We start from the raw sequence: 57,671 nt of genomic DNA on the forward strand, positions 1-57,671 counted from the left end.
TGTGGATTTCCTCCATTGACTTATGCACGAGTTTCAGAGAGTTAAATAAGGCTGCCAAGGTGACAATTGCTGTACCATGCTGGTCATCATGAAAAACTGGTATATCTAATTCTTGTCGCAATCTCCGTTCAATTTCAAAGCAGCGAGGAGCAGAGATATCTTCTAAATTTACACCCCCAAAAACTGGAGCAATATTTTTAACTGCCTGGACAATTTCATCTGTATTTTGGGTGGCTAGGCAGATTGGAAAAGCATCCAGCCCGGCAAATTCTTTGAACAGCATCGCCTTGCCTTCCATCACTGGTAGGGCAGCAGCTGGGCCAAGATTTCCTAACCCTAGAACAGCGCTGCCATCTGTAACAATGGCAACAGTATTTTGTTTGATTGTTAAATTGTAAACTTCCTCTGGGTCTTGGGCGATCGCAGTACAAATCCGACCAACTCCTGGCGTATATGCCATTGCTAGGTCAGAAACACTTTTTAGCGGAATTCTGCTGGTAATGCTGATTTTGCCCCCGCGATGCAAATTAAAGGTGCGGTCATACACACTCAGCACCTTAATGTTTGGTAATGCTTTCACTGCTTGCACAATGGTTTCAGCGTGTTCAGTGCTAGCAGCATCAACTGTAATATCGCGGGTGGACTCTTTGCGGGTTTGCTCGATTAAATCAATTTGTCCTAGTAGTCCACCACTGGAGGCGATCGCCTGGGTTACTGACGCCAACATCCCTACACGATTGGGAATCTGCAAGCGAAGCGTCAAACTAAAACTAGAATTAGGAGTGAGGTCTGCCATTGTGATTTTTGAATTTAAGTTTTAGATTTTATATTGAATTCATTATTGAAAATCTGATCTAAATCTCAAATCTCATATTTTCTTGATATAAAAGAGTAACAATTTTGTAAATTTACTTGGATACACCAATATTTTTCCTATCTCTTCTTTATTGCTCTGTGTGCATCTATAGTTCCATAAAAAAGCGCTCTCTAACTAGAGAGCGCTTTTAATTTATCCTATCCTAAGATTAGCTATGAATTGCAAGACCTGATAACGCTACAGGTATTGCTTCATCAAATGCCAAATCTAACGGGAAATTGTGAGCATTGCGTTCGTGCATTACTTCAATCCCTAGATTGGCACGGTTGACCACATCTGCCCACGTACTAACTACACGACCTTGAGAATCAAGCACTGATTGGTTAAAGTTGAACCCATTTAAGTTAAACGCCATTGTGCTGATACCCAAAGCCGCCAACCAGATACAAACTACAGGCCAAGCAGCCAAGAAAAAGTGCAAAGAACGAGAATTATTAAAGCTGGCATATTGCCAAATCAACCGTCCAAAGTAACCGTGAGCCGCTACAATGCTGTAGGTTTCTTGTTCTTGACCAAATCTGTATCCATAGTTGATGGATTCAACCTCAGTCGTCTCTCTAACTAACGAGGAAGACACCAAAGAACCATGCATTGCACAGAATAATGCACCGCCGAATACACCTGCCACACCAAACATGTGGAACGGGTGAAACAGAATGTTATGCTCTGCTTGGAACACTAACATAAAGTTAAATGTTCCACTAATACCCAAAGGCATCCCATCCGAAAAACTACCTTGACCAATTGGGTAAATTAAAAAAACAGAAGTCGCAGCAGCTACAGGTGCAGAGTAAGCAACACAAATCCAGGGACGCATTCCCAGACGATAGCTTAACTCCCATTGCCGACCTAGCCAGCAGAAGATACCAATGAGAAAATGCAAGACGATTAGCTGATAAGGGCCGCCATTGTAAAGCCATTCATCCATCGAAGCAGCTTCCCAAATTGGATAGAAGTGCAAACCAATGGCATTAGATGTAGGCACAACAGCACCAGTAATGATGTTATTGCCGTATAGTAAAGAACCTGCAACAGGTTCACGAATCCCGTCAATATCAACGGGTGGCGCAGCAATAAATGCAATAATGAAACAAATGGTAGCGGTCAACAGGGTAGGAATCATTAAAACCCCGAACCAGCCGATATAAAGCCGATTTTCGGTACTAGTAATCCATTCGCAGAACCGATCCCACAGTTTACCGCTTTCGCCTCTTCTTAGAGTTGTGGTCATGGCTGTATTCTTGATTAAACGCTAACAACAAACTTTCTCAAGCCTTAAGATTTGAGAATTTTGGTTTTTTAAATACTCTGCCAATACCTTCTCCCTGATCACCGGGATTCTGCTCAATTACCTCACACCAAAAATACTGCTAACCTATTTTCCAAGGGAGACGGTGAAATCACAGGGAAAACTATCCCGGCTCTCTAATATCAGGTTTTACATTAACTATTTCTATTTTTCAATAAACTTAATTTAAGTTTTACTAATAGTTTGTAATAATTAATTGTTTAATATCTGTATCCATTACAGATAGTATTATTCAGTAATACAAGTTTGACTACACTTTATTTTAAGTATTATAAATTACTATTCATTTAATAAATATGATTTTGATTGTTGACCAATTTGCAACATCAGTTTTTAACTTACTACAATACCGAACACTCTAAGCATCTGTGGTAAGTGATCATCAAGGTTCTTAATTTGACACTCCCCCGACTGTTTAAATTTCGCTTCGCTGATTTAAACAGTCGGGGGATTCTTAAGAGTCCACAAACGAACTCTTAACGGCGTAGTCAATTCGCCTCTACTGACTCCACTGAGGTCAAGACCCAATGTTGTCGCTACTTTAGAAATTATGTTTGCTGCTCCATTGGCATCTGCGTTAATGTACCAATTGTTTGCAGTACGGAATAATCCACGCTTTACTCGCTTACCTGATGACTTCCAACTATCGGGTTTTTCACCATGTTTGGGTAGGCTATCACTATCTATAAACGAGGCAGCAGAGGTATTGGCTTCTTCGGTTTCTACAAAATCAATTCCGTATTGTTGACAAAGTTGAGAAATACGTTCTTTGAGTTTGGCTGTAGGGATTTGAACAAATTTCTGATTAGCTTTACGCCCCATATTAGACTTATCTTTTTGTCTTTGGTTCCACCCAAAAACAATTCGACCAATACCATTTTTTAGGCAGTGATTAATAACTAGTCTTGCTGCTTTGTTCACAGCATCCTTTATCTGACGGTTACGTTTTTCGGTGATTGCAGCTAGTTGCTTAGACCAGAAACCTTGAGGTTAATTCTCTTTTAAAGTGGCAACTCGCTTGTTGTACCATTGATTGAGAGACTTGAGATGCTTCCCATCAATAATAAAACTTGTGCCGACATTGCTAACGCAAGTCAACCAATTATCAATTCCATGATCAATCCCTAGTACTTTGCTTACATCCAATTGAGATTTGGCATCTTCAACAGGATAAACAAATTCGCTATAAAAACATCTGTTTCTAGGTAAAATCCTAATTTCTTTGATATTTTCCCACTTCAAATTAGATGGCATTGGTAGAAAAAATGCGTCAATACCGAACCAAGCTTTTACCTGATTCCCTAGCGGAATTCTGATGCCTTCTTCTGTCAACTTTAACCATCGTTTAGGGTAAGTGACTGTGAATAGTCCGTTTTTGCGATATTTAGGCAGCGAGGGTTTGTCTTGAAGTTCCCCACACTTCCAAAGTTTCATTAACTTTTGGAATGATTTGAAAGCTTCTGCGACATTATTGCAAGTTTGCTGCGCTGAGGACACATACATTGCTCCAAAATGCCTGTTCTTGGAGCGAGTCATTTCAGCACATATTTCAGCACGTTTAATTATCTTGCCAGTCTTAAAATAGATTTGCCTAGCGTAGTAAACAGAACAGTTCCAAACCTTGTTAGACTCTGTGCATAGGTACTCAATAACAGCCTGAACATCAGGTGGTGCGTGAATTAACGTCTGTTGGCATCCATACATATTTTGTTGATATCTTTAGACTAAACGACAGTAGATCACAAGATAATGAAGCTAAATATGATGGTTGAAAAATGGCGAGACTTCATGCGTAAATAGACTTTTGAGTATCAGCACTATAATCACTTTGTAGGCTTGGCTATTTTTCATTTCGTTTTCATCCCAAAGCGGCGTAAACCAGTTTTAAAAGGTGAAGTCAGAAATCGTCTCTATCAAATATGGCAAGAATTAGCTACAGAGAAAAAGTGGAACATCCGAGCTTTAGAAATTGCCCCAGACCATATCCACTTATTTGTTGAGATTAACCCAACAGATCCAATTCATTTAGTTGTTAAGGCTTTTAAAGCGAGGTCTTCAAATTATCTACGCAAAGAGTTTCCTGAACTACTGAAACTGCCTAGTTTATGGAGTAAAAGCTACTTTTTTAGCACAGCAGGTAATGTTAGTGCTGAAATTATCCAGAAGTACATTGAAGACCCGCATCACTACTAGACGGCTGAAGCCGCACGAGTCACTTTTCCGCCTCGCTCTGAAGAGACGAGGCTACCAAGTTTCCCGCTTTTTCGGGTGTAAATCAGACAGTTCAATTTAATTGAACTCATATTTTTGATAGATACGTTGTTTCTCCCGCTTACGTGATAAATACTCCTCTTTTTCATAACCCCAATATTCTATATAAACTTTACCTGATGGAATATAGAAGTCACAGAAAACTTCTTCTTCTACAGGAAGCTTTCGTTCATAAGCATGAACAATATCCGCCATATATAACCAGTTATCGATTGCCAACTCTGCTTTTGAACGAACCCAGTGTCCGTCTGTTGTGCGGTACTCCCCCGCCTGAAATTTCTCACGAAAGCCTAAGCTAGCATTACTTTCAAGTGAGGTAGGCTTGACATCTTCATGTTGACTTGTTTTGCGGAGTTCAGCAACAAAAATTTGATTATTAAGAATTTCCTCTGGCCAAAGAACATAAGGCTTATTATTTTTCTCCTCATGCTTCTGAACTGCTCCAAAGCTAAGACCTAAACGTGTAGCTAGCCAACCATTCGGAACTTTATCTAGCAACCCTAATTCAGCAAGGATAGGATTAATCTTATTCCTAGATAAGCCTAGCTGCTCACTAATTTTCGTAGTTGACAGTAATAGGTTAGAAGAGGAAAGAGTAGCAGACTTAGAAGTGTTTGCATTACTCACTTTTAGATTATTTGCTTTCCAATGTTCATAGCAAAGCTTGTGACCTGGTTTTGAAACTGACTGGTTACAGCCTGGTACAGTACAAGTCTCCATCGTTTGATTTGTAGTTTTCAAGAGAATATCCAGACCATAACATCAACAAAATTTGCAAACCCCCGAATTAATACCTATCTGTATCTAATTTGGGAACGCGAAATGTTTAGTCACCAATTGGTGTGTATCTATAGATTCCTAAAAAAAACACCCTCCAGAAATGGAGGGCGCTTTTTTATTTAGCTAAGTTTCAGTATTAGCCGTTGATAGCAGGAGCGGTCAGAGCAACGGGGGTAACTTCACCAGAAGCCAAGTCTAAGGGGAAGTTGTGAGCGTTACGCTCGTGCATAACTTCCATACCCAGGTTAGCGCGGTTGATGACATCAGCCCAGGTAGCAATGACGCGACCTTGAGAATCAATCACAGATTGGTTGAAGTTGAAACCGTTCAAGTTGAACGCCATGGTGCTGATACCCAGCGCGGTAAACCAGATACCGACAACTGGCCAAGCAGCCAAGAAGAAGTGCAAAGAACGGCTGTTGTTGAAAGAAGCGTATTGGAAAATCAAACGACCGAAGTAGCCGTGAGCCGCAACGATGTTGTAGGTTTCTTCTTCTTGACCGAACTTGTAACCGTAGTTTTGAGATTCGGTTTCGGTGGTTTCACGCACCAAGGAAGAAGTTACTAGTGAACCGTGCATAGCGGAGAACAAGCTACCGCCGAATACACCAGCTACACCCAACATATGGAAGGGGTGCAACAGGATGTTGTGTTCTGCTTGGAACACAATCATGAAGTTAAAGGTTCCAGAGATACCCAAGGGCATACCATCAGAGAAGGAGCCTTGCCCGATGGGGTAGATCAAGAATACTGCGGTAGCAGAAGCCAAAGGTGCGGAGTAAGCTACGCAGATCCAAGGACGCATACCCAAGCGGTAGGACAATTCCCACTGACGACCGAGGTAGCAAGCGCAACCGATCAAGAAGTGGAAAATTACCAACTGGTAAGGGCCACCGTTGTACAACCACTCATCTAAGGAAGCTGCTTCCCAGATAGGGTAGAAGTGCAAACCGATAGCGTTGGAGGAAGGAACTACTGCACCAGAAATGATGTTGTTTCCGTAGATTAAGGAACCTGCAACTGGTTCACGGATACCATCGATGTCCACTGGAGGAGCAGCGATGAAAGCGATTACGAAGCAGGTGGTAGCGGCTAGCAGGGTTGGAATCATCAGTACGCCGAACCAACCGATATAAATCCGGTTTTCGGTGCTGGTGATCCACTCGCAAAACCGTTCCCATACACTGGTGCCAGAGCGCCGTTGTAAGGTTGTTGTCATTGTTTTATGAGTGCGATGTTAGTTTTGAGAAAATTAATCAGGTGAATTAATTGCACCTGTAATCACTCAGTGTACATGAATTTAAATTAAAAATATTATTGATTCTTTTCTACTTAACAATAGTTAATAAACAATAATTAGTAATTAACAGTAATTAACTTTTATTAAAAAATGTAACATTAAGGGTAGGCATTACCCACCCTTTCCAGCAATAAAGATTAATTAAAAATCAAAGTAGATATATGGTAAGCCGCCTTCGGGGGCTAATAACCAAACCGCGTAGAGGCAAAGAGGTACAAAGACAAGCTTAACGGGCCAGTTGAACTCTAACTTTAGCCGACTCTTGAAAGTATAAACTAAGGTCATAAGAACAGCTAAAACCCCCAATATCCAAGCAAGTTGGTATTGGCTGATATTTAGAGCTTCTACATAGACTTTTTGAGCAAACTGGACATCAGCAGGATGACCCCAGAGATGTTGAATTACCAAAGAAGATTCTTGGAGGTTGGGTAGGCGAAACCAAATCCAAGAGGTAAAAACCATAAGTTGAGTTAACAGCCAAGCTAAAAATATCCCCAGAGGATTTTGCCAAAAATGCTCTAAATTCTCAAAGCGCTCGCTTAAAGCATCTGTGAGTCGATGAACTATCAAAGCTAATCCGTGATATGCACCCCAAACGACAAAACCCCAGGCAGAGCCATGCCAAATACCAGCAATCAACATCACAATTAATAAATTCCAGCAGGTGCGCTTTAAACCCCGACGGGAACCACCCAAAGGAAAGTAGACATAGTTACGTAGCCAATCTCCCAGAGTCATGTGCCAGCGCCGCCAAAATTCCGCAATACTGGTGCTGAAGTAGGGAAAGTCAAAATTCTCAGGTAAAACTAAGCCAAATAGCAAAGCACTACCACGGGCAATGTCTACATAACCGTTGAAATCTAAATACAACTGTAAGCCATAGGCAAATGTGGCTAACCAGAGATCGGTACTACCTGCTCGTTGCAAGTTGCCAAAACATAAATCGACAAAAATACCCAAATGGTCTGCCAAAATTCCTTTTTTTACTGCACCTCTAGCAATCAACCACAATGCCTGTGCGACTATATCAGGAGTAGGAATTTGCAGATGATGGAATTGATTCGCTAGGTTGTGGTAGCGAGTAATCGGCCCGGAAATTAGTTTGGCGAAGAATAATTTATAAGCAGCGAACTTAATAAATTGTTCAGTAGCAGGCGCCCCACGATAGACATCTATTAAATAAGAAATGCACTCAAAGGTAAAAAATGAAATTCCCAAAGGTGCAATAAATTTAAAAGAAGCATCTTGTGAGTTTGTTGACCAAGGAAATACAGAACTCAACCAGGGTGCTAGGTATTTAAATCCTAACAGGAGTAAAACATTTAAAATTACCCCTAACCACAAAAGCTTGAGACGACGCAGATTCCAGTCGGCTTGGGCAAACTGCCACTCTTCGTTAGAAATTTCCCAGTCAAGAGAATGCTGTCCAGGTGAGGTATTTTTCCCAATTTCTCGCCCTAGACGAAAATTAATAAAAGTAAGCGTTAATAGTAGTGGTAGATACTGAATATGTAAAGATGAATAGAAAATTATGCTGGCAATCAACAGTATCCATAACTGCGATTTCTGTTCTGTCACAGTCCAGTAAATTACTAGCACACTCAGCAAAAAAAGCCCGTAAAAAATTGATATAAAGTTCATTTAAATAATCAAGTGTCCATAGCAATATTTCAGAGTTAATAGCCTATAATAAACCGTCAATATTCAATAGCCATTGCTTATTTTCTCCTTTAACTATTTTGTAGGCCAAGGAATCATTGGATCATGAGCTAACTTCTTCGAGACTTCGTAAGCTCCAAAGCGGTTGAGGTGGCTGGGGTCAGAAAAGTAGTTATTGATTTTTGTCCACAGATGACTGATATCTCGATAGATAAAGTTTGAATTATTAGACACATCCAACATATATTGTTGAAACTCTTGCTCGTACTTTTTACGTACTGGATCGAGATAATCTGCGGTAACGGGTAGGTTGATAAACACTAAAGGAATTTTTTTATCCTGTGTAAACCGCAGCAATGATTGGAAGGCGGTATCTTGTTCACCGACTACTTGGAAAGATTGATAATCGCTGTCGTAATTTCCTGAAACTCTGGGGTGTTTTTGATAATATCTAGCGGGATTGTAGCGGATAGACAAAGGTAGAAAACCATCAAAGTCAACCGCTTGTAAGGAAGTATCCTCTTCTGAGGAATCGGTTTTTAGCTGTGTGGGTGATGTACTTGCCTGAGTGCGATCGCTAGCTAAAGGCAACGAGTTGAGTTGTTTGCGTAGTAAATCTTTAATTTGGTCTCGGTTTTGGTAGCTAGCAGAAGCAGCAGCTACAGCCTGATTTAACCATTTATTGGCAAGCTGATAGCTACTCATTTCGGGCTTTTCTGTTTTAGTTTTTTCCTCGTCAGATGAAGTCTCAGAGTTTTCGGGTAAGCGATCGCTACTGTTTGTTGCCACTGCTTTCTGCAAAGCTTGTTTATAGCCTGCTGATGCAGCGATCGCATTAAAAGTGATATCTTTACGACCACTGTTAAAGGCACGGGAACCATCTGCCCAAATAATCAGCTTTGGTAGTTCCGATGGTTCCAGCACTCGGCGAACAATAAAGTCTACAACTTGGGCTGTAGCACCGTTAATACCAAAGTTAAATACATCAATGTTGCGATAACCCTGAGTTGCCAAAGCTTGAGAAAGGGCAGCTGGATCGACTCCTCTTAGCGCACGGGAGGAACCCATAATCAAAACCTGGGGGGGTTTACCAGTTTTAGCCAAACGCTGTTTATATAGTGCTATTTGCTCATCTAACTGCCTAGCATTAAAACTGGGCATTTGCGATCGCGCGGCTAGCAGAATTGCGGTTGCGGTTGCTTTTTCCTTCAGTGGTGCAGCTACTAGGCTTTCTGTTTGAGTTTCATCACTTTGGGTAAAGCCAGAAGCATTGAATGCAGAACTCTTACCTTCAGTCGGTTTAGTTTTAGAAGTGTTAGCAAAAAATACTGTTCTGTGATTTTGATTTTCCTGAAATTTTACAGATGGCTTTTCAGGAGAAGATGATGAAGTCAAAATACTAGCGACCTTTGGAGTACTAGGTACAGCAGTGCGAGTGATGCGAGACATGATTTGACCCAACACCCAATCGGTTTGAAGGGTGAGTAACAGCCCCAAGCTACCCCAGACCAAAGCGACTTTTAGGTTTTGAGAATCAAAATATGGCTCTGTTGATTGGTCAGGTTCTGCAAATAGCTGTGTTCTCAGCAGCCATTTCTTCACTGTGGTACTCACCGTTGTTACCCAATCTCGTGCTACCTCTGTAATCAAAGTTTGGATTTCTTCGGTAGTTAAGTCGGGACGCAGAATTGATTCATTGGTATCAGTAGTTACAAGCTCGTTAACGTAGATAGCAGTAGCAGCAAATTCTGGGGTAGCTTCTGGGACTAAACGTTGACGATGTACAAAATCTTCACCGTGATGCCAAACAGGTTCCTTATTACCTGCACGGCGACCGTAAACACGTACCCCCTTAATGTTAGGAATTTTTAACTGGCGGATAAACTGCACGACTGCGTATGCCACTTTTTTACGCTCTGGACAAACGGGTGCATCACACATAATGTGCAATAAATCACCTTTTTGGCGTAGCATGACACGAAGACCGCCTGTTTTCAGCCGTCTATCTAAATCAGGATTGAGTAAACGCTCTAGTAAAAAATGTACAGCAGGTTCATCGCCAGATATTGCTAAATCGAGGGCTGATGTAGCGAGGGCTGGATGCTCCGCAGCAGGTAAAGACAGCCAATCAATCCAAGCTGGCTGCTTGTCGGTGGTTGTTTTTCCATAGACAGTTGCGGCGAGAATACCTTGGGGCGCGATCGCTTCGAGTCGAGATGCGATCGTCTCCAAGCATAAAGTTTTATCGGGTGCTGAAGCGTTTTCTAAAGGGTCAAAAGCTGGGGTGCAAAAAATATGTAGAGTCGATTCTTGCAGAGTAGCTTGTACGGCTACTTGAGACTCTAACAACACCTCAGTTAACAGCCGGGCGATCGCTTGCACATCCCCCCAACGCGCCCATCCCTTAAGCATCACCTCTGGTGGTGTCAAATCCACCCGCAAAAGCCAATCAGGTGTAGTTTCGCCATTTACTTGCGAAACAATCACTGCATCCTGATAGCCTACCAGCTTGAGATGTCGCAACTTCTGGGATACTGGCTCTGCTAACAATAAAGGATCAGGACTATAACCCGAATAACAACATATCCACAGACGATTTGACTCTAGCTGACCCTTCATTGTGGGCTTTGGCGGCTTGACTTTTACTTGTACTGCCACACCTAAAGTACTCAAAGTTTCGCTAAGATAGCGAGCAATGGCATCTGGATTTCCTTGCTTTGCCAAACTTTCGTTAGAGAGAATTAACGCTCCACCCGATTGTTTGCTTTTTCTCGTGTCCGCTAATAGAGCTTGATTGACCTGCTCTAAGTGCCGTTCTAGTTGATTTAAATAAACCCGATGACACCATTGGGGCCGCGACTCCCCTTTTTTCCGACCGTAGACAAATACTTGGTATATTGAGGGTTGTTCGTTATTTGTCAGGACATCCAAATCTGTTTGCTGTATTGCTTGCAGTAAGTCCGACAGAGTACGCCAACGCTGTGGACACTCTATACCTTCGCAAAGGATATGTAAATCATTTCCCCGCAACCGGACTTTCACCCCGAAAGTGTTAATGCCTGTTGCTTGGCTTACCCATTGCACTAAGGATTTTTGGCGATCTAGTAATGCTGTTTTCATGGGCAGTTAACTTTAAAGGAAGCAAGTATTGGGGGATAGTGCCTGTACTTGTAAACTAGAACCATAGATTTATCACACTCGGAAGTTTGGTTTTAACACTTTTGTTACCTTATTAGCTTGCAAAATGGGCAAAGATAGTTATATACACTTGCAAGCCTTACTAATGTGGGATTTTCTGTTTATTTTACTAATCTGTAAACCAAGAATTAGCAATGTCTCCTGTTACCCAAAAGACCTCACCTAACCCCGAATTAAATTTGTTGCTGTTTAGTATTCCCCAATCTTTACTTCTACAAATAGGTACAGCGTCCATATTAATGCTGCTTACCGCAGGGCAAGCCACAGTAAAAACCCTAGAAGCTATGGGACAAGCCAGTGAGGAGTTGTTTCGGGGCGATCGCCTACCCATACTCGACTTTCCAGAAGATAACGAAATAAATAATAGTTAAAAATTTTACTCTAAAAAATGGTTTACGCAGGGCAAATTCCATAATTTTTGCTTGCTGACCCCAGAATCCTCAACAATAAACGTCTTTGCAAGAATAAAGAATATGAGTTCCCTTTTATACTCTTTGTCTCACGCGGCGAACATCTATCCCGCATCAGAATTATTTTTGCGTCGTCGCCTCCAAATAGTGGAGGAATTATGGGAAACGGTTCTGCGGCAAGAATGTGGTCAAAAAATGGTGGATTTATTGCGGCAACTGCGCGATCTGTGTTCGCCAGAAGGACAAACCACTAATGACCAAGCATCGTCTGCTGTCAAGTTGATTGAACAACTAAACATCAATGAGGCAATCAGGGCAGCTCGGGCCTTTGCTCTGTATTTTCAGTTGATCAACATCATAGAGCAGGAATATGAGCAACGGCAGCAACTAACTCGTTATTCTGACGCAGAAATAGAAGCAGAAGAGTCAGAGAATCTACCAAATGTTACTTATTCATCCAACCAGAGCGAAAATGATGTACCTGTAGCGAAGGCGCTAGGAGCAGATCTACTAGCAAAGACTTGGGCCGCTAAACAGAAAGAAAAACAAAAAGGTACGTTTGCTGCTTTGTTTCCCTATTTATTCAAACTGAATGTACCACCGCAGCAAATTCAACGCCTCATAGCACAATTAGATGTGCGCTTAGTGTTTACAGCTCATCCCACGGAAATTGTTCGTCATACCATCCGAGATAAGCAGCGACAGGTAGTAAATTTATTGCAACAGCTAGATACGGTAGAAAACCGTACTGCAAGCACAATTGGAGGCTATCCTTGGGAAGCGACAGAATTACGCGAACAATTACTTGAAGAAATTCGCTTGTGGTGGCGCACGGACGAACTCCACCAGTTCAAGCCTACAGTACTCGATGAAGTAGATTATGCCTTGCACTACTTCCAAGAAGTTCTATTTGACGGCATTCCCCAACTGTATAAGCGGTTTAAATATGCTCTTGAGAGAACCTTTCCTTGGTTGGAACCACCCCAGAAAAATTTCTGCTCTTTTGGCTCTTGGGTAGGTTCAGATAGAGATGGTAATCCCTCGGTAACACCAGAAATCACCTGGCAGACAGCTTGCTATCAGCGCAAAATGGTTTTGGAAAGATATATTCAGTCAGTGAAGCAACTGGTTGAATTACTAAGCGTGTCGATGCACTGGAGTGATGTCTTACCAGATTTGCTGGAATCACTAGAGTTAGATCAGTCACATTTGAGCGAAGTATATGATGCGCTGGCACTACGTTATCGCCAAGAACCTTATCGGCTGAAGCTTTCTTATGTGCTAAAACGGCTGGAAAATACCCGCGATCGCAATTTAGCTTTGTATAAGCGGGAAATGCCAAAAAATGAAGACAAACCGATGTATCGTTCGGGGTCGGATTTTTTAGCAGAACTGCGGATGATTCAGCGCAACTTGACCGAAACCGGTTTAAGCTGTCGGGAACTAGATAATCTGATTTGTCAGGTAGAAATTTTTGGCTTTAACTTGACACAGTTGGATATTCGCCAAGAGTCTTCACGTCACTCAGACGCGCTGAATGAAATTCTGGAATATCTGCAAGTTTTACCCCAATCTTATAATGAATTATCAGAAGCACAGCGAGTTGCTTGGCTAACTGGGGAATTACAAACTCGCCGCCCCTTAATTCCGGCAGAGTTGCCATTTTCGGAAAAAACTAATGATGTAATTGAAACCTTTCGCATAGTGCGATCGCTACAGCAAGAGTTTGGTATTCATATCTGCCAAACTTACATTATTAGTATGTGCCGCGAAGTCAGCGACGTTCTGGAAGTTTTACTTTTAGCTAAAGAAGCTAGACTTTTTGACCCCGCAATTGCTGTAGGTACAATTCAAGTAGTTCCTCTTTTTGAGACGGTAGAAGACTTGCTACGCTCTAGAAGCGTGATGCAGCAGTTGTTTGAACTACCCTTATATCGTGCTTTGCTAGCTGGAGGCTACGCCGCAGACACGGGGAAACAATCCACCGCATCATCCCATCTCCCCGTATCCCCCGCTACTTGCCCTCTCACCCTTAACCTACAAGAAGTGATGCTAGGTTATTCTGACAGCAACAAAGACTCAGGCTTTTTAAGCAGCAACTGGGAAATTCATAAAGCCCAAAAATCACTTCAAAAAATTGCAGAACAGTATGGCGTGAATATGCGGATCTTTCACGGCAGAGGCGGTTCTGTTGGACGAGGTGGTGGCCCGGCTTATGAGGCGATTTTGGCTCAACCTGGTCATAGTATTAACGGACGAATTAAGATTACTGAACAAGGGGAAGTTTTAGCTTCTAAATACTCTCTGCTAGACTTGGCTTTGTACAATTTAGAAACGATCACCACTGCGGTAATTCAAGCCAGTCTGCTGCGGACAGGTTTTGATGATATCGAACCTTGGAATGAAATTATGGAGGAGCTAGCAGCGCGATCGCGTACTCATTATCGCTCCTTAATCTATGAACAACCAGATTTCATTGACTTTTTCCACCAAGTCACCCCAATAGAAGAAATTAGCCAATTGCAAATTAGCTCCCGTCCAGCGCGTCGTCCATCTGGTAAGAAAGATTTAAGTAGTCTTAGAGCAATTCCTTGGGTATTTAGTTGGACACAAACTAGGTTTTTATTGCCTTCCTGGTACGGTGTGGGTACAGCTTTGCAAGAATTCTTGAACGAAGAACCAGAAGAACACTTAAAGCTGCTGCAATACTTTTATATTAAGTGGCCTTTCTTCAAGATGGTAATTTCTAAGGCAGAAATGACCTTGGCAAAAGTAGATATGCAAATGGCACGTCATTACGTCCAGGAGTTGTCGAATCCCGAAGATAAACCCAGATTTGAGAAAGTTTTTGAGCAAATTGCTAGCGAATTTTATCTCACTAGAGATTTGGTGTTAAAAATTACTGGCCACAATCGGCTTTTAGATGGCGATCCTGTACTACAGCGTTCAGTGCAGTTACGTAATGGCACGATTGTACCGCTAGGTTTTATCCAAGTTTCCTTACTCAAGCGCCTACGACAGTCACGGAATACTGCCACATCTGGGGTAATCCACTCTCGTTACAGTAAAGGCGAATTATTGCGAGGGGCATTGTTAACCATTAATGGCATTGCCGCAGGTATGAGAAATACAGGTTGAAAACACACTAATCAGTGTCTAGTTATCAGTAAGCAGTGTTTGAATGTTAACTGACAACTGATAACTGACTAATAACTAATGGCTAACAAGCGAATTTTAATTTGTACTTTGGTGGCATTATCATCAGGATTTTTTGGACTTTACTTCGGTGGACAAATCACATTCATATTTCATAGCCAAAAGTGTCAAAACCAGCCTTGGGGCTTAAAGGAGATGTGTAACACTTGGGTAGCACCAGGAGCAATGTGGCAAGGTAGCACAACAGGATTATGGATAGGCACAGTCTTGGGAGCATTTGCCGCTGGTTTGGCAACTCGCCAAGCTTGTAATTAAGCTGGGGACTGGAGGCTGGGAAGCAGAGGGACAGGGAGCAGGGGAGGTAGCAACTCAGCACTCAGCACTCAGCACTCTTTCAAATCAGTGGGTGTTTGCAAATGGCTCAAGGTTTTCCAGGAGTGAGTGCTGCTATCGAAACAGCGCCAAGTTCCTCCTTTGGCTTCTTTGTAGCAAAAAAGAGTGCGATCATGACCGTCTAAATAGTCAGTTAAATAATATACAATCCCTCGAAACGGATAAGTTTTGCGGCTGAGACGCTTGGCCACTGCTTGATTTGGGCATTCAACGACGAAAACTGTTTTTCCATCTAGGTGAGCCAAAGAGAAGATACACATCCGCAAAATGGCTCTGAGCCAACTTTCAGAGTTGTCAAAATAGTCGTCTATGATTTTGTTAGTCAGAGCTTGTTCGAGGGTACGATCCTGATCGTAAGGAGTTTGAGCATCAGACATAGCATCACCTATTGCTACACCGTTGGTTTGAGATTAAACCAAAATCTTCAAAACTGACAACAGTATAGTCACTTTCAATGCCAAACCATTGAAATCATTTTATGGGAGCAAAAAAAGCTAGCGCAGCACCGAGTTCCGTAATTGGTTTTTAGTGTGAGCAAGGCTGGTAAAATCTACCTATAGCCTTCTGAGCGAATTGTCATGCCTGCTGAAACTAATCCAGTAAATCAAACAACTACAGGTGCTGATGCTATTGATGAAGCGATCGCACAAGGAATTGATTTTGACGGTTCTCCTATTCCAGTTGCCAAACTCGAACTGTATAACAAAGTGATGGCGCTGGAGGCAAATAGACAACGTAGTGGTGTATCTAACACCATGCGATCGCGCATCGTGCGTATTGGGGCCAAACATATTCCCCAAGCAGAACTTGATACATTGCTTGTAGAAGCTGGCTTTGCACCCTTAAAAGAAAAAGAAATTGCTTTTTTTTACAGCGGCAAGTAATTAATAATTAGAGATTTTTAAACTCCACCTGCAACTCTACCTCAGCCACGGGAAGAGATGCAGGTGATATTTTTTGAAACTACATACGCTCAAAAATTACAGCGTTCTGACACTCAACACTTGCGGTGGTGTTGAATCTGGTGGATAGATTAAATCTACCTGCACCATTCGCTGAGTTGAAGGTGGCAGCACAACCTTTAGTAACGGTTCTAAAACCTGGCCTGTTCTGTGCCATAAATGCACGTAGCGCGTCTTTTGTTGTCCTTGGTCATCGATATAACGTAGCCGCACACTACCACGGAAAAAGGGAAAATCTAGGGATGGTTTGCGTAAGCGTAGACCACCTTGAGATAATTTATCTTCCTTTAAAGGTGTTTCTAAAGTAACGGTAACTGTTTGGGTTTGATTAGTTGTATTGCTTAATGGCAAGCTGAGATTATATTCCACTCCATAATTGCCGTGGGCTTCGTATGCGGTATCTGGATAACGTACCAGCATCTTTGCTGTTTGGATTTGTTCAGTACCCAATCGACCACCTCGTAGAGTGTCTAAAGCATAAGAAATTACTTTGCCACGCTGAGGAATTGTAAGAGTTTGGGCTTTGGAATCTACCAGTTTGGCTTGCCACTGGGAACCTTGGGACACACCAGCTACACGCCCATAAATCAGTTGTCCACTAGTAGCATCTGGAGGAGTAGGGGTTTTATCCCGTGGCCCTGCAAAGGTTCCGGTATTTAATAGAGTTTGCCATTCTCTGAGAGTGGGTGCGCGTTCACTACCATCAGAATTTTTCCTAGCGAACATTGCCAAGCTAGCTGTATAAACTTTGCCACTACTACGCAGCCTCATAAAGCTAGAGCGTCCATTCACAGGCTTTTCCAGATTTTTTACGGGAATTGGATGATTTAGTAACAATCGGCTTTGTCCAGGTGGAATTACCAGCTTTGCCGGGAAATCTGCTTGCCTAATACCTCGCAATACATCACTAACGGCGCGATCGCCTGGCCCTGAGAAAGCTTTACCATCATTATTTTCTACGTAGGAAGGTAAAGTGGTAAAGGGCGCATCCTGCATCAAACAACTCGCCGCTTGTAAAATATTCACCGACACGGTTTTTTTACCTGGGTTATGCAAAATTACGCCTAAGTACAGCGTCTGTAAATCCTTGGGTGTGTGGATATAGTGATGAGCAAATAAGTCAAAGCGTCCCTGAAAAGGAAAATTAAGGTGTGCTGCTGGAGTTTTTTTACCAGTAGGGGAAAAGGTTGACAGTAAAATGCCCTCAGTTTTTACCCATTCTGGGCTATTGCTGTTAAAGACAGGTATTGTATCCAACTTCCCAGGTAAAGCACGTACTTCTCCTGGTTGCACAATTTCTTGAGGTGCTGGTTTGAGCGAAGTTTGGGCAACTGCTGAACCGTCACTAGGACGATTTAATTTAAAACCTGTGCATCCAAAACTTTGGGCGATCGCAAGTCCTGATAACAGTATGAATATAGTTGCAGATAGTTTGTTTTGTAGCTGATTAGCAGGCATAAATATTACTTTTCAAGGAAGCTTTAGTGTCAAAAATGACCCATTTTAACTACAAGTTCCTTGAGACTGATTTCTGAGAAGCACTCAACACTTACGTAACAAAATTGTTATGAATTATTAGAAAAATTTAACATACAGCAGTCCTAAATCATTCGTAAAATTTTCTTCTGCCACTCTCTGCGCTCTTTGCGTCCTCTGCGGTTCGCTAACAAGAGAAAAATAACCTGTTTTGTTAAATAATTTTCTCTTGCACACACAGCTTATAAATAATCAAAAAATATTTCTGGCACTAACCTTAATTCGCTAGATTTAAACCGATAAATATCTATCCAAAGCGCTCTATGCTTATGATTTGCTGACTCTGAAAAAATTAAGCTTTCTAATTGATAAAATTTAGGGTCTGCAAAATCGCATTGATACAGTTGAATTACTTCATGCCCTTGTCTCCCATTGAACATAAACAGGTTTTCTATACAACCCAAATAGCGAATATTTGTTAATTCTGCCTGAATTTCTTCTTGAAATTCTCGTTCTAAAGCTGCGCGACTAGTTTCACCAAATTCAACACCACCACCTAAAGCACGATAAAATGTTGACTGTTTTGTGGGGTCGTAACCTTCAGAAACAAAAATGCGATCGCCATCACGAATTAGTCCCAAGACTAACATCCGAATTTCGCCTGGTTTGTTCATTGGTTTAACTTAAATAATTAATTATCGTACATGGAGTAAGAACGGCTGTCGCTATCCTCAACGGGCCAGTCTGCATTTTCACCGCCAATGTACAATTCTTCAACAGTGACATATTCCTCGCTCAGTTGTTTGAGAGCATTAATTAAAATATCCAAAGCGATCGCATCACTGGTTCCTAAATCAAACCAACAACGTGCCCACTGCCCCTCATACTCAATCTCACCCATGTTATGCATCAGCGCTAGTAAGCTTTTGTCATATCCTTGGGAGTCGTAATTCATATAGCTGATATCCAACCCTGTTTCCTGCACCTGGAGATTTTCTGCATTAAATGCACCCAATTTGCCCAGATAAAACCAGGAATTAAAAACCTCTTCTACATACTGCTTTTCACGACCAGAAGGAATGGTGCTAAATTTTAGCCAAATCCATACATCAAAAGGATTAAACTCACGAAACTGGATGTGCATTGCTGTCAAATATGTGAATTACTATTTTCTCAAAACAAGCATATCAGGGTGAGGCATGAGATAGAAATAAGCGCTTGAGCGCTTATTTCTATTTAATTATCGGACTGCGTTACTCAAACGACTGTTAGCGTTGCTGCGTTCAGACTCAATCTGTCTTACCAAATCCGCTGGTAGTTGGGATCTTTTAGCCAAAGCTGTGTCAAAGTTAGCGATCGCTTCCTGAATCAGTTGTCGGCTGTTTTCTCTTCTACCTTGTGCGTGAAGAATTTGAGCTTTGAGATAATACAACTCTGGGTTATCCGATGCTGATTTTAAAGCACGGTTGGCATAATCAAGTGCCTGGGAGTAATTTTTTAAGTCTCGATAGGCAAGGGCAATACCCCGATCCACTAGATATTGAGGCGCAGCATTTTTTTCCAACCGTTGAATTGCCTCATCTGGATTAGCAAAAGGTAAATTCACGGCCAGTAACAAATCCATATAGCCCTTAATTAAGTTAAGTTCAGGATCGTTGGCAGAAATCGCTTCTGCTTTGTCTAAATGTTGATAAACTTGCCGTAGTCGACTTAAGGCTTTTGGCGCACCGCCTGCACCCTCACGGCTAATAATTGCACCACCCTCTAAGAAATTTCCTACTGCTACATATAAATTGCCGCGCAATGGATCGCTAGAAATCAGCTTTTGTCCGGTTTCTAAGGTTCTCTTGCTGTATGTGTCTAGTGTAGAGAAATCCTTATTAACATATGCTAAGGATGCCCTCATTGCATAAGCTAGAGGTTCATTTGGCTCACTGGATAGCGCTTCTTGTAAGTAGCTTTCTGCCACTCGATAGTTACCTTGTTGGAAAACTGCTTTAAAAGCTGCTTCTGTTTTGTCACCAATTTCACGAGGTTTGGTAGTACGAAACGGATCTCCAGCTAGAGAAGGAAGAATTGATAGATGAAATGCGATCGCGGTTGCAAAAGTCGCCTGAGCAAAACGACTCACTCTAGCAAACACAATTGGTTGAGGAGCAGAAAACCATTTAGTCATTGTAACCCTCAGAATAATTGCGGTTGTAATAGTTGTTTGTGTTACTTAGAATGCAAAAAATGTTTAATCTTAACGTGCGCCTGTTTCAGCAAGCATGATTTATAAGATCGACTTCCGTAATTATTCTAGGTTCCCATGCTGGTTGTAGCCATGGCTCATACGATAGGCTTTTGGATTAAAAGCTTTCACCACAAAGCTGCTCTGGTATAACAGCGAAGTCTGCCACAATAGAAAGAAGTACCTGAAGTGGGGCTTTTGTAGTTAGTGTCGGATATTTGCCAAGAAAAATTCGTCACTTTCAGAAAGGATAGATGATTATTGCTGTTAGATTAAGGTTTTAAGGCAGGTTATGCGCTATGTAAAATTTTTAGAGTTTTCCAGTTGCTCTTAGTGTAGTTCAGCGTAGTGATCAGTTATTCGCCAACTTTTTGGTAATCTTTACAAATGCTCTATCTCAGAAATCTGATTTATCACCCCACAGCCTGCCCAACAGCGATTCTTAAAACAATCAACCTGGAATTAGCACCTCAACAGCTGGGTTTGATTATTGGCCCAAGTGGTTCTGGTAAAAGTACCTTATTAGAAATTTTGTCTGGACTAGCCGAACCTACATCAGGCGCAGTTTTTTGGCGTGAACAAGAACTTATATCTGAACAGCTGCAACAATTAGCTGGGCTGGTGTTTCAGTTTCCTGAACGGCATTTTTGCGGCGGTACAATTTTAGAAGAATTGCGTTTAGGGCATCCAGAACTAGGGATAGAGCGAGTAAGACAGGCACTAGGTGAAGTAGGATTAGATCATTTATCGCTGTCAGCTGCACCCTATGCTTTAAGTGGTGGTCAACAACGGCGTTTAGCTTTGGCAGTACAGTTAATTCGCCAACCAAATTTATTATTGCTGGACGAACCAACAGCAGGTTTAGACTGGTCGATGCGTCGTCAGTTGATCAGTTTATTGGCGAAGTTGAAACAAGATTGGACACTGTTAGTAGTTACACACGATGCTGGGGATATGTTGGCGATCGCAGATAGTTGCTGGACGCTCAACCATGGTGAACTAGAATCAGTTGACCCAACAACACTGGAAGCCACAATTAAAGAACCCCTACCTGCGGCGTGAGATCACGGAGTTGGGGATGCGGGGAAACTCCTTGTGTCCTCAGCATAGTTACCTTATTTTCAAGCTAGAACTCCATGGGCGATCGCCCACAATAAAGGCATGAATTTTCATGCCCAATGTCCAATGCCCAATGTTTAATGCCCAATGACTAACTTATTGCCTGAAATGGCAGAAATATGGCAGCAAACTCTCAATTGGCAACCAGCTGCTCAACAACAGTTGCAATTCCAGCAACTTTACGAGTTAATTTTAGAAGGTAACCGCCACCTCAATTTAACTCGCATCACCGACCCCCAAGAATTTTGGGAAAAACATCTGTGGGATTCTCTGCGGGGAATTGCGCCTCAGGGAAGATTTATCTCTTCTCTACAAGAAGGTGCATCTGTAATTGATATTGGTACTGGTGCGGGTTTTCCTGGCATTCCAGTAGCGATCGCTGTACCAAATTGCACAATTACTCTTTTAGATTCAACCCGAAAAAAAATTACTTTTTTGGATAAAATATTAACCGAACTTTCCCTGAGCAATGCCAAAACTCTGATTGGTAGAGCTGAAGAAACAGGCCAGCAATGCCAGCATCGACAAAGTTACGATATTGCCTTAATCCGCGCTGTTGGGCCAGCCTCCGTCTGTGCGGAATATGCTTTACCATTGCTCAACCTGGGTGGTTTAGCCATAATTTACCGTGGTAATTGGACAGAAGAAGAAACTACAACTTTACATAATGCAGTTGAACACTTAGGTGGCGTTGTAGAATCAATTGAACAATTTACTACTCCTTTAAGTACAAGTATCCGTCACTGCTTGTACTTACGTAAGATAGCAACCACGCCAGCTAATTTCCCCCGTGCTGTTGGAATACCTACTCAAAAGCCACTTTGACCTCTGAGCTAGCTGTTCTTGCGTAGAATTAGGTTGCGAACGCAATTGGGCAAGATTAAATATACAGATGTAGACAAGTGTTCTAGATCAGGAAAAAGGAATTAGTTAATCTCAAGACAAAGGCTTGTGTGTTATTTAGTCTAGACGCGATTACCAAGCAATCGAGCGTACTCATTTTTGATAATCGAATAACATTCACAAGATGTACCTTCCAAATCTCCCCTATTCAGGATGGTAATTTCTCCACGCCTGTAGCTAATCATTCCGCCTCGGCTGAGAGTGCCGAACCCGTTCGGCCTTCGTGTAGCGTGTCCGCGCTGGCAAGTATGTTATGCCGTTGTGAAATTAATACCTTGGGAAGAAGTCCATCTTGGCCCTAAAATTCTACACGGGGAAGCAATTAAGTGCGCCCGTAATTTACTGTGTCATAAGAGGAGTTTTTTGTGGACTTATCCCGTATACCTGCCCAACCAAAACCGGGTTTAATCAACGTTCTGATTGAAATTCCAGGCGGGAGTAAAAATAAATACGAATACGACAAAGACTTGCAAGCTTTTGCCCTAGATCGGGTACTTTATTCTTCGGTACAATATCCATATGACTACGGTTTTGTGCCCAATACTTTAGCCGATGATGGCGATCCTTTAGATGGTATGGTTATCGTCGATGAGCCAACCTTTCCAGGCTGTGTAATTGCTGCGCGACCGATTGGCTTGCTAGAGATGATTGATGGGGGCGATCGCGATGAAAAGATTCTTTGCGTTCCTGACAAAGATCCGCGCTACGCTCAAATAAAATCTCTGAAAGACCTACCATCACACCGCTTGGATGAAATTGCTGAATTTTTCCGCACTTATAAAAATCTGGAAAAAAAAGTAACTGAAATTCTCGGTTGGCAGGATGTTGACCAAGTTAATGCTTTGGTAGAAAAATCCATCAAAGCTGTTAAAGGATAATTGATCATGAGAGTAGGGAATTGAGCATCGGGTTAATTACTAATACTTGGTGTTCAATTCCCAATTCTCAGTTAGTAATTTAAAGTTGAATTATCTACTTTGGCACAAACTAGCTAAAATCCTAGTCACCAAAGTTGAAGAACCAGGAAATAATAATTTTTACTGGTTACGAAACACAAAAATTGCCACAGAATCCCTAAATGCAATGCAGCGTACTCTCCTTTTGGCAAAAATTCACAACTGTACTCTCACAGGGGCAAACATCAACTATGTAGGTAGTATCAGCATAGATAAAGTTCTGTTGCAAAAGTCTGGCATCTTACCCTATGAACAGGTACAAGTAGTGAATAATGCTAATGGCGAGCGCTTCATTACTTATGCAATACCTGCTCCAGCCAATTCAGGAGTAATCGAGCTAAATGGAGCTGCGGCACGTCTAGGCATTATAGGTGATCGCTTGATTATAATGGCTTACGGGCAGTTCACTCCGGAAGAGTTGCAAAATTACTCGCCTACGGTCGTCATTGTAGACGAAAAAAACCGACTGTTGGAAGTGCGGCACTACGATGACCTGCTCAGTAAGGTCTAGACTTCAAAGAATAATGTCAAATTTTGAACTGTCGGCTTCCCAAAGCTATTTAACCGAGAAGCAAACTACTGTACTAAGTGGTTCAGCAGAACAATTGCTCGTGCAATTTTGGGGTGTTAGGGGTTTAATTCCTACTCCAGATAGCAGCACCCATAGTTATGGTGGGAATACTGCTTGTGTAGAAATGCTTGTAGGAGGGAAACACTTAATTTTTGATGGGGGTACTGGCTTACGTATATTGGGTAAAGCTTGGCAAAAATTGCAACAGCCAGTAGAAGCCCACTTATTTTTTACTAACTCCCAATCAAATCGCATTCAAGGGTTTCCTTTTTTTGCTCCTGCGTTTATTGCAAAAAATTGCTTTCATATCTACGGCACAGCTGCCTCTAATAGTGCCTCAATCAAACAATGCCTACATGACCAGATGCTTCAACCGCACTTTCCTTACCCTTTACAGGTAATGCAGTCGGAATTGCATTTTCACAATCTAACTCCAGGTAGCGAGGTCAAACTAGATGATGTCATAATTAACACAGCAGTAATTAATCAAACTCAGCGCTCAGTAGGCTATCGAGTTACTTGGCAGGATTATAGCGTTGCCTACGTTACAGATTTGCACAAGAATGCCGAACCATTAGAGCAAGAACGAATTTTACAGTTTATTAATGGCGTGAATTTACTAATTGCCAATGCTACATACACTCCTCCCACTGCTCACAACCATGACTCATCTGATTTGCAGTGGCAAACTGCTGTCAATTTAGCTAATAGCGGTGGTGTACAAAGCTTGGTCATATCTCACCATCACCCAGATGATGATGATGATTTTCTTGATCAAATGCAAAACAAAGTTAAATCTGCATATCCTAAAGCGCTGTTAGCCCGTGAAGGTCTAACATTAGCTATTGGTAAGTAATTTTCAAATTTTTAGCTTATACCGCCACCTTCTGTATCAACCATAAATGTTCTTTTTGTGAAGGGTGAAAGTCCTTTTTCAAAGCATCTATTGCGTTGAATAATACTTTGTACAAGAACTTATCTTTGGTAATCCAAAACTCGATTAACTCCTGCCACACTTTTCTATCTAACAATTTTTTGTCTTGATACAGCAATATAGCTAAACCTAAATTCAGGAAAAATAAAATTAAAATATGAGCTATAAACATACCTACTAGACGCAGCAGGTAGTTACTAGTTTTATCTTGCAATACATCAAATAAAACTGTTTTGTGTTCGAGTTCTTCTACTGCGTGCCATTCAAAAAGCTGCTTTAATTGTGGTTCAGCTTCGGCAAATAAATCAACTTCTAAAACAAATTCAGCCATTAAAGTAGTCAAATGTTCAATTCCTACACTAATAGCTAAATTTAAATTCGTACTCATTCGGCGTTCCAGAATATTAAAAAAAATCATCTGTAGCCAATTGAGATAAGTATCAAATTTATAACCTAAAGATTTTAAGTTATGCCAAAATTTTATATGCTGAACCGAATGTTGACCTTCTTGCAATATAAAAGCTTGGGCTTGTTGTTTTAGTTGAGGATTTCCAATAAATTTGATTCTTTTTTTGGCATTGCGAATTAGATATTTTTCAATATCAGGAACGCCAAGGGTGAAGCTATTAAATAAGTGCGTTTTGAAAATACTTTGTTTAAACCAGTATCTTTCAAAAGATTGAGAAAAATCAAGATTTAATTGCCGGACTTTGATGTTATCCATCTGGGTTAATCTTCTCAACTAAAAACTTAGAGAGAATTCCACACTAACCACAATAATAATTTTACAACTTAAACTGGTTGAAAAACTGCTTCAGAAACAGAATTTACTACTTGAGCGAGTTCTTGAAGTTTTGCTGCTACTGCACCACTGGTTAATAATTCTTCTACTTTGGCTATACCCGATCGCATATCTGGGCAAATGCCACTACGCCAAAGGTAAAAACCTCCATTCCATAAGGCTGTTTGCTTCAGTTCTTCAGAGTGACCAGCTAAAACTGCTTGCATTTCGGTAAACAGTTCTTCAGTAGCGCCAAGGGGGACGTTCTTAGTAGTAAATCCATATTCACGAGGTACGAGGTGCAACCGTTCTAGATCCCCAGAGGCTTCAGGTGCTGATAAGGCAATGATAGCAGTGCGATCGCGTGGTAACTCGCAACTACCTTCCAAGCCCTTGATTAATGTAAATTTTGTTACATTTTGCCGCGCCAATGTTTCCTGAAATAGCGTTTCCGTTGGAGGATGGACAAACCCAGCAATAATGTGAGCATCCCCAGCATAAGGACACCAAATTAGCTCCATTGTCGCCAAGGGTGGACGCTTACCTAATTGGTCGCGGTAATCCCAAATACTTTGGGTTAAGGGAAAATGTTTAGGCGTATAAACAAAGCCAATTCCTGTTTGCTCAAAAACCTGCTGAGTTTTTGCTAGTGGCAAGTTAGTCCAATCGACCCCTAACCCTTGCCAAATCTCTACCAAGGGCAGTCCGTACTTTGTCGGTAGGCGATCGCCACCGTGCATGATTACTGGTTGACCTACACAAGCCAGTAGTAAAGCTATGATCGGACTAATTGGTGCGGTGCGCGTTCTGCCATCGTAAGGTATTCCCAAAACTATCACTGACCGTGCAGAAGCAATAGGTTGAAGCTTTGGCCCTAATTCATTGTAAGCATCTAACATCCCTGCTAACTCTTCTCCTGTGGGACGCTTGATGCGGTGGGCAATTAAAAATGCTCCTATTTGGGCTGGTGTTGCTTCACCTAGCAACATCATTTTGGTAGCCGTGGACGCTTCAGGACGAGTTAAGTTTTCTGCTGTGTGGTTACCACTGCCTACCTTTTGCACGAATTGCCTAAATACGTTGCTCATAACAGTAATTAATTATTGGTCATTACTCATTAGTCATAGTAATTACTTATTAGCCAATCTGGGAAATATACATTTTTGACTAGAAACTCATCAGGCTTACGAAGCCGATCGCTGCTGGCGTATTTGCGGTGGAATACTTTCTCGCACCAGTTGCCAAAAGTGCTTGATGGGGGGTATTTGGAGGCGATCGCCAGTTGTCACCATAACTACTCGACGAGTCAAGCTAGAACTATCAGGCAAAGTACCAGAAATATTACTGGCTAAAGGGCGCACTGCCAGAGTGGGGTCGTGTCGTGCTTCAATTAATGCTGAGTGAGGTAGCAAAGCGATGAGTTCGCCTTGGCGCACCACTCCCCGGAAAGCATCTAAGGTGTTAACCTCTAAAGCAGCTTGGAGTGTGACTTCTATGCGCTCAAATCTATCTTGGATTAAGCGTTGCATCCCATAACCATCTTTAAACACCACTTGCGGATAACGAATTAGCTCAGGCCAAGGAATACATTCGTATTGAGCTAGTGGATGTTTGGCTGCGGTGAGAACTTCTATCGGTTCGTCATAGAGTACTTCTACCACCATTTCTCTGCCAGTAGTCAAAAAGCGATTATTCATCACAATCGCTAGATCTACTAATCCATCTTTGAGAACTTTTAAAGCGCGATCGCTACCCAATGAGGTTACCCGCAGTTGTACATCTGGATAATCGCGGCAAAATTGTTGTAGCACTGGTGGTAAATATGAGCCGCACATTGAATGAATGGCTGCAATGCACAATTCTGGCTGCTTTCCTGCAATTAAATCTGTTAATTCATCTGTAGCAGTTTGCCACTCTTGGCAAATTTTGCGAACACGAGGCAGCAAACGTTCGCCTCCCAGCGTCAGTTTGGCGTGAGTTGTTCGATGAAACAGTTCTATCCCCAAATCTGCTTCTAATGCTTGGATTTGGCGACTAATTGTCGATTGAGTAACACCGCATTTCCGCGCTGCTTGTTGAAAGCTGCCTGTTTCCGCGATCGCAAGAAAGGCTTGCAACTGCTCTAGTCGCATTTTTTCGTAGCCTGAATTACATTTAGAGATTTCATTAACTTAACGGTTTTTTCTCCTAAATTTGGTACAGTTTGTTACCAGGAATTTTCTTTACAATATTTTAATTTAAATTTTTCGGATTAGTATTTTACGGTTTTACTCGTCCATAGTCGCCTTTGCGTCAGATTACTAGCAAATTCTCCTCTCAAAAAATTTGATTATTTTCTTTTGCTGTATCTAAATACCAAAATGAAAATTTCTGGTTCATCACATTTTGGGGCAACGCAATTCGTAATTCGTAATTTGGTTACCATTCCGCCAGGGCGATCGCTACTCCTTGTTGCAAATCTGGTGTGAGTGCGGCATCATTCGCTAGCTGCTGTAATTGTTGATGTGCGACTTCAGGCGCTAGATTCTTAAGTGCAGCGATCGCATGTAGTCTTACCTGTGCATCTGGATCTGCCAATAGCAAAATCAATGGTTCAATCGCCTGCAATCTGCCTAACTGCCCTAAAGACAAAGCGATCGCGCTTTTGATGTTGGTTATTTCTGTAGCTGGATGCTTTGATTCCAGCATTTCCAGCAAAATTTCTGTGGCTATGATGCTTAACTGCGGCTGTTGTACTCGCCCTAGAACTGTGACTATTTCCTGCCACAGTGTTTCTAGCGAGCTTTGATTCAGCGCTTGTTGCAGATATTCCAAACTGGAAGAATTCCCTAACCAGCTAAGGGCACGAGTTATCTCTAATTGCAGCTTCAGCGATGTCTGAGGTGAGATCAGCACTTGGAATAAGTGTTGGGCAGCTTCGTCACAAGCCATCCGGGAAAGGGCAATTGCTGCTGCACAAGCAACGTCTTCATTTAAGTCATGCAGTCTAGGTTGCAATCTTGCGACTAAATCGAGTGTTTCGCATAAGTCAGGACGAAAACCTAAACCCTGCACTGCGGCGCGTCGGACTGTAGCAGCCACATCATTCAAAGCGTTGATCAATATGGGTGGTACACGTTCATCATGAAAACTGCTGAGGGATTCAATTGCTGCAACCCTAACTGTGGCTTGGGAATCTTGTACCACACTCAACAGCGGTACAATCGTTTCTGTTCGCCGGATGTAAGAGAGCGATCGCACTGCTAAAAGTCGTGTATCTTCCTCTATTAAGAGTTCGGAGAGTGCCGCGATAGCCAGAGTATCCATTTGCCCTAATGCGGCAGCGGCCATTTCCTTCAATTCTTGATTTTCGGCGCTTTTCAATAATTGCACCAAAGGAGCGATCGCATTTGGATGCTGAAACTCGCCCAATATTCGCACCGCATACCAGCGTACTTCTTCCTCTGCGTCTTCATCTTCTAATATCTCAATTAGCCGAGGAATAGCAACATTACCCAATTGAATCAAAACCTTGGCAATGTCCCAGCGTTGCTGAAAATCTCCCATATCTAAAATCGAGAGTGCTAATTCCAGGAGATATTCTCGATTTTTCACTATTTCTGGATTTGTAGAGTCTTCTTTTAGAATCATCTGCTGTAAATATTGCATCAGCGATGACCAATCAGCTGCATCATGTGCTGCCTGTGCCTGCACCAAAAGCTGGTTGATATTATTCACGATTCGTAGAATCCCCTATTCTGCTAGTTTATATTTTTTCAATGGCGGCTCAATAAAAACTCTGCGTACCTTTGCGTTTAAAAACGTTCTACTCATATTTGCTTCACTACAACAGAATTGCCCTCAATTTTAGCGGCATAAGTTTTTAATGGTTCTGTAGCTGGGCCTTTTTGCACTTTACCATCAACTCCAAATTCTGAACCATGACAGGGACAAGAGAATTTTTTTGCTTGTTCTTGCCATGTCACTATGCAACCTGCATGAGCGCAGGTGGGGTTAACAGCAATTATATTTTCAGTTTTAGATGTACCAATTACCAGCACAGCTCCAACAGGTGAGTTTTTCTCCAACAATTGGCCAGTCTTATCTAAATCCGTGGAAGTGCCTACTTTTTGCCAATCCCCAGATACTGAAGACGTCGGTGCATTTGTTTGGGAAGAACAAGCGGCAATTGCTACAGGCAAAGAACTCGCTATCCAACCTAAACCTACCCAATTAATGAAATCACGACGTTTCATGGCTGTTGCAATTATGTCTAGGTTTTAACTAACATACGCCATCTTCAAGAATTTTTGAATTCAAATTAGCTGCGATCCGCGCAATCGCTCTTACTCATGAGGCTTGCGCCCCTAAATAGCCATACTAAGTGCAGAAAACGCATCAGAATAATACGTTTTTGGCAATTTTATCAAAATTTCGTAGCTATTTATACGATTTTAGCTAAATTACCACTTTAACCTTAAGAGTATGTAAATCGTTACACTTTCAGTACCAGAACAACCTTTACACCTTTACCAAATGGAAGCACGCAAAGATTGTTCCTGAAGCCATAATTCAAGTAACAAAATATACACTTAATGAGAATTAACCCCGTATATCCGGGAATTGCTGAAACTACGAGTCAATTGATAGTGGGCAATGAGTAGAGTATGGCGAAAACAATTCTACCATTCAAAAACCCTCAAAAGCTCAAAATAGCAAGTTTTGAAATTTTAATGCGATAGACGATTAGCTTATAGAGATTTTTCGAGATTAACAATTTGCAATGAGAGTCAACTCATGACAGATACAGCAACTACCACCACAGCTAGCCTCAACAAGTTTGAGAAATTTAAGGCAGAAAAAGATGGACTTACCGTCAAAAGCGAGATAGAGAAATTTGCTGCCCTTGGTTGGGAAGCAATGGATGAAACAGACCGTGACCATCGGCTCAAGTGGGTGGGTGTATTTTTTCGCCCAGTTACGCCTGGTAAGTTTATGATGCGGTTGCGGTTACCTAACGGTATCCTCACGAGTGATCAGATGCGTGTGTTAGCGGAAGTCGTACAGCGTTACGGTGACGATGGCAGCGCCGATATTACCACGAGGCAGAATATCCAATTACGGGGGATCAGGATTGAAGACTTACCGGATATTTTTAATAAATTTAGCGCTGTAGGTTTAACCAGTGTTCAGTCAGGGATGGATAACATCCGCAATATCACAGGTGATCCAGTGGCGGGGTTAGATGCGGATGAATTGTTCGACACGCGAGAGTTAGTGCAGCAAATTCAGGATATGCTCACTAACAAAGGAGAAGGGAACGCAGAGTTTACCAACCTCCCCCGCAAATTTAACATTGCAATTACTGGTGGAAGAGACAATTCAGTTCACGCCGAAATTAACGACTTGGCTTTTGTACCAGCGTTTAAGCAAGGGAATGGGCAAGAATTTTCTCAATCCCCGACATTCGGATTTAACGTCCTGGTAGGTGGCTTTTTCTCAGCCAAACGCTGTGAGGCGGCGATTCCTTTAAATGCTTGGGTAGCACCTGAAGATGTGGTTGCTTTATGTAAAGCCATTTTAGAAGTTTTTCGTGACCACGGCTTACGCGCTAACCGACAAAAATCTCGCCTGATGTGGTTGATTGACGACTGGGGTTTAGATAAATTCCGTTTAGAGGTAGAAAACCGTTTGGGTAAGTCATTGTTACCCGCAGCGCCAAAAGACGAAATCGACTGGGAAAAACGCGACCACATTGGTGTATATAAACAGAAGCAACCAGAATTAAACTACGTAGGCTTCAATATCCCTGTTGGTCGTTTGTATGCCGAGGATATGTTTGAAATTTCCCGCCTGGCAACAGTTTACGGTAACAGTGAAATCCGGCTCACGGTTGAGCAGAACGTAATTATCCCCAATATTCCTGACTCACGTTTAGCCACATTTTTAACTGAGCCATTGCTAGAAAGGTTTGCTGTTAACCCTGGTTTACTGACGCGATCGCTAGTTTCTTGCACAGGCGCACAATTTTGCAACTTTGCCCTCATCGAAACCAAAAACCGCGCTTTGGCAATGATTCAAGCCTTGGAAGCAGAGTTAATCCTAACTCGCACGGTACGTATTCACTGGACTGGGTGTCCTAACTCCTGTGGACAGCCACAAGTAGCCGACATCGGCTTGATGGGAACTAAAACTCGCAAAAATGGCAAAACCTTGGAAGGAGTTGATATCTACATGGGCGGTAAAGTCGGTAAAGATGCTCATTTGGGAACTTGCGTCACCAAAGGCATACCTTGCGAAGACTTACAGCCAGTCTTACAAGATTTACTCATCCAACACTTCGGGGCGAAACTCAAGCAAGAAGCCTTAGTTACTCATTAGACCTGTCTTGAAAAGAAGGCAGAATGACAGGAGGCAGAGGGCAGAAGGAAGGAAAAAGTTTTCATCCTTAGTTTCAATCTCAGATTATAAACTCTCTGCGCCTCTGCGACTCTGCGTGAAACTTAAAATTCTTGCTTTCCAAATATTCCTGCAAGAAGTCTATTAAATGAGTGCCGAGTGGATAAAAAGCAACAACCAACAACAGCAACAACCAACAACTAAGTAACTAACAACTAAAGGAAAAATGGCAAATCTTTCGCGTAGAAAATTTATTTTCACCACCAGTGCTGCGGCTGCTGCTTCTATCTTGGCTCATGGTTGCTCCTCTAATAATTCCAATTCAGCCACAACAGGTGGACAAGCACCTTCGGCTGCCTCAGCTGCCAACGTCTCTACAGCAGCTAACGCACCGAAAGTAGAAACAACCAAAGCAAAGCTAGGATTTATCCCTCTAACTGACGCTGCACCACTAATTATTGCTAAAGAAAAGGGCTTTTTTGCCAAATACGGCATGGCTGATGTTGAGGTCATCAAGCAAAAATCTTGGCCTGTCACCCGCGATAACCTGAAAATTGGTTCAGCTGGCGATGGGATTGATGGCGCACACATCCTCAGCCCCATGCCTTATTTAATGACTATCAACGATAAAGTGCCCATGTATCTTTTGGCACGGTTAAATACCAACGGTCAGGCGATCTCTGTAGCTAATAAATTGAAAGATTTGAAAGTTGGCTTAGAGAGTAAGGGGTTGAAAGAGGCAGCTGAAAAAGCCAAAGCTGATAAACAATCCATGAAAGTTGCCATGACTTTCCCTGGTGGTACTCATGATTTGTGGATGCGCTATTGGCTAGCGGCTGGCGGGATTAATCCCGATCAAGATGTGGTTTTAGAACCTGTACCACCACCACAAATGGTGGCGAATATGAAAGTTGGTACAGTCGATGCCTTTTGTGTGGGAGAACCCTGGAATGCTCAATTGGTTAGCCAAAAGTTAGGTTATACAGCTTTAGTTACAGGCGAGTTGTGGAAAGACCATCCAGAAAAAGCCTTTGCTATGCGTAAAGATTGGGTTGATAAAAATCCCAACGCTACCCAAGCACTTTTGATGGCAGTTCTAGAAGCTCAACAGTGGTGCGATAAGCCAGAAAACAAAGAGGAGATGTGCAAAATCTGCTCTGACCGCAAATACTTTAACGTTGCTGCCGCAGATATTTTAGAAAGGTCTAAGGGCAATATTGACTACGGCGATGGACGCACGCAACAAAACTTCGCCAATAGTATGAAGTACTGGGCTAATAACGCTTCCTATCCTTACAAGAGCCACGATACTTGGTTTTTAACAGAAGAGATTCGCTGGGGTTATTTGCCAAAAGATACCAAAGTTAAAGAAATCGTCAATCAAGTAAACAAAGAAGACCTTTGGAAACAAGCAGCGAAAGCAATTAATGTACCTGCTTCTGAGATTCCTAGTAGTACTTCTCGTGGGGTTGAGACTTTCTTTGATGGTGTCAAATTTGACCCAGAAAAACCAGAAGAATATCTCAATAGTTTGAAAATTAAAAAAGTTTAATGATAGCTGCGATCGCTGCTTTTTGGCCCAACTAGAGTACAACAGGAGAAAGTAAAAAAATGACAGCTATTGTAGGCAGCCGTATTAACAGAAAAAAGTCTCAAAATGCTATCAGTAAATTATTTTGGCAAAAGATTGCGCCGCCACTAGCAGCATTAGCTATTTTTCTAGTGATTTGGCAATTACTTTGTTTAAACCCTAACTTTAAATTACCTGGGCCAATAGAAACAATTACTGAAACTTGGAATCCTTTTATCATTCAGCCATTTTTTGATAATGGTGAAAGTGATAAAGGCTTGGGTTGGCAAATACTTAGTAGTTTAGGAAGAGTAGGTTTGGGATTTTCCCTATCGGCAATTGTGGGAATTGCCTTGGGAATTGTCATCGGCGCAAATTCATTACTCTTTAATGCTGTAGATCCCCTATTTCAAGTATTACGAACTGTACCGCCTCTAGCATGGCTACCCATCTCACTGGCAGCATTCCAACAGGCTAATCCTTCAGCGATTTTTGTCATTTTCATTACATCTATTTGGCCAATTATTATCAACACCACAGTAGGTGTACAACAAATTCCTCAAGACTACGTTAATGTTGCTAGGGTGTTACGTCTCAAAGGCGTAAAGTATTTCTTTAAAATAGTGTTTCCCGCCACTGTTCCTTATATCTTCACAGGCTTACGCATTGGTATTGGTTTATCTTGGTTAGCAATTGTTGCCGCGGAAATGTTAGTTGGTGGTGTAGGTATTGGTTCGTTTATTTGGGATGCCTACAACACTACTACAGAAACAAACATGAGCGAGATTATTTTAGCCCTCGTCTACGTTGGTTTAGTTGGCTTGCTGTTAGATAGAATGGTAGCTTTTATCGCTAGCAAAGTTGTAGCAGAACAGAAGTAATGAGAGGGCAGAGGGCAGAAGTATGAAGCTTTAGTCCTGCAAATAAGAAATGACGAATGACCAAGGACTAATAACAAATGACTACTTTTGTAGAAGTTGACCATGTTGACCGTGTATTTGAACTACCAAATGGTGGCAAATATATTGCTCTTAAAAATATTGAATTGAAAATCCAACAAGGGGAATTTGTTTCTCTAATTGGACATTCTGGTTGCGGTAAATCTACCTTGCTCAATATCATTGCAGGTTTAGATAGAGCCAGTATTGGCGGTGTAACTTTGGAAGGGCGAGAAGTTAAAGAACCAAGTCCAGATAGGATGGTAGTGTTTCAAAACTACTCGTTGCTTCCCTGGTTAACAGTACGGGAAAACATCGCTCTGGCCGTGGATGAAGTCTATAAGGATCAGCCCAAGGGTAAACGTCGCTTAATTGTCGAAGAACATATCGACATGGTAGGACTGCGCCTTGCAGCTAATAAACGTCCGAGCGAGTTATCTGGGGGGATGAAGCAACGGGTAGCGATCGCCCGCGCCTTGGCTACCCGTCCCAAGTTGTTACTGCTAGACGAACCCTTTGGGGCGTTAGACGCCTTAACACGCGGTAGTTTGCAAGAACAACTGATGAAAATCTGCAACGAACATAACGTTACCTGCGTGATGGTGACACACGATGTCGATGAAGCGCTATTGTTGAGCGATCGCATCGTTATGCTCACCAATGGCCCAGAAGCACACATCGGGCAAATTCTAGAAGTCCCGATCCCCCGCCCTAGACAGCGCCTAGAAGTAGTAAATCATCCCAGCTATTACAATCTGCGGAACGAAATGATTTACTTCCTCAACCAGCAAAAACAGGCTAAGAAACGCAAAGCTGCACAGACTCAAGCACCAATCGTTGTATCCCGCAATGGCTTAGAAAAAGTCAATCTAGACATTGGCTTTTTACCCCTGACTGATGCCGCACCGTTAATCGTTGCTCAAGAAAAAGGCTTCTTTGCTCAGTACGGCTTAGAACAAGTCACCCTCAGCCGCGAAACTAGTTGGAAGGAAATCGCTAAAGGTGTGGGTACTGGCAGATTAGATGCAGCCCAGATGGTCGCTGGAATGCCTCTTGCCCTCACTTTAGGTGCTGGTGGTAAACCGTCGATTCCTGTAGTCAACGCCTTAAATCTTTCCCGCAACGCTAACGCCATCACCTTAAGCAAAAGATTGTATAGTCAAGGCGTGAGAAACCTGGCTGACTTAAAAACAGCAATTAATGCCTCTCCCGACCAAATTCTGACTTTGGGAATCGTACATCCCACATCAATGCAGAACTTAATCCTGCGTTACTGGCTGGCCGCTGGTGGGATCGATCCTGATAGAGATGTCAGTCTGACGGTAATCCCACCAACAGAAATGGTTTCCCAACTTAAAGCCGGAAATATTGACGGTTACTGTGCTGGAGAACCCTGGAACTACCTTGCTGTTCATGAAGATATCGGTTTTGTTGCTGCTACCGCCCTAGAAATTTGGTCAGGACAGCCGAAAAAAGTTTTGGGAGTGCGGGAAGAGTGGGCGCAGCAGTACCCAGAAACTTATCTTGCTTTGGTAAAAGCACTGTTAGAAGCCTGCAAATACTGCGACGACTTCCGCAATCGAGAAGAAATTCTGGAATTAATCTGCCGCCCTGAGTACTTGAATACCAATCCTGCATACGTCCGTCCTGGTTTTATCGATCCTTACGATCGCGGCAACGGTACAGAACCCCAGGAACTAGCAAGATACAACCAGTTTTATCTCAATCAAACCAACTATCCCAACCGCACCGAACTTTTGTGGATGGTGACTCAGCTAGCACGTTGGGGTTTAGTAACCTTCCCCAAAAATTGGGTGGAGGTAATTGACAGAGTTTGCCGCACGGACGTTTTTGGTGCTGCTGCACGCGACCTCGGCATCCTCGATATCGGACAGGACAACCCCATTCATTTATTTGATGGTAAAGTTTTTAACCCTTCAAATCCCATAGAGTACCTCAACAGCTTGGAAATCAAACGACAAATCCGTATTGAAGAAGTATTTATTTAGTCAAGAGTCAAGGGTCAAGAGTAATTAATTATCCTCCTCATCTTCCTCTCTCTGCGTGAGGAAATTATAAATTCATCGAACAAAGCAAAAAAACATCATGCAAACAGCAAAAAGAACAAACACCCAACTCAACCAACTACAAACACAAAAAGCAGAAAATTTTCTGGTGATTGAAGGCGTCAGCAAAATTTACCCCACTCCCGAAGGCCCTTACACGGTATTGGATGGCGTTGACCTAAAAGTTCGTGAAGGTGAATTTGTTTGCATAATTGGTCATTCTGGTTGTGGTAAATCAACCCTACTCAACATGATTTCCGGGTTCAACACCCCTACTGATGGTGTAGTTCTCCTGCAAGACCAGCCGATCACCGAACCAGGCCCAGACCGGATGATGGTATTCCAAAACTACTGTCTTTTGCCTTGGTTGAGTGTCTTTGACAACGTTTACTTGGCTGTTGATTCGGTGTTTCCGAAAAAAACTCAGGCAGAAAAAAGAGCGATCGTTAGAGAACATTTGGCAATGGTGGGGCTAACAGAAGCCGCAGATAAAAAACCGAGTCAGATTTCTGGGGGGATGAAGCAGCGAGTTGCGATCGCCCGCGCCCTCTCTATCCGTCCGCAAGTTCTGATTCTTGATGAACCCTTCGGTGCATTAGATGCGATCACTAAAGAAGAATTACAAGAAGAACTACTGCAAATCTGGCGCGATCATCAAGTCACCGTACTCATGATTACGCATGACATTGATGAGGCACTTTTCTTAGCCGATAGAGTTGTGATGATGACTAACGGGCCTGCTGCTCAAATTGGTGAAATCTTAGATATTCCTTTCTCCCGCCCCCGCAATCGTCGCCGCATCATGGAAGACCCGGAATACTATAACTTGCGGAACTATGCCCTAGACTTCTTGTATCGCCGTTACGCTCACGATGATGAGTAAAAACAATTAGCAAAATTCTTTGGCATCTATCTTTGAAAGTATGAATTTTAACGCATAGCTATGATGCCGTTTTTACATTCATATCATCAAAATGTGATTGCAGATACAAATAAACTTGCTAGGTAATTTTAGTTTAGTATTAACAACAACTTACGCACTCCCTAAAATTTTTCTAATTAGGGAGTATGAATTTCAGCTTTAGAGTTAGCACAAATATCAAGAAATATCTGATCTGCTGAGGGTAATTACTTAATTACCCCTGTATTTTTCCATGCAGTTTTTTGACTGAGGAAGGTTTGAATGCTCAAAGGATTATTTTCATTCAGGGATCGCTATCGTATATTGCATCAGACTTGGTTTGCCTTTTTTCTCACCTTTGTCTGTTGGTTTAATTTTGCTCCCTTTGCGACCACTATTGGCAAGCAACTAGATTTAGCACCTGAGCAAATTAAAACTTTGGGCATTTGTAACCTTGCCCTCACAATTCCAGCACGGCTAATTATCGGTATGCTTCTGGATCGCTTTGGCCCCAGAATTACATACTCAATACTGTTAATGTTCGCTGCCGTTCCTTGTTTAGCTACGGCGTTTTCGCAAGACTTTAACCAACTAGTGATCAGCCGCCTACTGATGGGGATTGTTGGTTCTGGGTTCGTTGTGGGTATCCGCATGGTAGCTGAATGGTTCCCTCCAAAAGAGATGGGAAGTGCCCAAGGTATTTATGGCGGTTGGGGTAATTTTGGGGCTTTTGGTGCAGAGTTTGCCCTACCAATGATTGCCGTTGCTACTAGCTTTTTGGCTGGTGGTGCTTCCAATTGGCGGTTGGCGATCGCCCTTACAGGTATCATTGCTGCTATATACGGTGTAATTTATTACAATACAGCCCAAGATACACCTGCTGGCAAAGTCTACAATAAACCCAAGAAAAATGGCGCTTTGGAAGTAACTAGCGTTAAAAGCTTTTGGGCAATGATTCTCTCAAATTTTGGTTTGATTTTTGCCTTAGGTTTGTTGGCTTGGCGCTTAGAACAGAAGAATATTCACTTTCTTAATCAAACCCAAATGTATTTGGCTTGGGTGTTGTTAGCAGGATTGTTTGCTTACCAAACTTACAAAGCTTATCAAGTTAACAAAGAATTACTAATTGGCAAGAAAACTTACGCGCCTGCACAGCGTTATCAGTTTGGTCAAGTTGCTTTACTCGAATTCACTTACGTAACTAATTTTGGTAGTGAGTTAGCAGCCGTTTCTATGCTACCTGCCTTCTTTGAAAAAACCTTTGGTTTAGAGCATGTAGTAGCAGGAATGATCGCCGCTACTTATCCCTTTTTAAACTTAGTTTCTCGCCCCAGCGGTGGCTTAATTTCGGATAAATTTGGCTCACGTAAGTGGACAATGACAATTATCAGCGCTGGCATTGGTATTGGCTATTTAATAATACATTTTATTAACAGTAGCTGGCCAATTCCTTTAGCGATCGCAGCGACTATGTTTGCTGCTTACTTTGCCCAAGCTGGCTGCGGTGCAACCTACGGTATTGTACCTCTAATTAAAAAAGAAGCTACCGGGCAAATCGCCGGCAATGTTGGAGCTTACGGTAATTTCGGTGGCGTAATTTATCTGACAATTTTCAGCTTAACTGATGCATCAACACTCTTTAGCACAATGGGTATAGCAGCTATAATTTGCGCTTTCATGTGTGGTTTCTTCCTCAAAGAACCAAAAGGTTCATTTGCATCTGGTGATGAAGTTGAATCCCAAGAAACAGAAGTCAATCGATCTTCTTTATTAGTAGAAGAATAAGCGAAAACTAAGATGAAGAGTATTTTATTCTTCATCTTATACTTATGTATTTAGTAAATCAGCAGTAGCTTATAAAAATGTGTTTGTTTATTATTTATATATAAAGAACAAAATAATCACATAAAGAATACTCATAATTTTGCAAAATTGAAATCATTAATTACAGCAACTTTTGATCTACAACCTGCTACTTAAACATTTAAACAATTGGCGAATACGGTGTACCTGCCATGAGCGAATTTACCAAAACTTTATGTCCTTACTGTGGTGTTGGATGTGGACTCGAAGTTTCACCCCCAGCCCAACACGGCAAAGCGACTCATCGTGATAGTCAAGGAACTCCAATTTGGCGGGTGCGGGGAGACAAAGCCCATCCATCAAGCCAGGGTATGGTTTGTGTCAAAGGTGCGACGATCGCTGAGTCTTTGGATAAGAACAGACTACATTACCCAATGGTGCGGGACTCTTTAGATCAGGAGTTCCGGCGCGCCAGTTGGGATGAAGCTTTTGATATCATCACCAAACGTATTCAAACAGTGCGCTTCACCCAAGGGCCAGAAGCTATATGTATGTATGGTTCTGGTCAATTTCAAACTGAGGATTATTACATCGCCCAGAAACTGATGAAAGGATGTCTGGGTAGCAATAATTTTGATGCCAATTCTCGTTTATGTATGTCTAGCGCTGTAGCTGGGTACATTCAAAGCTTTGGCGCAGATGGCCCTCCCTGTTGCTACGATGATTTAGAGTTAACCGACTGTGCATTTTTAATTGGTACGAATACCGCTGAGTGTCACCCGATTGTTTTCAATCGCTTGGCGAAGTACCACAAAAAAAATCGTAAAGTCAAAATGATTGTGGTTGATCCCCGGCGCACACCAACCGCAGAAGCCGCTGATTTACATTTAGCTATTCGTCCTGGTACAGATATCGACTTATTAAACGGTATTGCTCACTTGTTGATGCGCTGGAACTACATTGATGTCGGATTCATTGACGACTGTACCAACAACTTTCCTGCTTATGCTGAAGTTATTCGCCACTATGCCCCGAATGTAGTAGCTTATCGATGTGGGATAAGTATTGCAGATTTAGAAACAGCGGCTCGCTACTGGGGGCAATCTCAGCGGGTACTGTCTTTATGGTCGATGGGTGTGAATCAATCAAGCGAAGGTACGGCTAAGGTCAGAACTATTATTAACCTGCACTTGATGACCGGACAGATTGGTAAGCCTGGGGCGGGGCCTTTTTCGCTGACAGGACAGCCAAATGCTATGGGAGGGAGGGAAGCTGGAGGTTTAGCGCACTTATTACCTGGTTATCGCTTGGTAAAAAATCCCCAGCACCGTGCAGAAGTTGAAGATTTTTGGGGACTGAAGCGGGGGCAGATTTCACCCAATCCCGGTCTGACGGCTTGGGATATGATTACTGGGTTGGAAAATGGCGCAGTGGGTTTACTGTGGATTGCTGCTACCAACCCAGCTGTCAGTATGCCAGATTTAGAGCGGACGAAGAAGGCGTTGTTGCGATCGCCCTTCACTGTCTACCAAGATGCTTATTACCCGACAGAAACCGCTGCTTATGCTCACGTCTTGCTACCTGCTGCTCAGTGGGGCGAGAAAACTGGGGTAATGACCAATTCGGAACGCACAGTTACCCTGTGTCAAGCATTCCGCCAACCACCAAGAGAAGCGAAACCAGATTGGGAAATTTTCGCCGAAGTAGGGCGCAGATTAGGCTTTGTCAAAGAATTTGCTTTTGCTAACTCTGCTGAAGTCTATGCTGAATTTGTCCAACTAACTCGCCACCGTCCCTGCGAGATGACGGGTATTAGTCATGAGCAATTACAAGCACAAGGCCCCACGCAATGGCCTCATCCAGAAAAGGACGCGGGGCCATTTCCCTTCTCCGTATATCCTAAGTATGGTAAGCGCCTCTACACCGATTTACGCTTTCATACTCCTGATGGTCGTGCGCGGTTTGGGGCGTATCACTCACGAGGGCTGGCAGAACCACCAGACCCGGATTATCCCTTTGTGCTGACCAATGGGCGACTTTACGGACACTGGCATACCCAAACTCGTACTGGTCGAATTGATAAAATTCGACAAATGCATCCCGAACCGTTTATTGAGATTCATCCTCGTGATGCTGCTTTTTTAGGGATTACAGATAACCACTGGCTCGAAGTGCGATCGCGTCGGGGTAAAGCTAAGTTCCCGGCAAAAGTCACAAAAGCGATCGCCCCTGGTACGGTGTTTGTTCCTATGCATTGGGGGGCGTTGTGGGCAAATGATGCTGAAGCTAATGCTCTCACCCATCCAGAATCTTGCCCCGATTCATTGCAACCAGAATTAAAAGCTTGTGCAGTGCAGGTAATGCCAATTTCTGTGGAAGTTCCACACAAAAATTATCAACTTCAGTCCTCGCAATGGTAAGCTGCTACATATACCATTAAATAAGTAATTGGTAATTCAGTTCATAGGTAATAGTCAATAGTTGCTATTATTTTTTCTAATCTTGTAAAAACACGGGTAACTGTATCCTTATTTTATAAGTATGACCGATCAATTCTCACTGAATTATTACTAGCAAAAAAGCAAAAACTCCAATAAAAGTTAATTTCCTGCCGTTAGCCTTAGCTATGAAAAAACACAAATCGCGGCACTGTGTTTTTTGCTAATCCTCTAGATTTATCTACGAGGGTTTTCTTTTATATTTTTGCTAATTACTTGCTATTTAAAAAGAGGGGGCAGCACATGAGAAGGCTAGTCAAGGGAATTAAAGAACTTGCTAAAGACGATAACTTTATGCACTCAATTGAAAAAATAGAAGTGCTAGTCTCGAAAGTGTTATCCCTATTGATGGTGCTGGTAATTTTGGCTGCGATCGGAGATTTAGTGATTTTCCTGATGAAAGAGTTATTTACCACACCATACGGGAGATTCAATACTACATTATTTAAAATTTTTGGTTTATTTTTAAATATTTTAATTGCATTAGAAATTTTAGAGAACATCACTGCTTACTTGCGAAAACACGTTGTTCAAGTTGAGTTAGTTATTGTTACTTCTTTAATTGCTGTGTCGAGAAAAATTATTATTCTTGACTTAGAAAAAGTAACAGGAATTGATATCATTGGATTGGGAGTTGCCGTTCTGGGTCTGTCAATTAGTTATTTGCTCATCCGTTTTAGTAATTCTAGAAAACATAATTAATACCATATTAATATTGAAGATGCATATTATTAGCCTTCTGTGGCAGTTTTTGTTCTGTAGTTATCGGCTGGAAGCTTGAAGTGATAATGTGCAGATCACATAAAATTAGTATGTCATTTTCTATATAAATGAGTGTTGCAATATAAAATTATGGTAACTTTCTTTGAATTTGAAGCAGATTTTGTTGATTCTCTTCGCTGTATACCGATGCAGGTACGCTACAAACTAGATACCTGTGGTATCAAGCTAAAATTATCTGATTGGAATCAGATGTCTCAAGCTGATCGTCAGGCTTTAGTTGAATTACCTTGCACTACAGAAACAGAAATTCAATCTTATCGGCAAGATCTCGAACAGTTAATTTTAAATCGCACTGGTGTACCAGCTACACATTTGCCTATTGAGCCTGAACCTGCATGGATTGACTCTACAAATATCCCAACTAGTGTTCAAGAGCAAGCTCAAGCAATAGATATCACCCTTACACCTCAACAGTGGGCATCTTTAACTCCTTTACAGCGTTTTGCCCTGATTAAACTCAGTCGTTCTGGGCATGAAAATAAAAACTTTCCCAAAGCAATAAGAGAGTTTAATCTGCTGTAAATGCAATATTTACACAAGTACTAACTGAAACCGAGGATGCTTTCCTTGTCCCCCCTGGGCGAACGGTGTATTAAGCATTTACCAGTACTGAATGTTATTTTTTAGTTACAAAAAATACTATAAAATGGCTACAAAAAATTATAATTTTTTTGTATTTAGCTAAATATAGTAAATACTACTAAATATCTAATAAATGACCAACCATAGAATTTCTACTAGGATGTCAGTAATACCTAATCTATATAATCGATAATTACTACACGTTTCAAACAAGCTTGAGGACAAAATTCCAGTAGTTATAATACTTGTTAACACTTGATAAGACAATTTTAAATTTTCATTGAGCAAATTTTGAATGCCTGAGCAGTGAGTAAAGCTATAGTGTATTTAGCAAAGCCACAGCTACAGCAGTCGTAATTAGTATATGAACAAGTTACAAGTCAAAATCCTGTTAAATCAGATACTCTTTTTTCACAAGCTAAATGAGATTGCTGTAATGTGGCTTTGCTGAGGTTCTAATGCCAAAGTATTTTAAGAATTAGTTTAAACACGCACTCTAACTCGATGACAGGCAAAAACGCAAGACATAATGCATTTCTGCGGCTAGTGTCTGGTAATGGAGCACCTTATAGGTCAGAATCCCGCTACTCGCTGCTCCCTAGTAAAGAGGTGGTAATTGGACGCGACCCCAGCTGTCAAGTTGTCTTGGATGCCATGATGTATCGGATGGTATCCCGTCGTCATGCTGTGATTCGTCCCCTCTCTTCATCTCCAGATGGCAAATTTAGCTGGCTAATTTGTGATTTGAATAGTGCTAATGGCACTTATTTAAATGGACACCGCCTACAAGGTTGTCAAGAATTACATGCAGGCGATCGCATTTCTTTGGGTGCTGATGGACCGCAATTTGTGTTTGAACACGAATTTGTCTCCCCAGTTACGATCATGACCAGGCCAGCCACACCACTGCCATCAGCAGGTTACCCCCAAGGGCAATTAAAACCTGATTCGGTGAGCTTTACTCAACTGTTTCCCATTATTTCTACTGGCAAAGATTTAACTCGTAAAGCTTACCTCGTACCGGGAATTCTGACAGTAGTATTCGTGGTGCTAATGTTTGCTACGGTAGGTCAGCCGCAAGCTAATCAAGTTATTGTAGCGAGCTACATAGCATTTGCTGCCTATTATTTTGTTTACCAACTGTGCGGTAAACCGAAGCCTTGGTGGGTACTCATGTCAGTAGCATTGGGTACGTCGTTTATTTTGCTCAGTCCCCTATTAGATTTATTTATCTTTGTGTTTCGTGGCATTCTGCCTGGTAACTTGCCTTCAAATCAGGATTCGATCACCTTTACAGAATTGCTGGTGCGAATGTTTTTTGGTGCTGGGTTGATGGAAGAATTACTAAAGGCTTTACCTGTATTGGCAGTGTTGTTAATTGCTATTAAATTGCCCTCACCTTGGCGAGAACGCATAGGCGTTTGGGAACCTCTAGATGGGATTCTCTTAGGAACAGCTTCTGCTGTGGGTTTTACCCTGTTAGAAACTCTCGGACAATATGTGCCAGTAATTACACAAAATGTTGCCCAACAGTCAGGAGTAGGGACTGGTCAATTGGTGGGATTGCAATTGCTCATTCCGCGAATTTTAGGCTCTGTAGCAGGACACATGGCTTACAGCGGTTATTTGGGGTATTTTATCGGGTTGGCTGTCCTCAAGCCCCGCCTGAGTTGGCAAATTCTCCCCATTGGTTATATTAGCGCTGCTGCACTCCATGCTTTGTGGAACGCTACCGGATCTATCAATGCTTTACTGTTGGTGGTTGTTGGCGTGTTGTCGTATGCATTTTTGATGGCGGCAATTCTTAAGGCACGTGCTTTATCACCAACGCGATCGCAGAATTTCGCTACCCGCTTTCTCGGCCCTAAATAAGCAGCTAATTAGCGATTACCAAATACGTAAAATTTTGAATTGTTAATTAATTGAAGTTAGTTCTCCACCAGGAACTAAGTGTCTAGAACTCCAACCATTTTTTATGTCTTTGGGTAGATAGTGCTAGTTTGGCAATCCGCTTATAGTCTGAAGTATATTAGGGAAACTGTACTTAGAAAAAAACCAGCAAAAACGCATCAGACCCGCAAGACAAGCGCCGAGTGCGGGCAAAGTTAATAGTTACCTGAAATATAGCCCCATTCAGGAATAACAGACAACTGCATTTAGGATTCTGGCTGAAAGCTATTTAGTCTGGTGAGGGCGTAGTAAGAAATTGCTAAACTAACCTTTGCTTGCTCGACTTCCGATAAAGATGTCCACTCGCGGTTACCCAAGTTACTCATTACACATACCACATTTTGTGGTTCGCCACTACGCATAGCATAGGCATAAGGACGCGCTAAAACCAATAAATCTTCTGCGCCCCAAGTAGGCAGTACATCTTGAACACAGTGAACGAGTTGCTCACCAATTGATTGTTGGGAAGTAAAAATTTCAGCAGCTTTGTGAGCGATCGCATTTAGCCAGCCTTGGGGTACAGCTGAAGCAAAAGATGTTTGTAAGCTTTCTTGCAAAGCCATGACAATCTGGCTGATATTTGTCTTAGAGTCTGAAGCAGTAGATTTTTTTTCCCAAAGATTATCTAACTGGCTATAAAAAACTTGCGATCTTGCCGTAAGTTCTTGCTCAAGCACATCATCGATAAGAAACTGCTGTTCTAGTTGGCAAAAATAAGCTTCTGATTTCTCATCAGCTGGATTCCAGGGGTAACTAGCATCCTCAGCTTCTAGTAAAGTTGCTAAAAAATCTAATTCTACTTGAGATGGTAAAGATGAGATAGTCTCTGAATTGTTGATTTGGTGAGTCATTTGTCGCCTCCAGACTAATTATTTAGCAGTATTGACAGCTACAACTGTCAGAATCACATTTCCGCAAAAAAAAGTGAATTTTGCCTATGGTGAGAATAAATTTGTGAGGCTGTTGCTCATGACTGAAATTGCAATTATGCAATACCTAAGTTAAGAGCCTTCGATAATAAACTGCCATATCTCACCTCTAGAACTACCAAACTTTAATTGCATTCCTGATGTTAAAGGTACTTCCTCTCGGAGGATTTGTTGCCAACCATTAGAACTGAAAATCCAGGTTGTCCCGTAGGTAGATAAATCTTGTAAGTAATAAGTTCTTGCCGGAGCAGTGTCAGTGAAAGTATTCCGACATAAGATTTCAGCATGGCGTTTAGAAACAGAGGGTTCTGGGATGACAATATCATTGTCTTTTGTGCGACCAATCCGAGTCACTCCAGAACGTAATACCCAGGTTTTACCACCTGCTGATAGCGATCGCAAAGAGGCTGTAGGAAATGAAGCTACCACACTCGGAATAGTAGTTTCTGGTAATTCTGTAATTCCTTCATCAAAACTTTTAATCAATTCGCCATTAAAATCTGGATGTAGGTAGAGGACAGGTAAAGTCCATGCTGGTTGATTGAACTTATATACTGTTAACAGTTCTTGCCTAGCTTCTGCCACAGCCTCATCAATTGGCTTGCGCGATCGCAAAGCTTCCGTAAAGACTTGAATAAAACTGTGGCTTTCTTCGTCAGCAATCTCATCGCGCATTCCCAAAACCGCAGGTACGCCATGACGAATCAGCACTTCTGCCAAACTGCTAGAGGGTATAGCTTGATTATTTATAGCAGCTGGTTGTGCGCCCCAGCAGGCATTGAAAACCGCCAGTTTTACACCAGTACGAGTCAATACTTGGGCCAGTTCTATGCCATTGAGGGTCATGCTTGGGCGCAAAAACAGTAATCCTCCATCTGGATCTGGCAGACCGTGACCAGCGTAAAAGAAGACATTGTATGCTTTAGTTTCTAACTCCTGAATCAACTCTTGTGGGCTTGGTTGCAGAAGTGTATGTACCATGCAGGGTGCATATCCCTGAGAATTGCTACCTAAAGGCCCTGCATTGGCGAGAGTTTTTTCTAAGATTGCCGCTTCTTTTTCCAGTTGCAAATTTTCATCTTGTCCTAAAACCAGCAGAATATTTAAAGCTTGGTCTGTTCGCAAATAAGGCAATGATTCAACTTCACTGGTAGTGCGACTAAATAGTAAATCTTGAGATAGAGACATCGCCGATTGGCCAGGCTCACGTTGCATAATTTCCCAAGGTAGGGCGATGAGATCCGGGTCACGAATTTCCAGTCGAAAGCGCAGACGTGTATGCTGCCCCATAGCAATGCCACGACTTCGTTCTAAACTTCCGAGAATTTGCCCATTAAATAACCAACGCCATAAATGAATTCCCAAGTATTGCATTAAGCGGCTACTGTAGCCTCCTGGCTGACCCGAAGGCAATGAAACCAAGTTCACTGGTAATGGATTTGTTTGTAGAGGCGTTGAGCGAGAGTAAATACTTAAGGGGCTATGACCAGCAAACATCTGCTGCCATTCTTGCCAAACTTGAGAGAGTTCCACAGGCCATATACAATCATGCAAAACATAACCACTGGGATAGGGAGCCTTAACCACCCATATGGCGAAGTTATCAGAGCTAGTATTAATCAAACGGGCGATCGCCAGGTTCAGGCATGGCAATGGATTCATTAAATCAAAAGGTATTAAATAACAAATAATTTCAAATAAAAATTTTCCAATGTAAAAATATCTACATTGTATTGTAAGTTTTTTTCGCTGGTTATTACCTGTATTATTTCAGGTTTTTACCAATTTATGGAGTATTCGATTTGGTTGGACTAGTATCACTTTGTGGATTTGGTACAGGTGTCTGGTTATCTAGCGATGGCGAGACATCATCACATGCACTCGGCTGTTTTGCTGATAAAACATTGACCTTATATTTTTTTAGTTGAGATTGGGAGAATTGAATTGGTGCTAATTTCTCTACTTGTTGCGAAGAGTTAGAATTATCTGGTTTATTCACTGATGACTGAGCTGGTGTATCTTGGGGGCACAAGCGCAGTTGCACGAAAAAATCTCTAGAACCCGCTTTAGGATTTGGTTTTTTATCGATAACTTGTAAAAGGCTACCAGAGGGTAATAATTCTTGGTTATTTAGGCGGATTGGGGCCTGGGTTTGAATTACCCACCCAGAATCAAGGTTGTCAATAGTTCGCGGTGCAGTTGCTTCTGTGGTAGTTGGCTGCGGAGTTGCGGTTGGGCTAGTCACAACTGGAGTTTCACCGGATGGCGATCGCATCTGCATTACTAAGTATCCCAAATAACCGGCTGCTAAAACTAATATTAACGGAACTATAAAATTTAGTGGTAGTTGGGCAGTTTTGGCAGGCTTAGTTTCTGGGATTACTTGTGTTTTCTGATTGGGGTTACCTAGGAGTGTTCCTTGTACTGTTCTGGACGGAGCATTAGTAGCTTTACCCAGGAAACTGTCTGGTATGACCGCTGCCAGGCTTGAGTTTGGTTCAGAGTATCGAACTTGACAATGTACTAAGGCAATAGTGACATTATCATGTCCATTTTTAGTGTTAGCAATTTCTACTAATTTTTCAGTAGCATGTGCTACATCGGTTTCCCCTGTCAAAATCGGTAAGACTTCTGTTTCCCAATAGTCCTCAACGCGGTCAAAGTCGCTCAAACCATCGGATGTAAGTAGGAAAACAGCATCTTCATCCAGAATAAACCTCTGGGCAGTGGGATGTAATGAAGTACTGGGACTCATTCCTAAAGCCTGGACGAGAGAGCCAGATCCACCTTGTAATATTGCTTCACGGTAGACAGCATAGCCTAACCGTACCTCACGCGAAGCTACATCATCATCAAGGGTAACTTGATAACAACCGTGGCGCGTAATCCAGTAGGCACGGCTATCACCGACGTGGGTAATGTACATTTCATGGGCAATTGGTAATGCCATTACCAAGGTGGTGCCCATGCGTTGACGTCCCTGCCGATTTTCGCCGTCATTGCGTTGGCTAATTTTGTCATTTACAACTGCCACTGCTGATTCTAAGTCATTTAGCAGCAGTGAAGGGTCTATGTGGTCATACGGAACTTTTGTGAGTTCATGTACCTGATGCTGAATCGTTTCAATTGCTAAATTTGATGCTACATTGCCTCCCTCGTGCCCACCGATGCCGTCACAGACAATGGCTAGGGCGGTCGCCTGTGGAGGTTTACTTACTAAGGTACCACTGGGAGGGTAACAGGCATCTTCATTACGTTGGCGACTGGGGCCAGTGTCAGTTTTAGTGAAAATTTTGATAGTAGACTTTTGCGATCGCCCTAATTGAGCTAGTCCTTGATCTAAGACTGTAATTAATTGATCAGGTGAATTGATCTGTTGCTGAATTAAAGCATTACTAATTTTGTTGATAAGTTCAGCTATAGCTGGTTTTGCCTCTCTGTGCAATTGCTGCCAAAATTCTCCTAATTGAGGTAAGCCTGGTGTTGTTGAGGAGTCAACACGCAATTCTAACAAGCGTACTAACGACCCTTCTACCCTTAACAAATATGGGTCTAGTAAGCTAGAGGCCACACCTTCACTTGCAAATGGATGCCAAAGATGAGCTAACTGCCATAGCCAATTGAGTTGGCGCATTGATGTAGCGTCACGCCAAGCACTGATTAACTCGCTACACAGTTGCACTTGTAGCGCTGTACCATCGGTCAGTATTGGGGGTTTTTCTAAAAGTAATATGTCTTTACGAGAACGACCATCGGTTACAGGTATTACTCCATATACCTGCGGTACGTGTAATCTGTAAGGAATAAGTCTTAGATAAGCTCTAATTGCCGACGAATTATCTAATTCAGGTGTTTGCGGAACTAACCCAGGCTTAGTATCTAAAACAACAGATTTATTGATCACTAAATAGCGCTCGTCCAAGATTTCTCCGGGAGTGGCAACACTCAGGCCATCTCCCTCAGCCCAGAGGTAATGCTTGGGTAGAGGTGTGGAGCATCGCAAGCAAAATTTATGTGTTAAGGGGTTGAGAGCTTGACACATCTCATTTGGGCAGTAGAGCGTTGCCACATCATTTTCCATAGTTTTCGCACCGATCAGCAATTGGCAATTTCTTCAGCAGCATTGGCAATTTCTTCAACAGCATTAGCAGAGGCAATCTGGATCGCTCATGTTTCTTTAACCCGACATATCCAACTTTGGATCAATGATTTTAGCTGGCTGATACTAGCAGGCGCTAATAATTATCTACTTATCCAAAGAAATCGCTCCTCAGTCAATCCTACAGCCTCATCATACTTTCTATTCCTTATATGACTCTCTATCAACAGCGCAGCTAACTTCAACTCTGCCACCACAGCTTAACTCCAGCCAGCATAACTGTACTGTTTACTTTTGATAAATTACCTGATCACAAAGCGGTAGATAATACTAGTATTTCTATAGTTTATAAGTTGTGAGGCATTAATAACTTTAATTAAGAATTAAGATAACTGAACACATAAGCTAAACGAGGCTCTCAACTTTGTCAAATATAGTTCACCAATTTTTAACGTAATTTAGAAAAACCATTATCCGATTAATGATGCCATTGTTAGTTAATGTTTTGGGTAATTGGCATTTCTAGCACACCTACCAGTGATTTTGCATCTATGAGAATTGTCTAGAATGTACTGTATTATCTCTTGGCTAGCTACATCTCTTCACAACGAGGACATATGTTACTAATCACATACTGCATAGCTGTAGATCCGAAATTTTATAAAAAATAAATATATTCAAGTTTTACAGATATATTTTGAGAGGATGACCAAGCACTAAAGCGGTAGCTATCATATTAATTAGTGCGAATCTATACTAACTCTGCTAGCTTGGCTTTTAGCACAAAAAATTGGTTAACAATCCATTGAATAATTTAAATCTAGCAATACTAGCTGTTACAGCTGTACTAAATATTAACTGTGTCAGAAAGCTTCTACCTAAAAAATTCTTATCAGCAACTTCAGGGTATTGACCTATACGTACTGTAATTCAGCATAGATAGCTGAGGATTATTTCGTTCACCGAAATCGCAAGTGGTAGATTAACTACTAAAACTTAAACTACCAAAACTTAGCTTATTGTTCACATCTAGTACTATTACTTAAAGCCGCAGCAGACAAGTCTTAGGGGCATGGTACAGCCTGCCCCTAAAAAGCCAAGAATTACAAAACTTTTAGTTGTAGCTCTTGACTTTACTGTTTCTCATCAGTTGCTACTTGGGGGATTCCCATGCTGTAGTTGGTGACACGGCTTAGGAGATTGTAGCTGATTTCGCCTTTTTGTAGGAGCGATCGCAAATAATGCTCCAAATCTGATCCAATGCGGCGTAAGTTGTAGTCTGTTAAATCCTGGCCACTAGATGCTTCTACCAGTTCATCAAACTTACGATAAATCTTTTGCAGCGCATCTTCATTCCAGTTAAATTCATTGTCTGGGTCAACATCTAACGATAAAACCTGATTACTGGGAACCAGTTCGCCATCTCGGTCAATTTCCGCTGCAAAAATGCGGATATGCCGGGTTGTGGACTTAAGCAGCATCGGGTTGTCCATAAAAGGGTGTAAGATTTGGGTTGATTACACTGAAATCATTGTAGACGCTATACCTGAGCTTGAATGACCTTAATAAAAAGGAATCATGCCTATGGTGCAAGCATTAGCCAAAATACTATCTGCACTACACTCTCTTCAAATTCTTAATTTTTCGTTTCACTGCATTAGTCCTAAGAGAAGCAGCAAGATCATAGCTTTTTTCAGGCTCTCCTTGACACGGGGAGCCAGTGTATTGTAAAGCCTAGTGTGTTGACGGGTTGTCCCGATTTGAACGAACTGGTGTTGAGAAATTAGAGGAGGGGTCACAAATCCATCGAATTAACGTTTGTTGAGCGTCAAACTTTAGCAAACTTTAGCCGGAGTTGCCTTTGCGACAATTTACAGGTAAGCTGTTTTGATTTCTAGAGGAACCACGAGTTTACTATGGCGGTCAGTTAACCATGTCTAATCACTACTGCTAGGCTCTTTTTACTTGACAAAATCTAGAAAGCACTAGAATAGCAGACTCGGCTGTAATAAAGTAATCAGTGTCTATAATTTTCATTCAGAACAAAAATAAATCTTTAATGACTTTGCTGATTGATGTCTCCTGAATTTTATGATGAAAAAAATGAACATCTAGTAAATTTACGTAGTTATGGCACAACTACCTCTAGCTTTCATAAAAGAGAAAAACTTTAGTGTTTTTACGTAAGTGTAAACACGAAAATTTCAGTAAAATTCCAAACTGTTATTGACGTTTAGATAAAGTTGATGTAAAAACCTTTAAAAAGCTCGAACAACTTCTTACAGAAACTTTATTGTATAGAATCTTAAAAACTGAATAATAGTTATGGCTTACCTGAACCACCTTTGGCGCAGGGAAAATACAGCCTACGCAGTCAAAGTCTGGCTCGAAAAGAACACAGGAGAGTGGAATAGAAGACAAATGTGATGGATGAAGAATGATTCTGAGTTCAACCACTTTGGATTCAAAAAAAAATTAAAGAATTTTTGTTGGGTATTTAGCTCCTCAACCTCATGACCACCAAGTAAAGGAATCCGCAAAATTTATGAACTCCAAAGCCTTACCACGTCAGATAAATAATATTGAAGTAGGTGTTTATGAGTGTGAAATACATCTCAAATTCCGGTTGATTGAGGAAAAGAGTCTATTAGGCGATCGCGAGCAACTATTGCAAGTGCTTTTAGATGCTTTAACTGAAGGCTCTGATGATTTTCTAGAGACACTGCAAGCGTCTGTTAAAGCCCAGGAAGTTTCTGAATTTAAAGCTTCACCGCAAATGCGACGCCAACTCATGCGCTTACGAAATTTCGCCGATAATAGTCAATAAATATCTGTATAATTTGAGTAGTGACAAGTCGTGGCTTAGATATCAAATGGTGAATTTGTTTTAAGTTTACCTATTTGCTCTAACCTTGAGTTGGCTTGTGTAACTTAACCTCAAGGCTAGGAGTTTACCTTACTCTCCGAAAAGCCCAAGAAAGCGTCACAGTAGCCCTCACCCTTTGCACTACGGAAATATTTGGGTGCCTACTAATGCAGTTACGCCTTCCTACTAAGGCAGGTTACAGTTTTTCAAGGATTTTATTTTTGGCAAATACCTTTGATCAGGGTGTTACTTCAAGTTGGTAAAGTACTAGTTAGCAATCATTTACGTTAAATACTCTGAACATTTCAGAGATTTCTAAATTTATGGGTTGCTTCGTGAGCGATTGCAGCTGTTTAATATTAGGATTTTGCAAGCTTGAAGTTTCATTCCACCCTTACACATGGCATATGAGATAATTTTCACAAACCCATTAGGGTAGGATTAATTTTTTAGAAGATTAGTCGATAAATTTAACTACTTGACAAAGGGCTGAAGGCTTAATACTGAACTGTTAATTAGTCCAACTAAAATCAATTCTCATCCCACAGCTACGAAAACATCGCTATGCTCGTTTTCATAAAAAGCCGTGGGATTTCGAGTCATTAGCCCTTGGTCATTAGCACTAATGACTGTTGACTTAATTACTTAGCAATTTTTCAAGCTAAAACCCACGAGTAAATGCCCACAATGAGGGCATGAAAATTGTTCCTCCTTATTCTCCAGTCCCCAGCCCCTCTTTTCAAGACAAGCTGTCTATTTAGCAAGACCGTGTTCTAAAGCAAAACGAACTAACTCTGTACGGCTATTAGTACCGGTTTTACTAAACAAACGGCTAACGTACTTTTCGACATTGCGGACGCTGGTCTCTAAGCGACGGGCAATTTCTTTGTTCATTAACCCTTCAGCGACCAAGTTTAAAACACTTTGTTCTCTAGGGGTCAGGTCGATTTTAAATGGTGCTGGTGATTGTGAGATCGCATTTCTTTGAGTTAACAAAGCCTTTATTTGGGCAATTTGATGGGCTAGTTCAGCAATATCAGGAGTTTCACCGTCTTCACCTGTAGTTTGAAGTTTAGCTGTGCGACGGGCAAGTAAGTTTTCTACTATGGCAATTAACTCATCTGGGTCGAAAGGTTTGGGTAAATAAGCATCAACACCAGCTTGATAGCCTTGAATGCGATCGCCTGTCATGCCCTTAGCAGTTAAAAATACTACTGGCAGCGTTTGGAACCGAGGATCATCTCGCAGTTGCTTGAGGAATTGATAGCCGTCTACCTGGGGCATCATGATGTCAGAAATCACTAAGTCAGGCGTGTTCTGCTGCATCAAATCCCAACCCTCACGGGCGTTACTGGCGACTTGAACGCTGAAACCGCTTTCTTGTAAATAATCTTTGACGGCTTCCCGCAATCCCGGTTCGTCATCTACCAGTAACAGTTGTGCTGACATTTGAAATTTCCTTAAGTTTACCTTTTTCCAATTTAGCGAAACTTGGTAGGCATTGAACAATATACAGACAGGTCAACTTTTGTGGAGAATTCAAAATTGAAATTCATCTGAGCTAATTTCTATAGCCAATCAATAATCTGGGCTTTTTCTGGCAGCTTGGCTTCGCTTTGCCCAGAGTAACGCGCTTTCGCAGTAAATAATGCAATAGGAGTACTTAAAAAGTCTACAAGGCTGGCTTGACCCGCGATCGCCTTGACGCTATATTTAGGCACTTCCTTCAATAACCAGCGTACCAAGCGATAGTAATATTCCTGGCGTTTAAGCCCTGGCATTAACTCCACGCCATACAGTTCGTGCAGATAGCGATTTGAGCGCCCATAGCGCCGCCATTGGCTTTTCAATTCTTTGAGTGTGGTACGGTGACGGTGCTGGACTACAGCATCTGGGGCAAATTCCAAATGCCCGATGTTTGCCCCCAGAATCCGCCAACAAATGTCTGCATCTCCACCAGTAGTAAGATAAGGACGAAATAAACCAACTTTTTCTAAGGCGATGCGTTGAACTGCTAAATTAGCGGTTTGACCGTAAGCACAGAAAGGATGGGCAAGGGTGTGCTTTTGTGATAAGGTTTCTTGACGGTCTGCATGTTGTTCTAGCAGAGTTTTACCTGGTAGAGCCTTAATTTCACCTACAACAATTACTACATCTGGTTTGATGAAAGGTTTAATTAATGATTCTAGCCACTGCGGTTGAGGACGGCAATCAGCATCGGTAAAAGCTACAATTTCCCCGGTTGCAGCTCGAATGCCAGTGTTACGAGCTGCGTAGGAGCTTTGAATTTGGTTTTCACTCAAAGGGTGAATTGTAATCGGGCAAAGTTCAGCAGATGCTTTTAGGGATGTGAGAGTGCGATCGCTACTGTTATTATCTACCAGCAAATACTCTACCCGTTCTTTAGGGTAAGTTTGAGACAGCAAACAAGAAATTAAATCTGGTAAATCTGCCTCACCATTATAAATAGGAACAACCACCGACACCCTTGGCATAAAGCTGTTGGCGGTGGTTGCATCAACTAATTGATGATTCATAAATTAAAATTTTGGATTGGGATTACTTACTAGTATTCCCAATCCAAAATCTTAAAACTGATTAGAACACGCACTTGGTATGACTCAAAAAATCCGGCTTGGGAAATAATTGAATACGTAAATCTAAAATTTCAAGTCGCTAGCGCGGACACTCATTGATCCAGTGGGTTGATTTGCCGGAGGTTGAGCGAAGTTATTACTAGATAGCGCTGTAATTGCTCGCGCATATTGTGGATCGTTTGGAGTGCCAACTAAATCTGGATTAGACGCTAGTTGACGCTCTTGTGCTTCTGTTAAGTCTAACTTGATATCTGGTGTGATGCCTTTGTGGTTAATATCCGTTCCCTGGGGAGTGTAATAGTGGGCAATGGTGACTGCCAAGCCCGAACCATCAGCGAGTTGATGAACTGACTGTACTAACGCTTTTCCAAAGGTTTGACTGCCAACAACTACTGCTCGCTTATTATCTTTGAGTGCCCCTGTGAGAATTTCGCTAGCACTAGCTGAATTACCATCCACCAGTACTGCTAAGGGAAGCTGAGTCAGGGCAGTGCGATTAGCTTTAGTATCTTCCGCTCCTCCTAACCGATCTACTGTACGGACAATTCCGCCATTATCCAGCCACATCCGCGCAATTTCAATGCTCGACTGCAACAAACCACCAGGATTGCCTCGCAAATCCAATACATAAGCATTTACTTGCTTACCGTTTAAATCGCGGATGGCTCGTCGCATTTGTTCTGCTGCATGAGAACTAAATTCTCGCAACCGGATATAGCCAACACGCCGATTACCTTCTTGCTTGAGGGTATAACGTACAGTTGGTACTTCAATAGTTGCCCTGGTTAGCTTCAAATCAAAAGCATTCTTCCCTGACCGCCCCAGGCGCAATGTCAGAGGAGTACCAGCTTTACCACGAATTAGCTTGGAGGCATCATCCACTTTCATCTGCTGAGTGGGTTTGCCATTAATTGCTAAAATTTCATCGCCTGCTTTAATACCAGCTTTCAGCGCTGGGGAATTTTCTATAGCTTCTACAACAGTGAGCCGCTTGGTTTTATCATTTAATTCCATGCGAATGCCAATCCCAGAGACTTCCCCTGATGTTTGGCTGGTCAGCGCCTCATACTGTTTGGGGTCCATAAACCGAGTGTAAGGATCTCCCAACTGTTGTAAAGCTTCACGAATGGCAACGTAAGCTTCTTCATGAGTTGTATAGTTTTTACTTAACAAACTTTGTCTAGTTGCTTGCCAATCTTGTTGATTAAATTTGCCATCAACATATTCACGATTCACCAGTTGCCAGACTTCGTCAACTACTGCTTTGGGGCTATCTTGTAGGGCAGCCCGAACGCAGCGAGTCCAAGCCGGGCCAAATAAAGATACAGTGGCGCTCGTGGCGATCGCTCCACCAATCAAGGCTACTTGGAGCGGCGAGTAACGTTTCGCAGATTGGTTCATGTATATCAGCTGGAATAATTGTGTTGTTGACAGTTTAGCAATCAGATTTTCCAAAAAATTTTAAGTTTTATACTTAAGTTTAGCTATACTTCCTTCATCATTTCTTATTGAAATGAAGCTAAAAATATTGCTTTACTTTATGACAATCATTTCTCTGTTTGCTAGCTTTCTCCGGACAATCATCTAGAGTATGTGACAGTTTTATATGTGTCAACTATATACTCTCGATTATTTTTATAAGATAGCACTTTGCTTATTGACTTGCAGATACTTAAGATATCGACAAACTATGCTTTTCTTACTTATGTCATGAAACGTAAAGGTTACTTGAAAACAACAGTTTCAGTTAAGAGAAAAGCTGGGTAACTGTGGCGATTGATACAAAAAATAGCTTGTGGTTTGTGCGTTATCTTTGGCGTTTGGCTAATCTGTACCACTATAACCTTAGTTTATGCATCTTCCTAAGCAGTAAATGCCTTTTTGCGTTAAGCTGACTCATCCACGAGTCTTTAATACTGATTAATGAGTTTTTTAGCTCCGTTAATGAGGCTTTGATGCTCGTTCACCAGTTTTTTAGACTCGTACCTTGGTGATCGTAGCTTGCATCTGCCACAATTCAGCCAGAAGCGCATTCTAAACCAAAGAATCTGGATCTACGCCAAGCGATCTGAGACGTTCTGCCAGCATTTGAGCGCGTTGTTCTGCTTGTTTAACTCGTTCTTCTGGTGTTAATAAACGCTGACCTTGCTCAGTATACCAGTAAAGCCACTCGCGTGTAATGCCTTGATATGTTCCCTGTTCACAGCCAATCCCTAACCCAATTTCCGGTAGCCAAACGGGATTTACTCGCTGCAATTGATACTTCCCATTTACCAGGCGATACACTTCTAAAGTCTGTTTTCTTCGCCGTTGGGGATTATAAACGACATAATATAAAACTTCTAACTGGGCATAAAACTCTTTCTTGGTGCTGTATTCCCCACGCCGTGTTTGAGAAACCACTTCTAGCACCATAGTTGGTA

Annotated in this window: 48 protein-coding genes and 1 pseudogene (2 of these 49 only partly in view); 22 read left to right on the top strand and 27 right to left on the bottom strand. The window is 41.9% G+C overall.

Going from position 1 to position 57,671, the window contains the following annotated elements; genetic code table 11:
• The 4 genes from AC5JL8_RS15780 to AC5JL8_RS15795 all read right to left on the bottom strand — a co-directional run.
• Positions 1 to 796, bottom strand: the 5' portion of a protein-coding gene (locus tag AC5JL8_RS15780) for a malic enzyme-like NAD(P)-binding protein (protein WP_495880107.1). Its footprint begins 596 nt before the window's first position; 796 of the gene's 1,392 nt are visible here — the first part of the coding sequence; the start codon lies at positions 794 to 796; its stop codon lies beyond the left edge, outside the window.
• A 229-nt stretch (positions 797 to 1,025) separates the two neighbouring features.
• Positions 1,026 to 2,108: a photosystem II q(b) protein gene (gene psbA, locus AC5JL8_RS15785; protein ID WP_495880108.1), complete on the bottom strand. Its 1,083-nt coding sequence runs from the start codon at positions 2,106 to 2,108 to the stop codon at positions 1,026 to 1,028.
• Between the two features lie 513 nt (positions 2,109 to 2,621).
• On the bottom strand, positions 2,622 to 3,107 hold the full coding sequence (locus AC5JL8_RS15790; RefSeq protein WP_495880109.1) for an IS200/IS605 family accessory protein TnpB-related protein: 486 nt from the start codon (positions 3,105 to 3,107) through the stop codon (positions 2,622 to 2,624).
• A gap of 69 nt (positions 3,108 to 3,176) precedes the next feature.
• Complete coding sequence (locus AC5JL8_RS15795) at positions 3,177 to 3,683, bottom strand: transposase (protein ID WP_495880110.1); 507 nt, start codon at positions 3,681 to 3,683, stop codon at positions 3,177 to 3,179.
• Positions 3,684 to 3,995: 312 nt separating this feature from the next.
• Here AC5JL8_RS15795 and tnpA point away from each other — a divergent pair.
• A pseudogene (gene tnpA / locus AC5JL8_RS15800) lies at positions 3,996 to 4,379 on the top strand (IS200/IS605 family transposase); the annotation flags it as partial.
• 96 nt (positions 4,380 to 4,475) lie between these two features.
• Here tnpA and AC5JL8_RS15805 read toward each other — a convergent pair.
• From AC5JL8_RS15805 to AC5JL8_RS15820, 4 genes are all read right to left on the bottom strand, one after another.
• Complete coding sequence (locus AC5JL8_RS15805; RefSeq protein WP_495880111.1) at positions 4,476 to 5,198, bottom strand: hypothetical protein; 723 nt, start codon at positions 5,196 to 5,198, stop codon at positions 4,476 to 4,478.
• Between the two features lie 175 nt (positions 5,199 to 5,373).
• Complete coding sequence (psbA, locus tag AC5JL8_RS15810) at positions 5,374 to 6,456, bottom strand: photosystem II q(b) protein (protein WP_495880112.1); 1,083 nt, start codon at positions 6,454 to 6,456, stop codon at positions 5,374 to 5,376.
• A 222-nt stretch (positions 6,457 to 6,678) separates the two neighbouring features.
• On the bottom strand, positions 6,679 to 8,178 hold the full coding sequence (locus tag AC5JL8_RS15815) for an MBOAT family O-acyltransferase (protein ID WP_495880113.1): 1,500 nt from the start codon (positions 8,176 to 8,178) through the stop codon (positions 6,679 to 6,681).
• Between the two features lie 93 nt (positions 8,179 to 8,271).
• The gene (locus AC5JL8_RS15820) at positions 8,272 to 11,316 is read right to left on the bottom strand and encodes a DUF1574 family protein (protein ID WP_495880114.1); all 3,045 of its coding nucleotides are present in this window, start codon (positions 11,314 to 11,316) and stop codon (positions 8,272 to 8,274) included.
• A gap of 212 nt (positions 11,317 to 11,528) precedes the next feature.
• On the opposite strand from AC5JL8_RS15820, the gene AC5JL8_RS15825 reads away from it, so the two are divergent.
• From AC5JL8_RS15825 to AC5JL8_RS15835, 3 genes are all read left to right on the top strand, one after another.
• Positions 11,529 to 11,765 (top strand): hypothetical protein, encoded by a 237-nt coding sequence (locus AC5JL8_RS15825; protein ID WP_495880115.1) that lies wholly within the window; start codon positions 11,529 to 11,531, stop codon positions 11,763 to 11,765.
• 102 nt (positions 11,766 to 11,867) lie between these two features.
• Positions 11,868 to 14,942 (top strand): phosphoenolpyruvate carboxylase, encoded by a 3,075-nt coding sequence (ppc, locus tag AC5JL8_RS15830; RefSeq protein WP_495880116.1) that lies wholly within the window; start codon positions 11,868 to 11,870, stop codon positions 14,940 to 14,942.
• Between the two features lie 78 nt (positions 14,943 to 15,020).
• The gene (locus tag AC5JL8_RS15835; protein WP_495880117.1) at positions 15,021 to 15,275 is read left to right on the top strand and encodes a hypothetical protein; all 255 of its coding nucleotides are present in this window, start codon (positions 15,021 to 15,023) and stop codon (positions 15,273 to 15,275) included.
• 68 nt (positions 15,276 to 15,343) lie between these two features.
• Here the strand turns inward: AC5JL8_RS15835 and AC5JL8_RS15840 are convergent, their stop codons facing one another.
• Positions 15,344 to 15,730, bottom strand: a complete 387-nt coding sequence (locus tag AC5JL8_RS15840; protein ID WP_495880118.1) for a hypothetical protein — start codon at positions 15,728 to 15,730, stop codon at positions 15,344 to 15,346.
• A gap of 201 nt (positions 15,731 to 15,931) precedes the next feature.
• Between AC5JL8_RS15840 and AC5JL8_RS15845 the strand changes: the two genes are divergently transcribed.
• On the top strand, positions 15,932 to 16,237 hold the full coding sequence (locus AC5JL8_RS15845) for a small RNA NsiR4-regulated ssr1528 family protein (protein ID WP_495880119.1): 306 nt from the start codon (positions 15,932 to 15,934) through the stop codon (positions 16,235 to 16,237).
• Positions 16,238 to 16,333: 96 nt separating this feature from the next.
• Here AC5JL8_RS15845 and AC5JL8_RS15850 read toward each other — a convergent pair whose 3' ends face one another.
• From AC5JL8_RS15850 to AC5JL8_RS15865, 4 genes are all read right to left on the bottom strand, one after another.
• The gene (locus AC5JL8_RS15850) at positions 16,334 to 17,773 is read right to left on the bottom strand and encodes a DUF3370 domain-containing protein (protein ID WP_495880120.1); all 1,440 of its coding nucleotides are present in this window, start codon (positions 17,771 to 17,773) and stop codon (positions 16,334 to 16,336) included.
• Between the two features lie 260 nt (positions 17,774 to 18,033).
• Entirely contained in the window at positions 18,034 to 18,465 is a 432-nt protein-coding gene (locus AC5JL8_RS15855) for an NUDIX hydrolase (RefSeq protein ID WP_495880121.1), read from the bottom strand.
• 17 nt (positions 18,466 to 18,482) lie between these two features.
• A complete protein-coding gene (locus AC5JL8_RS15860) occupies positions 18,483 to 18,935 on the bottom strand; it encodes a DUF3531 family protein (RefSeq protein ID WP_495880122.1) in 453 nt (150 codons plus the stop codon).
• A 96-nt stretch (positions 18,936 to 19,031) separates the two neighbouring features.
• A complete protein-coding gene (locus AC5JL8_RS15865; RefSeq protein ID WP_495880123.1) occupies positions 19,032 to 19,967 on the bottom strand; it encodes a Sll0314/Alr1548 family TPR repeat-containing protein in 936 nt (311 codons plus the stop codon).
• A gap of 444 nt (positions 19,968 to 20,411) precedes the next feature.
• Between AC5JL8_RS15865 and AC5JL8_RS15870 the strand changes: the two genes are divergently transcribed.
• Complete coding sequence (locus tag AC5JL8_RS15870) at positions 20,412 to 21,086, top strand: ABC transporter ATP-binding protein (RefSeq protein ID WP_495880124.1); 675 nt, start codon at positions 20,412 to 20,414, stop codon at positions 21,084 to 21,086.
• Between the two features lie 144 nt (positions 21,087 to 21,230).
• Positions 21,231 to 21,968, top strand: a complete 738-nt coding sequence (gene rsmG / locus AC5JL8_RS15875) for a 16S rRNA (guanine(527)-N(7))-methyltransferase RsmG (protein WP_495880125.1) — start codon at positions 21,231 to 21,233, stop codon at positions 21,966 to 21,968.
• Positions 21,969 to 22,108: 140 nt separating this feature from the next.
• On the opposite strand, the gene AC5JL8_RS15880 is transcribed toward rsmG, so the two are convergent.
• Entirely contained in the window at positions 22,109 to 22,231 is a 123-nt protein-coding gene (locus AC5JL8_RS15880; RefSeq protein ID WP_495880126.1) for a hypothetical protein, read from the bottom strand.
• A 180-nt stretch (positions 22,232 to 22,411) separates the two neighbouring features.
• Between AC5JL8_RS15880 and AC5JL8_RS15885 the strand changes: the two genes are divergently transcribed.
• The 3 genes from AC5JL8_RS15885 to AC5JL8_RS15895 all read left to right on the top strand — a co-directional run bounded on the left by AC5JL8_RS15885 (position 22,412) and on the right by AC5JL8_RS15895 (position 24,429).
• Positions 22,412 to 22,924 (top strand): inorganic diphosphatase, encoded by a 513-nt coding sequence (locus AC5JL8_RS15885; protein ID WP_495880127.1) that lies wholly within the window; start codon positions 22,412 to 22,414, stop codon positions 22,922 to 22,924.
• A gap of 205 nt (positions 22,925 to 23,129) precedes the next feature.
• Positions 23,130 to 23,513 (top strand): aspartate 1-decarboxylase, encoded by a 384-nt coding sequence (panD, locus tag AC5JL8_RS15890; protein WP_495880488.1) that lies wholly within the window; start codon positions 23,130 to 23,132, stop codon positions 23,511 to 23,513.
• A gap of 13 nt (positions 23,514 to 23,526) precedes the next feature.
• Positions 23,527 to 24,429 (top strand): MBL fold metallo-hydrolase, encoded by a 903-nt coding sequence (locus AC5JL8_RS15895; protein WP_495880128.1) that lies wholly within the window; start codon positions 23,527 to 23,529, stop codon positions 24,427 to 24,429.
• Positions 24,430 to 24,445: 16 nt separating this feature from the next.
• On the opposite strand, the gene AC5JL8_RS15900 is transcribed toward AC5JL8_RS15895, so the two are convergent.
• The 5 genes from AC5JL8_RS15900 to AC5JL8_RS15920 all read right to left on the bottom strand — a co-directional run bounded on the left by AC5JL8_RS15900 (position 24,446) and on the right by AC5JL8_RS15920 (position 29,523).
• Complete coding sequence (locus tag AC5JL8_RS15900; RefSeq protein ID WP_495880129.1) at positions 24,446 to 25,231, bottom strand: metal-dependent hydrolase; 786 nt, start codon at positions 25,229 to 25,231, stop codon at positions 24,446 to 24,448.
• A 68-nt stretch (positions 25,232 to 25,299) separates the two neighbouring features.
• A complete protein-coding gene (locus AC5JL8_RS15905; RefSeq protein ID WP_495880130.1) occupies positions 25,300 to 26,376 on the bottom strand; it encodes an anthranilate phosphoribosyltransferase family protein in 1,077 nt (358 codons plus the stop codon).
• Between the two features lie 96 nt (positions 26,377 to 26,472).
• Positions 26,473 to 27,420: a LysR family transcriptional regulator gene (locus AC5JL8_RS15910; RefSeq protein WP_495880131.1), complete on the bottom strand. Its 948-nt coding sequence runs from the start codon at positions 27,418 to 27,420 to the stop codon at positions 26,473 to 26,475.
• Between the two features lie 286 nt (positions 27,421 to 27,706).
• Positions 27,707 to 29,008, bottom strand: coding sequence for a HEAT repeat domain-containing protein (locus AC5JL8_RS15915; RefSeq protein WP_495880489.1), 1,302 nt, complete (start codon positions 29,006 to 29,008; stop codon positions 27,707 to 27,709).
• 89 nt (positions 29,009 to 29,097) lie between these two features.
• Positions 29,098 to 29,523 carry a QcrA and Rieske domain-containing protein gene (locus AC5JL8_RS15920; protein ID WP_495880132.1) on the bottom strand — a complete coding sequence of 142 codons (426 nt, stop codon included), beginning with the start codon at positions 29,521 to 29,523 and terminating at the stop codon, positions 29,098 to 29,100.
• 541 nt (positions 29,524 to 30,064) lie between these two features.
• Here AC5JL8_RS15920 and AC5JL8_RS15925 point away from each other — a divergent pair.
• From AC5JL8_RS15925 to AC5JL8_RS15970, 10 genes are all read left to right on the top strand, one after another.
• On the top strand, positions 30,065 to 31,648 hold the full coding sequence (locus tag AC5JL8_RS15925) for a ferredoxin--nitrite reductase (protein WP_495880133.1): 1,584 nt from the start codon (positions 30,065 to 30,067) through the stop codon (positions 31,646 to 31,648).
• A 244-nt stretch (positions 31,649 to 31,892) separates the two neighbouring features.
• Positions 31,893 to 33,218, top strand: a complete 1,326-nt coding sequence (locus AC5JL8_RS15930; protein WP_495880134.1) for a CmpA/NrtA family ABC transporter substrate-binding protein — start codon at positions 31,893 to 31,895, stop codon at positions 33,216 to 33,218.
• Between the two features lie 59 nt (positions 33,219 to 33,277).
• Positions 33,278 to 34,117, top strand: a complete 840-nt coding sequence (gene ntrB, locus AC5JL8_RS15935; RefSeq protein WP_495880135.1) for a nitrate ABC transporter permease — start codon at positions 33,278 to 33,280, stop codon at positions 34,115 to 34,117.
• A gap of 77 nt (positions 34,118 to 34,194) precedes the next feature.
• A complete protein-coding gene (locus AC5JL8_RS15940; protein ID WP_495880136.1) occupies positions 34,195 to 36,183 on the top strand; it encodes an ABC transporter ATP-binding/substrate-binding protein in 1,989 nt (662 codons plus the stop codon).
• Positions 36,184 to 36,280: 97 nt separating this feature from the next.
• Positions 36,281 to 37,123, top strand: a complete 843-nt coding sequence (locus AC5JL8_RS15945) for a nitrate ABC transporter ATP-binding protein (protein ID WP_495880137.1) — start codon at positions 36,281 to 36,283, stop codon at positions 37,121 to 37,123.
• A gap of 300 nt (positions 37,124 to 37,423) precedes the next feature.
• The gene (locus AC5JL8_RS15950) at positions 37,424 to 38,926 is read left to right on the top strand and encodes a NarK family nitrate/nitrite MFS transporter (protein WP_495880138.1); all 1,503 of its coding nucleotides are present in this window, start codon (positions 37,424 to 37,426) and stop codon (positions 38,924 to 38,926) included.
• A 230-nt stretch (positions 38,927 to 39,156) separates the two neighbouring features.
• Positions 39,157 to 41,364: a molybdopterin oxidoreductase family protein gene (locus AC5JL8_RS15955; protein WP_495880139.1), complete on the top strand. Its 2,208-nt coding sequence runs from the start codon at positions 39,157 to 39,159 to the stop codon at positions 41,362 to 41,364.
• A gap of 321 nt (positions 41,365 to 41,685) precedes the next feature.
• Positions 41,686 to 42,144 carry a phosphate-starvation-inducible PsiE family protein gene (locus AC5JL8_RS15960; RefSeq protein WP_495880140.1) on the top strand — a complete coding sequence of 153 codons (459 nt, stop codon included), beginning with the start codon at positions 41,686 to 41,688 and terminating at the stop codon, positions 42,142 to 42,144.
• Positions 42,145 to 42,294: 150 nt separating this feature from the next.
• Positions 42,295 to 42,747 (top strand): nitrate reductase associated protein, encoded by a 453-nt coding sequence (locus AC5JL8_RS15965; RefSeq protein WP_495880141.1) that lies wholly within the window; start codon positions 42,295 to 42,297, stop codon positions 42,745 to 42,747.
• 564 nt (positions 42,748 to 43,311) lie between these two features.
• On the top strand, positions 43,312 to 44,679 hold the full coding sequence (locus AC5JL8_RS15970) for a PrsW family glutamic-type intramembrane protease (protein ID WP_495880142.1): 1,368 nt from the start codon (positions 43,312 to 43,314) through the stop codon (positions 44,677 to 44,679).
• 284 nt (positions 44,680 to 44,963) lie between these two features.
• Here the strand turns inward: AC5JL8_RS15970 and AC5JL8_RS15975 are convergent, their stop codons facing one another.
• From AC5JL8_RS15975 to AC5JL8_RS15985, 3 genes are all read right to left on the bottom strand, one after another.
• Complete coding sequence (locus AC5JL8_RS15975; protein ID WP_495880143.1) at positions 44,964 to 45,608, bottom strand: hypothetical protein; 645 nt, start codon at positions 45,606 to 45,608, stop codon at positions 44,964 to 44,966.
• Between the two features lie 150 nt (positions 45,609 to 45,758).
• A complete protein-coding gene (locus AC5JL8_RS15980) occupies positions 45,759 to 47,339 on the bottom strand; it encodes a CHAT domain-containing protein (protein WP_495880490.1) in 1,581 nt (526 codons plus the stop codon).
• A 133-nt stretch (positions 47,340 to 47,472) separates the two neighbouring features.
• On the bottom strand, positions 47,473 to 49,767 hold the full coding sequence (locus tag AC5JL8_RS15985; RefSeq protein ID WP_495880144.1) for a PP2C family protein-serine/threonine phosphatase: 2,295 nt from the start codon (positions 49,765 to 49,767) through the stop codon (positions 47,473 to 47,475).
• Here AC5JL8_RS15985 and AC5JL8_RS15990 point away from each other — a divergent pair.
• Positions 49,720 to 50,001, top strand: coding sequence for a hypothetical protein (locus AC5JL8_RS15990; protein ID WP_495880508.1), 282 nt, complete (start codon positions 49,720 to 49,722; stop codon positions 49,999 to 50,001). The two genes, AC5JL8_RS15985 and AC5JL8_RS15990, sit on opposite strands and share 48 nt — an antisense overlap.
• Before the next feature lie 917 nt (positions 50,002 to 50,918).
• On the opposite strand, the gene AC5JL8_RS15995 is transcribed toward AC5JL8_RS15990, so the two are convergent.
• Positions 50,919 to 51,278, bottom strand: coding sequence for an NAD(P)H-quinone oxidoreductase subunit M (locus tag AC5JL8_RS15995; RefSeq protein ID WP_495880145.1), 360 nt, complete (start codon positions 51,276 to 51,278; stop codon positions 50,919 to 50,921).
• 1,052 nt (positions 51,279 to 52,330) lie between these two features.
• On the opposite strand from AC5JL8_RS15995, the gene AC5JL8_RS16000 reads away from it, so the two are divergent.
• Positions 52,331 to 52,612, top strand: coding sequence for an Npun_R1517 family heterocyst differentiation transcriptional regulator (locus AC5JL8_RS16000; protein ID WP_495880146.1), 282 nt, complete (start codon positions 52,331 to 52,333; stop codon positions 52,610 to 52,612).
• Positions 52,613 to 53,404: 792 nt separating this feature from the next.
• Here the strand turns inward: AC5JL8_RS16000 and AC5JL8_RS16005 are convergent.
• The 4 genes from AC5JL8_RS16005 to AC5JL8_RS16020 all read right to left on the bottom strand — a co-directional run.
• Complete coding sequence (locus AC5JL8_RS16005; RefSeq protein WP_495880147.1) at positions 53,405 to 54,100, bottom strand: response regulator transcription factor; 696 nt, start codon at positions 54,098 to 54,100, stop codon at positions 53,405 to 53,407.
• A 119-nt stretch (positions 54,101 to 54,219) separates the two neighbouring features.
• Positions 54,220 to 55,188, bottom strand: a complete 969-nt coding sequence (locus AC5JL8_RS16010; RefSeq protein WP_495880148.1) for a glycosyltransferase family 2 protein — start codon at positions 55,186 to 55,188, stop codon at positions 54,220 to 54,222.
• Between the two features lie 123 nt (positions 55,189 to 55,311).
• Positions 55,312 to 56,649 (bottom strand): carboxyl-terminal processing protease CtpB, encoded by a 1,338-nt coding sequence (gene ctpB, locus AC5JL8_RS16015; protein WP_495880149.1) that lies wholly within the window; start codon positions 56,647 to 56,649, stop codon positions 55,312 to 55,314.
• Between the two features lie 633 nt (positions 56,650 to 57,282).
• Positions 57,283 to 57,671 carry the 3' portion of a Uma2 family endonuclease gene (locus tag AC5JL8_RS16020; protein ID WP_495880150.1) on the bottom strand. 289 nt of this gene lie beyond the right edge of the window, so the window shows 389 of its 678 coding nt (coding positions 290-678); its start codon lies beyond the right edge, outside the window; the stop codon is at positions 57,283 to 57,285.

The sequence above is a fragment of the Mojavia sp. genome (assembly GCF_059505145.1).

Excerpts from the sequence above, each read along its gene's own strand:
- psbA (WP_495880108.1), bottom strand. The coding sequence starts at position 2,108 with ATGACCACAACTCTAAGAAGAGGCGAAAGCGGTAAACTGTGGGATCGG.
- psbA (WP_495880112.1), bottom strand. The coding sequence starts at position 6,456 with ATGACAACAACCTTACAACGGCGCTCTGGCACCAGTGTATGGGAACGG.
- AC5JL8_RS15815 (WP_495880113.1), bottom strand. The coding sequence starts at position 8,178 with ATGAACTTTATATCAATTTTTTACGGGCTTTTTTTGCTGAGTGTGCTA.
- AC5JL8_RS15820 (WP_495880114.1), bottom strand. The coding sequence starts at position 11,316 with ATGAAAACAGCATTACTAGATCGCCAAAAATCCTTAGTGCAATGGGTA.
- AC5JL8_RS15825 (WP_495880115.1), top strand. The coding sequence starts at position 11,529 with ATGTCTCCTGTTACCCAAAAGACCTCACCTAACCCCGAATTAAATTTG.
- ppc (WP_495880116.1), top strand. The coding sequence starts at position 11,868 with ATGAGTTCCCTTTTATACTCTTTGTCTCACGCGGCGAACATCTATCCC.
- AC5JL8_RS15835 (WP_495880117.1), top strand. The coding sequence starts at position 15,021 with ATGGCTAACAAGCGAATTTTAATTTGTACTTTGGTGGCATTATCATCA.
- AC5JL8_RS15840 (WP_495880118.1), bottom strand. The coding sequence starts at position 15,730 with ATGTCTGATGCTCAAACTCCTTACGATCAGGATCGTACCCTCGAACAA.
- AC5JL8_RS15845 (WP_495880119.1), top strand. The coding sequence starts at position 15,932 with ATGCCTGCTGAAACTAATCCAGTAAATCAAACAACTACAGGTGCTGAT.
- AC5JL8_RS15850 (WP_495880120.1), bottom strand. The coding sequence starts at position 17,773 with ATGCCTGCTAATCAGCTACAAAACAAACTATCTGCAACTATATTCATA.
- AC5JL8_RS15855 (WP_495880121.1), bottom strand. The coding sequence starts at position 18,465 with ATGAACAAACCAGGCGAAATTCGGATGTTAGTCTTGGGACTAATTCGT.
- AC5JL8_RS15860 (WP_495880122.1), bottom strand. The coding sequence starts at position 18,935 with ATGCACATCCAGTTTCGTGAGTTTAATCCTTTTGATGTATGGATTTGG.
- AC5JL8_RS15865 (WP_495880123.1), bottom strand. The coding sequence starts at position 19,967 with ATGACTAAATGGTTTTCTGCTCCTCAACCAATTGTGTTTGCTAGAGTG.
- AC5JL8_RS15870 (WP_495880124.1), top strand. The coding sequence starts at position 20,412 with ATGCTCTATCTCAGAAATCTGATTTATCACCCCACAGCCTGCCCAACA.
- rsmG (WP_495880125.1), top strand. The coding sequence starts at position 21,231 with ATGACTAACTTATTGCCTGAAATGGCAGAAATATGGCAGCAAACTCTC.
- AC5JL8_RS15880 (WP_495880126.1), bottom strand. The coding sequence starts at position 22,231 with ATGATTAGCTACAGGCGTGGAGAAATTACCATCCTGAATAGGGGAGAT.
- panD (WP_495880488.1), top strand. The coding sequence starts at position 23,130 with ATGCAGCGTACTCTCCTTTTGGCAAAAATTCACAACTGTACTCTCACA.
- AC5JL8_RS15895 (WP_495880128.1), top strand. The coding sequence starts at position 23,527 with ATGTCAAATTTTGAACTGTCGGCTTCCCAAAGCTATTTAACCGAGAAG.
- AC5JL8_RS15900 (WP_495880129.1), bottom strand. The coding sequence starts at position 25,231 with ATGGATAACATCAAAGTCCGGCAATTAAATCTTGATTTTTCTCAATCT.
- AC5JL8_RS15905 (WP_495880130.1), bottom strand. The coding sequence starts at position 26,376 with ATGAGCAACGTATTTAGGCAATTCGTGCAAAAGGTAGGCAGTGGTAAC.
- AC5JL8_RS15910 (WP_495880131.1), bottom strand. The coding sequence starts at position 27,420 with ATGCGACTAGAGCAGTTGCAAGCCTTTCTTGCGATCGCGGAAACAGGC.
- AC5JL8_RS15920 (WP_495880132.1), bottom strand. The coding sequence starts at position 29,523 with ATGAAACGTCGTGATTTCATTAATTGGGTAGGTTTAGGTTGGATAGCG.
- AC5JL8_RS15925 (WP_495880133.1), top strand. The coding sequence starts at position 30,065 with ATGACAGATACAGCAACTACCACCACAGCTAGCCTCAACAAGTTTGAG.
- AC5JL8_RS15930 (WP_495880134.1), top strand. The coding sequence starts at position 31,893 with ATGGCAAATCTTTCGCGTAGAAAATTTATTTTCACCACCAGTGCTGCG.
- ntrB (WP_495880135.1), top strand. The coding sequence starts at position 33,278 with ATGACAGCTATTGTAGGCAGCCGTATTAACAGAAAAAAGTCTCAAAAT.
- AC5JL8_RS15940 (WP_495880136.1), top strand. The coding sequence starts at position 34,195 with ATGACTACTTTTGTAGAAGTTGACCATGTTGACCGTGTATTTGAACTA.
- AC5JL8_RS15945 (WP_495880137.1), top strand. The coding sequence starts at position 36,281 with ATGCAAACAGCAAAAAGAACAAACACCCAACTCAACCAACTACAAACA.
- AC5JL8_RS15950 (WP_495880138.1), top strand. The coding sequence starts at position 37,424 with ATGCTCAAAGGATTATTTTCATTCAGGGATCGCTATCGTATATTGCAT.
- AC5JL8_RS15955 (WP_495880139.1), top strand. The coding sequence starts at position 39,157 with ATGAGCGAATTTACCAAAACTTTATGTCCTTACTGTGGTGTTGGATGT.
- AC5JL8_RS15960 (WP_495880140.1), top strand. The coding sequence starts at position 41,686 with ATGAGAAGGCTAGTCAAGGGAATTAAAGAACTTGCTAAAGACGATAAC.
- AC5JL8_RS15965 (WP_495880141.1), top strand. The coding sequence starts at position 42,295 with ATGGTAACTTTCTTTGAATTTGAAGCAGATTTTGTTGATTCTCTTCGC.
- AC5JL8_RS15970 (WP_495880142.1), top strand. The coding sequence starts at position 43,312 with ATGACAGGCAAAAACGCAAGACATAATGCATTTCTGCGGCTAGTGTCT.
- AC5JL8_RS15975 (WP_495880143.1), bottom strand. The coding sequence starts at position 45,608 with ATGACTCACCAAATCAACAATTCAGAGACTATCTCATCTTTACCATCT.
- AC5JL8_RS15985 (WP_495880144.1), bottom strand. The coding sequence starts at position 49,767 with ATGGAAAATGATGTGGCAACGCTCTACTGCCCAAATGAGATGTGTCAA.
- AC5JL8_RS15995 (WP_495880145.1), bottom strand. The coding sequence starts at position 51,278 with ATGGACAACCCGATGCTGCTTAAGTCCACAACCCGGCATATCCGCATT.
- AC5JL8_RS16000 (WP_495880146.1), top strand. The coding sequence starts at position 52,331 with ATGAACTCCAAAGCCTTACCACGTCAGATAAATAATATTGAAGTAGGT.
- AC5JL8_RS16005 (WP_495880147.1), bottom strand. The coding sequence starts at position 54,100 with ATGTCAGCACAACTGTTACTGGTAGATGACGAACCGGGATTGCGGGAA.
- AC5JL8_RS16010 (WP_495880148.1), bottom strand. The coding sequence starts at position 55,188 with ATGAATCATCAATTAGTTGATGCAACCACCGCCAACAGCTTTATGCCA.
- ctpB (WP_495880149.1), bottom strand. The coding sequence starts at position 56,649 with ATGAACCAATCTGCGAAACGTTACTCGCCGCTCCAAGTAGCCTTGATT.